This window comes from Paraburkholderia ribeironis, from assembly GCF_900019265.1.
Classification (GTDB): Bacteria; Pseudomonadota; Gammaproteobacteria; order Burkholderiales; family Burkholderiaceae; genus Paraburkholderia; species Paraburkholderia ribeironis.
In genome coordinates this window covers 1-57,671 of record NZ_CYGX02000014.1, presented here as the reverse complement: position 1 = coordinate 57,671, position 57,671 = coordinate 1, and the positions used below count along the sequence as shown (strand labels likewise).

Annotated in this window: 42 protein-coding genes, 1 tRNA gene and 12 pseudogenes (1 of these 55 running past the window's edge); 19 read left to right on the top strand and 36 right to left on the bottom strand. The window is 59.8% G+C overall.

Annotation, left to right across the window (positions count from 1 at the left end):
* The 3 genes from BN2475_RS07615 to BN2475_RS07610 form a co-directional block, all read left to right on the top strand.
* Positions 1 to 953: the 3' portion of a cytochrome P450 gene (locus BN2475_RS07615; protein ID WP_094778931.1), read on the top strand. 340 nt of this gene lie to the left of the window's left edge; 953 of the gene's 1,293 nt are visible here — the last part of the coding sequence; its start codon lies beyond the left edge, outside the window; its stop codon occupies positions 951 to 953.
* Positions 950 to 1,096, top strand: coding sequence for a hypothetical protein (locus BN2475_RS34205; RefSeq protein ID WP_159444533.1), 147 nt, complete (start codon positions 950 to 952; stop codon positions 1,094 to 1,096). The genes BN2475_RS07615 and BN2475_RS34205 overlap by 4 nt, the downstream gene beginning before the upstream one ends.
* Before the next feature lie 413 nt (positions 1,097 to 1,509).
* Positions 1,510 to 2,502 (top strand): DUF6566 family protein, encoded by a 993-nt coding sequence (locus BN2475_RS07610; RefSeq protein WP_094778930.1) that lies wholly within the window; start codon positions 1,510 to 1,512, stop codon positions 2,500 to 2,502.
* A gap of 152 nt (positions 2,503 to 2,654) precedes the next feature.
* Here the strand turns inward: BN2475_RS07610 and BN2475_RS35350 are convergent.
* Positions 2,655 to 2,861 (bottom strand): annotated as a pseudogene (locus BN2475_RS35350) (IS6 family transposase); the annotation flags it as partial.
* A 430-nt stretch (positions 2,862 to 3,291) separates the two neighbouring features.
* Here BN2475_RS35350 and BN2475_RS07600 point away from each other — a divergent pair.
* The 3 genes and pseudogenes from BN2475_RS07600 to BN2475_RS36195 all read left to right on the top strand — a co-directional run bounded on the left by BN2475_RS07600 (position 3,292) and on the right by BN2475_RS36195 (position 5,849).
* Positions 3,292 to 4,146, top strand: a complete 855-nt coding sequence (locus tag BN2475_RS07600) for a sterol desaturase family protein (protein ID WP_094778929.1) — start codon at positions 3,292 to 3,294, stop codon at positions 4,144 to 4,146.
* A gap of 137 nt (positions 4,147 to 4,283) precedes the next feature.
* Positions 4,284 to 4,946: pseudogene (locus tag BN2475_RS07595) on the top strand (IS6 family transposase); the annotation flags it as partial.
* A complete protein-coding gene (locus BN2475_RS36195) occupies positions 4,920 to 5,849 on the top strand; it encodes a GH12 family glycosyl hydrolase domain-containing protein (RefSeq protein ID WP_425435483.1) in 930 nt (309 codons plus the stop codon). The pseudogene BN2475_RS07595 and the gene BN2475_RS36195, both read left to right, overlap by 27 nt.
* A 337-nt stretch (positions 5,850 to 6,186) precedes the next feature.
* Here the strand turns inward: BN2475_RS36195 and BN2475_RS07585 are convergent.
* Positions 6,187 to 6,363: pseudogene (locus tag BN2475_RS07585) on the bottom strand (IS6 family transposase); the annotation flags it as partial.
* Between the two features lie 516 nt (positions 6,364 to 6,879).
* Here BN2475_RS07585 and BN2475_RS07580 point away from each other — a divergent pair.
* Together BN2475_RS07580 and BN2475_RS35340 are read left to right on the top strand one after the other, a co-directional pair.
* Positions 6,880 to 7,083: a cold-shock protein gene (locus tag BN2475_RS07580; protein ID WP_094778954.1), complete on the top strand. Its 204-nt coding sequence runs from the start codon at positions 6,880 to 6,882 to the stop codon at positions 7,081 to 7,083.
* Positions 7,084 to 7,335: 252 nt separating this feature from the next.
* Positions 7,336 to 7,887 (top strand): hypothetical protein, encoded by a 552-nt coding sequence (locus tag BN2475_RS35340; RefSeq protein WP_245841178.1) that lies wholly within the window; start codon positions 7,336 to 7,338, stop codon positions 7,885 to 7,887.
* A 5-nt stretch (positions 7,888 to 7,892) separates the two neighbouring features.
* Here the strand turns inward: BN2475_RS35340 and BN2475_RS34815 are convergent.
* Positions 7,893 to 7,997: pseudogene (locus tag BN2475_RS34815) on the bottom strand (IS6 family transposase); the annotation flags it as partial.
* A 94-nt stretch (positions 7,998 to 8,091) separates the two neighbouring features.
* Here BN2475_RS34815 and BN2475_RS07570 point away from each other — a divergent pair.
* Both BN2475_RS07570 and BN2475_RS33455 read left to right on the top strand, forming a co-directional pair.
* Positions 8,092 to 9,003 (top strand): cytolethal distending toxin subunit B family protein, encoded by a 912-nt coding sequence (locus BN2475_RS07570; protein ID WP_245841174.1) that lies wholly within the window; start codon positions 8,092 to 8,094, stop codon positions 9,001 to 9,003.
* 318 nt (positions 9,004 to 9,321) lie between these two features.
* Positions 9,322 to 10,053, top strand: coding sequence for a hypothetical protein (locus BN2475_RS33455; protein ID WP_143325744.1), 732 nt, complete (start codon positions 9,322 to 9,324; stop codon positions 10,051 to 10,053).
* A 519-nt stretch (positions 10,054 to 10,572) separates the two neighbouring features.
* On the opposite strand, the pseudogene BN2475_RS35335 reads toward BN2475_RS33455, so the two are convergent.
* From BN2475_RS35335 to BN2475_RS07535, 8 genes and pseudogenes are all read right to left on the bottom strand, one after another.
* Positions 10,573 to 10,851 (bottom strand): annotated as a pseudogene (locus BN2475_RS35335) (IS6 family transposase); the annotation flags it as partial.
* Positions 10,852 to 10,872: 21 nt separating this feature from the next.
* Positions 10,873 to 11,145: a hypothetical protein gene (locus tag BN2475_RS33450; protein WP_143325743.1), complete on the bottom strand. Its 273-nt coding sequence runs from the start codon at positions 11,143 to 11,145 to the stop codon at positions 10,873 to 10,875.
* 354 nt (positions 11,146 to 11,499) lie between these two features.
* A complete protein-coding gene (locus tag BN2475_RS07560; protein WP_159444532.1) occupies positions 11,500 to 13,380 on the bottom strand; it encodes a GH25 family lysozyme in 1,881 nt (626 codons plus the stop codon).
* A 175-nt stretch (positions 13,381 to 13,555) separates the two neighbouring features.
* Positions 13,556 to 15,097: a hypothetical protein gene (locus tag BN2475_RS07555; RefSeq protein ID WP_094778926.1), complete on the bottom strand. Its 1,542-nt coding sequence runs from the start codon at positions 15,095 to 15,097 to the stop codon at positions 13,556 to 13,558.
* Between the two features lie 140 nt (positions 15,098 to 15,237).
* Positions 15,238 to 15,759 carry a hypothetical protein gene (locus BN2475_RS07550; protein WP_143325742.1) on the bottom strand — a complete coding sequence of 174 codons (522 nt, stop codon included), beginning with the start codon at positions 15,757 to 15,759 and terminating at the stop codon, positions 15,238 to 15,240.
* A 640-nt stretch (positions 15,760 to 16,399) separates the two neighbouring features.
* On the bottom strand, positions 16,400 to 17,215 hold the full coding sequence (locus BN2475_RS07545) for a hypothetical protein (protein WP_094778924.1): 816 nt from the start codon (positions 17,213 to 17,215) through the stop codon (positions 16,400 to 16,402).
* A 566-nt stretch (positions 17,216 to 17,781) separates the two neighbouring features.
* Entirely contained in the window at positions 17,782 to 18,117 is a 336-nt protein-coding gene (locus tag BN2475_RS07540) for a hypothetical protein (RefSeq protein ID WP_094778923.1), read from the bottom strand.
* Positions 18,118 to 18,335: 218 nt separating this feature from the next.
* The gene (locus BN2475_RS07535) at positions 18,336 to 18,578 is read right to left on the bottom strand and encodes an IS4 family transposase (protein WP_245841173.1); all 243 of its coding nucleotides are present in this window, start codon (positions 18,576 to 18,578) and stop codon (positions 18,336 to 18,338) included.
* Between the two features lie 47 nt (positions 18,579 to 18,625).
* On the opposite strand from BN2475_RS07535, the pseudogene BN2475_RS07530 reads away from it, so the two are divergent.
* From BN2475_RS07530 to BN2475_RS35330, 3 genes and pseudogenes are all read left to right on the top strand, one after another.
* Positions 18,626 to 18,843 (top strand): annotated as a pseudogene (locus BN2475_RS07530) (transposase domain-containing protein); the annotation flags it as partial.
* A gap of 282 nt (positions 18,844 to 19,125) precedes the next feature.
* The gene (locus BN2475_RS07525; RefSeq protein ID WP_094778922.1) at positions 19,126 to 20,943 is read left to right on the top strand and encodes an alpha/beta hydrolase; all 1,818 of its coding nucleotides are present in this window, start codon (positions 19,126 to 19,128) and stop codon (positions 20,941 to 20,943) included.
* 68 nt (positions 20,944 to 21,011) lie between these two features.
* Positions 21,012 to 21,239: pseudogene (locus BN2475_RS35330) on the top strand (IS6 family transposase); the annotation flags it as partial.
* 307 nt (positions 21,240 to 21,546) lie between these two features.
* Here the strand turns inward: BN2475_RS35330 and BN2475_RS07515 are convergent.
* The 6 genes and pseudogenes from BN2475_RS07515 to BN2475_RS07490 form a co-directional block, all read right to left on the bottom strand.
* Positions 21,547 to 21,711, bottom strand: a pseudogene (locus tag BN2475_RS07515) (type II secretion system protein GspL); the annotation flags it as partial.
* Positions 21,712 to 21,739: 28 nt separating this feature from the next.
* Entirely contained in the window at positions 21,740 to 22,873 is a 1,134-nt protein-coding gene (gene gspK / locus BN2475_RS07510; RefSeq protein WP_094778921.1) for a type II secretion system minor pseudopilin GspK, read from the bottom strand.
* A gap of 29 nt (positions 22,874 to 22,902) precedes the next feature.
* Positions 22,903 to 24,417 carry a type II secretion system ATPase GspE gene (gene gspE, locus BN2475_RS07505; RefSeq protein WP_245841175.1) on the bottom strand — a complete coding sequence of 505 codons (1,515 nt, stop codon included), beginning with the start codon at positions 24,415 to 24,417 and terminating at the stop codon, positions 22,903 to 22,905.
* 5 nt (positions 24,418 to 24,422) lie between these two features.
* On the bottom strand, positions 24,423 to 26,795 hold the full coding sequence (gene gspD, locus BN2475_RS07500; RefSeq protein WP_094778919.1) for a type II secretion system secretin GspD: 2,373 nt from the start codon (positions 26,793 to 26,795) through the stop codon (positions 24,423 to 24,425).
* Positions 26,796 to 27,246: 451 nt separating this feature from the next.
* Positions 27,247 to 27,965 (bottom strand): annotated as a pseudogene (locus tag BN2475_RS07495) (IS6 family transposase); the annotation flags it as partial.
* Positions 27,966 to 28,023: 58 nt separating this feature from the next.
* Entirely contained in the window at positions 28,024 to 29,889 is a 1,866-nt protein-coding gene (locus BN2475_RS07490) for a S53 family peptidase (RefSeq protein ID WP_094778953.1), read from the bottom strand.
* A gap of 1,333 nt (positions 29,890 to 31,222) precedes the next feature.
* Here BN2475_RS07490 and BN2475_RS35325 point away from each other — a divergent pair.
* From BN2475_RS35325 to BN2475_RS07470, 3 genes and pseudogenes are all read left to right on the top strand, one after another.
* Positions 31,223 to 31,370, top strand: a pseudogene (locus BN2475_RS35325) (IS6 family transposase); the annotation flags it as partial.
* A gap of 175 nt (positions 31,371 to 31,545) precedes the next feature.
* Positions 31,546 to 32,280 (top strand): IS6 family transposase, encoded by a 735-nt coding sequence (locus BN2475_RS07480; RefSeq protein ID WP_094778918.1) that lies wholly within the window; start codon positions 31,546 to 31,548, stop codon positions 32,278 to 32,280.
* 961 nt (positions 32,281 to 33,241) lie between these two features.
* Positions 33,242 to 33,328, top strand: a tRNA-Leu gene (locus BN2475_RS07470).
* Between the two features lie 743 nt (positions 33,329 to 34,071).
* Here BN2475_RS07470 and BN2475_RS07465 read toward each other — a convergent pair.
* From BN2475_RS07465 to BN2475_RS07410, 12 genes are all read right to left on the bottom strand, one after another.
* The gene (locus tag BN2475_RS07465; protein ID WP_094778916.1) at positions 34,072 to 34,863 is read right to left on the bottom strand and encodes a hypothetical protein; all 792 of its coding nucleotides are present in this window, start codon (positions 34,861 to 34,863) and stop codon (positions 34,072 to 34,074) included.
* 8 nt (positions 34,864 to 34,871) lie between these two features.
* Complete coding sequence (locus BN2475_RS07460) at positions 34,872 to 35,726, bottom strand: DUF2092 domain-containing protein (protein ID WP_094778915.1); 855 nt, start codon at positions 35,724 to 35,726, stop codon at positions 34,872 to 34,874.
* A gap of 45 nt (positions 35,727 to 35,771) precedes the next feature.
* The gene (locus BN2475_RS07455) at positions 35,772 to 36,179 is read right to left on the bottom strand and encodes a hypothetical protein (protein WP_245841172.1); all 408 of its coding nucleotides are present in this window, start codon (positions 36,177 to 36,179) and stop codon (positions 35,772 to 35,774) included.
* A 298-nt stretch (positions 36,180 to 36,477) separates the two neighbouring features.
* Complete coding sequence (locus tag BN2475_RS07450) at positions 36,478 to 37,062, bottom strand: PqiC family protein (RefSeq protein ID WP_094778914.1); 585 nt, start codon at positions 37,060 to 37,062, stop codon at positions 36,478 to 36,480.
* A complete protein-coding gene (locus tag BN2475_RS07445; protein WP_094778913.1) occupies positions 37,059 to 38,681 on the bottom strand; it encodes a PqiB family protein in 1,623 nt (540 codons plus the stop codon). The genes BN2475_RS07450 and BN2475_RS07445 overlap by 4 nt, the downstream gene beginning before the upstream one ends.
* Complete coding sequence (locus tag BN2475_RS07440; RefSeq protein WP_094778912.1) at positions 38,665 to 39,942, bottom strand: paraquat-inducible protein A; 1,278 nt, start codon at positions 39,940 to 39,942, stop codon at positions 38,665 to 38,667. The genes BN2475_RS07445 and BN2475_RS07440 overlap by 17 nt, the downstream gene beginning before the upstream one ends.
* A complete protein-coding gene (locus BN2475_RS07435; protein WP_094778911.1) occupies positions 39,939 to 41,423 on the bottom strand; it encodes an efflux transporter outer membrane subunit in 1,485 nt (494 codons plus the stop codon). The genes BN2475_RS07440 and BN2475_RS07435 overlap by 4 nt, the downstream gene beginning before the upstream one ends.
* Before the next feature lies 1 nt (position 41,424).
* Complete coding sequence (locus tag BN2475_RS07430) at positions 41,425 to 44,658, bottom strand: efflux RND transporter permease subunit (protein WP_094778910.1); 3,234 nt, start codon at positions 44,656 to 44,658, stop codon at positions 41,425 to 41,427.
* A gap of 12 nt (positions 44,659 to 44,670) precedes the next feature.
* On the bottom strand, positions 44,671 to 45,924 hold the full coding sequence (locus BN2475_RS07425; RefSeq protein WP_094778909.1) for an efflux RND transporter periplasmic adaptor subunit: 1,254 nt from the start codon (positions 45,922 to 45,924) through the stop codon (positions 44,671 to 44,673).
* A gap of 17 nt (positions 45,925 to 45,941) precedes the next feature.
* A complete protein-coding gene (locus BN2475_RS07420; protein ID WP_094778951.1) occupies positions 45,942 to 46,340 on the bottom strand; it encodes a hypothetical protein in 399 nt (132 codons plus the stop codon).
* A gap of 490 nt (positions 46,341 to 46,830) precedes the next feature.
* Positions 46,831 to 47,214: a response regulator transcription factor gene (locus BN2475_RS07415; RefSeq protein WP_094778908.1), complete on the bottom strand. Its 384-nt coding sequence runs from the start codon at positions 47,212 to 47,214 to the stop codon at positions 46,831 to 46,833.
* 131 nt (positions 47,215 to 47,345) lie between these two features.
* A complete protein-coding gene (locus tag BN2475_RS07410; protein ID WP_094778950.1) occupies positions 47,346 to 48,107 on the bottom strand; it encodes a bestrophin-like domain in 762 nt (253 codons plus the stop codon).
* 414 nt (positions 48,108 to 48,521) lie between these two features.
* On the opposite strand from BN2475_RS07410, the gene BN2475_RS07405 reads away from it, so the two are divergent.
* Positions 48,522 to 49,223, top strand: coding sequence for a potassium channel family protein (locus BN2475_RS07405; protein WP_094778907.1), 702 nt, complete (start codon positions 48,522 to 48,524; stop codon positions 49,221 to 49,223).
* A 307-nt stretch (positions 49,224 to 49,530) separates the two neighbouring features.
* On the opposite strand, the gene BN2475_RS07400 is transcribed toward BN2475_RS07405, so the two are convergent.
* The 4 genes from BN2475_RS07400 to BN2475_RS07385 form a co-directional block, all read right to left on the bottom strand.
* Complete coding sequence (locus tag BN2475_RS07400) at positions 49,531 to 51,261, bottom strand: SulP family inorganic anion transporter (protein ID WP_094778906.1); 1,731 nt, start codon at positions 51,259 to 51,261, stop codon at positions 49,531 to 49,533.
* Positions 51,258 to 52,058: a potassium channel family protein gene (locus BN2475_RS07395; protein WP_174641893.1), complete on the bottom strand. Its 801-nt coding sequence runs from the start codon at positions 52,056 to 52,058 to the stop codon at positions 51,258 to 51,260. The genes BN2475_RS07400 and BN2475_RS07395 overlap by 4 nt, the downstream gene beginning before the upstream one ends.
* Before the next feature lie 320 nt (positions 52,059 to 52,378).
* Positions 52,379 to 53,014 carry a response regulator transcription factor gene (locus BN2475_RS07390; RefSeq protein ID WP_094778905.1) on the bottom strand — a complete coding sequence of 212 codons (636 nt, stop codon included), beginning with the start codon at positions 53,012 to 53,014 and terminating at the stop codon, positions 52,379 to 52,381.
* Between the two features lie 5 nt (positions 53,015 to 53,019).
* Complete coding sequence (locus BN2475_RS07385; RefSeq protein WP_094778904.1) at positions 53,020 to 54,213, bottom strand: PAS domain-containing sensor histidine kinase; 1,194 nt, start codon at positions 54,211 to 54,213, stop codon at positions 53,020 to 53,022.
* 404 nt (positions 54,214 to 54,617) lie between these two features.
* Here BN2475_RS07385 and BN2475_RS33445 point away from each other — a divergent pair, with 404 nt between their 5' ends.
* The gene (locus BN2475_RS33445; protein ID WP_143325741.1) at positions 54,618 to 54,821 is read left to right on the top strand and encodes a hypothetical protein; all 204 of its coding nucleotides are present in this window, start codon (positions 54,618 to 54,620) and stop codon (positions 54,819 to 54,821) included.
* Positions 54,822 to 55,466: 645 nt separating this feature from the next.
* Here BN2475_RS33445 and BN2475_RS07380 read toward each other — a convergent pair.
* Positions 55,467 to 55,685: pseudogene (locus BN2475_RS07380) on the bottom strand (IS630 family transposase); the annotation flags it as partial.
* Positions 55,686 to 55,744: 59 nt separating this feature from the next.
* Positions 55,745 to 56,449, bottom strand: coding sequence for a DUF3313 domain-containing protein (locus BN2475_RS07375; RefSeq protein ID WP_094778948.1), 705 nt, complete (start codon positions 56,447 to 56,449; stop codon positions 55,745 to 55,747).
* Positions 56,450 to 56,760: 311 nt separating this feature from the next.
* Between BN2475_RS07375 and BN2475_RS07370 the strand changes: the two are divergent.
* Positions 56,761 to 57,091 (top strand): annotated as a pseudogene (locus BN2475_RS07370) (hypothetical protein); the annotation flags it as partial.
* Between the two features lie 98 nt (positions 57,092 to 57,189).
* Here the strand turns inward: BN2475_RS07370 and BN2475_RS34990 are convergent.
* Complete coding sequence (locus BN2475_RS34990; RefSeq protein ID WP_218023683.1) at positions 57,190 to 57,495, bottom strand: reverse transcriptase domain-containing protein; 306 nt, start codon at positions 57,493 to 57,495, stop codon at positions 57,190 to 57,192.
* Positions 57,496 to 57,671 lie beyond the last annotated feature (176 nt).

Below are 57,671 nucleotides of genomic sequence, written 5' to 3'. Positions count from 1 at the left end.
GTGCGCTGACACAGTCGTGGTTCATGCCGAACAGTATCGTCAAGCTTGACGACCGCATTCGATCGATGGCACATATGATGATCGCGAAGCTGCAGCAGCAGAGCGGACAAGTGATCGATTTTGCGAATGACTTTGCATTGTATTACCCGCTGAACGTAATCATGGATATTCTCGGCGTTCCTCAGGAAGATTCCCTGCGCATGTTGACGCTGACTCAGGAGATGTTCGGAAGCGAGGATGCCGAATACAAGCGCGAAGCGCCGCGCAAGGGCGATGCGAGCAGTGCGATGGGCAAGGCCCTGCTGTCCATTGTGGCCGACTTCAAGGATTATTTCGACCGCCTGACCGAAGACCGCCGGAAGAACCCACGTAACGATATCGCAAGCTTGCTGGCCAACGCGGTGGTCAATGGCCAGCCTATCGATGAAGCGACCCGTCTTGGCTATTACGTAATCATCGCCGCAGCAGGGCATGATACGGTTTCGTCGTCCACCTCGGTCGCGATGTGGGCGTTAAGCCGCTTCCCTGAGTTACTGCCGCGACTTCAGGCGGATCGTTCGCTGATTCCGCAGTTTATCGACGAAAGCCTTCGCTATGCATCGCCGGTGCGTCATTTCATGCGTACGGCGACTGCCGACACCAACGTCCGGGGCCGGACAATCCGCAAGGGCGATTGGCTGATGCTCTGCTATGGGTCGGCAAATCGTGACGAGGAAGTCTTTCCGGATCCGTTCGCATTCGATATCGACCGCAAACCGAACCGGCATCTCGCGTTTGGCGTCGGCGCCCATGTGTGCCTGGGTCAGCATCTCGCGAACATGGAAATGTGCATCTTATTTGAGGAACTGATCCCGAGGTTGCGGCTTATCGAGCCCGCGGGTGAAATCGAATTCATAGCGTCCAGCTTCGTGAGCGGCCCGAAGCATCTTCCGGTTCGTTGCGTTGTGCAATGACCACTGGACCAGCGCGTGAGTCTGTCGAACTGGCGACGCTGGAATGGGTGGCCTGGTTCAACCATCATCGGCTGATGGAACCGCTCGGCTATATCCCGCCCGCGGAAGCTGAGGCAAACTCGCGGCTACGTCAGCACATTTAGCTTGACGTAGGCTCATGCGCGCATGCCGACGCGGACGTTGCTGGCAGATTGATCAGCCCCATCATGATCAATGTAAGAAGACCTTGACGCACCGCATACCTGCCCTCTTGTCGGCTTGCGCTGACGGGACTACCCTTTCCAGACACGCTTCGGCGCAGCCAACGCGGCTCGAGCTTCCGTCTGTCGTAGAACCACCGAAAACACCTTGGCGATCGCTTTGCCGCGTCGCATCGTTGCACCGAGCTTAGCCAAAAGCTGTCCGGTTCTTCAGGAAAGTTCAGTTACTCGAACTACTGCGAACCCAACGCTTTAATGTCAACGCACACGTACTGTGCAGACTAAGACACGATGCACGGAAGGATGGATGGTGTGAGCCCAATGGCGCGGCCACGCCAAACCGCGTGGAGATCTGAATGCTTTTTCAAGAGCTTACGAATGAGGAATGGGCGCAACTATCAGCGCTCTTTTCAGACCCGCCAGCCGCCCGCGTGAATCGGCGCGGACGACCCTGCGCCCAATCCCGTATGGTCGCCAATGCCATCCTGTGGAACCTGACAACTTGCGAGCCGTGGTCGAAGCTTCCCGATCGCTATCCGTCGAAGCCTACGTGCCGGCGCCGCTTCACGGAGTGGCAAGTCAACGGCACGTTGGGCGAGATGGTCCGGCTGTTGACGCTAAACGGCCGGACTTTCGCCTATGTGCCTGAGCCGACGCCGCCCGTCGCGGCACTCGCGGTCGTAGCGCCCACGTCGCGCGGAAATCTCGCGCGCAGCGTTTTTTGGTCCAGCCCTGAAACATGGCAACGTGGCATCCAGGAGGCGGGCGAGACGGCCGGTTTGCGCCCACTCGAGCCAATGACGCACATCACTCACCAGCTCGCGCTGTCGGCCGGCACCGAGACGTGCCGCATCGACACGCGGGCAGGGGCTGCCGTGGCGCAGGCCACATTGGGCGCTCCGGAAAAGAACGACTCGCATAACGAACCGGACGGCACTATCGGGCGCGAGAGCGTAGACAAGCGGCCGCATGCCGCCGATGGTGCGCCGAAGGACAGCGAAGCACGCGACGAAACCGCGCCCGCCAGCAGCCAGCACATGCCCTTGTGGATGAGCCTCACGACAGCGCGCGACCTGCAGGTTGAAGAACACCATGGCTACGTGATTTATGTTGTGGCCGAACGCGTGCGTCACGGAGAGTTTCGTGCGTGTGCGGAGATCGCGAAGGATCGTGAGCGCGTCGAGCGCCCGGGCCTGATTGGTCCGCGTTTCGCCGATGCGGACACCGCGCACCGCTTCGCTCTTGACTGGGCGCGCCAATGGATCCACCGGGAATGTGCCTTGCGGATCGAGCGGTGCGACGACTGTGGCGACTTCGGCGCTTCGCTACCCACATTGCCGACCAGCTGAATCCGCGGGCTGCGTCGCGATAACGATGGCAGGGCAAGTCCAATATGAAAAGGACGGCTTATGCCGCCAACGAACAGAACTGCTCGGCGGGAGTTTGTCGGGCTCCCTTTGTCTTCTTTCATCTGCCCCGCCGGTATGGCAATTCCGTTCCAGCGCCTGACGAACTGCGGTGTAAATCGCCTCACCCAACGCATGATCGTCGTGTGCGCCAGCGACAGGCCCCGTTCGACCATCATCTCAACCAGATCACGCAGGCTGAGCTTGTAGCGAAGGTACCATCGCACGCACAGCACGATGATCTCCCGATCAAAATGCCGGCCATCGAACAACCCCTCCACACCTTTCCGCCTGCTCATCATCGCCCACCAGATCATCGGGCTGGCTACTTTACAGAGTCCGCATGCCTAGTTGCAACAGATCTTGCGCGTGCAGGGTGACAGGCGGTATGACTTGACCATGGAGTGGTGAAAACCATTTGGGAAGCGAATGGGTCTTATCCAAACAATCGATTTTTGCAATTCCAGGAAATGCCGCATAGTACGTCCCGCAGTGTCGGTGTGCCGGTGGCACAGTTTGAATCCGCAGTGAAATGGAAATTTGCATGACCTGCCTAGATGCAATGCGCGCTATCGGCGCGGATATCGATCTGGATCCGAACCGGATTTATTGGGCCGCGCTGGCTATCAATAACTATCGGACCCATGATCGCCCGTGAAGAAGATGGCCGCGTTGACGACGGTCGCTTCGACCTGAGGTCGGCGCACTCGGCCGGTTTGCCGGAGCAAACAAATGCACGTTCTCGATGTTAATCAGATGGCCCAGTTCTTCGTGAACTCGTTCAAGCTCGTGGCGATCTTCGCTACCGTCTGCCTCGCGCTCGAGCTGATCTTTCCGGCTTACCGATACAGTTTTGCCTCATACGTTCGCGGTGTGCGGAACTGGATCATTCGCATTGGATGCGGCGCATTAATCTGGCACGTCTACGCTGTGGGTCTGGAATGGTTAGGAGTGAAGCCGCTCCTGACGGTCAACTTCGGGACGTTGTTTCACTCCGACAGCGCAATCATTAAGGTGGGCTTCGCCGTCCTTTCGGGCGTTTTAGTCGCAATTGCCGGTGACTTCTTTTACTACTGGATGCACCGTGCACAGCATGCTGTTCCATTCCTGTGGCGCATGCACGCTGCTCATCACTCAATTCGCGAACTGACGGCGTGGAATTGCAATCATTACATTTCCGAGCCACTAATTTACGCAGTGTTTGTAGCACTACCACTCACGCTGATCCACTTCGAATCCGGCGTGGTGCCCGTCGTTGCCATGACGCTGATTACCTTTCAGGCCCATCTTTCTCACTCTAGCACGCGCATCAATCTTGGGCCGCTTCGATACATTATCGGCGACGGTAAGTTCCACCGTATTCACCACTCGTGGGAACTGCATCACCGGCGCCGAAACTATGGGTTCTTTACGACCATCTGGGACACGATTTTCCGCACGGCATACTGGCCAAAAAAGGATGAGTGGCCGGAAGTTGGTCTCCGAGACCAGTCCGAACCGCTCACCGTGCGCGACTACTTTATGTTCCCGTTTGATCAACGCCGCTGGCGTAGAGCTAAAGTCGGAAGTGGTGTACAGGAGAGTTGAAGCTGGGGATTCAACGCGGTGAAGGCTTACGCTGAGAATCTGATTGTCGAGGTCGGAAACCAGCAAACAACAGATCGTCTGGAACAGCCCCTGAAACCGGACACGGGACAAGATGAACGTGAACGGCTGAAAGCTCGATGAAGACGCTGAATCCGGACGTGGCCAGCGTGCTCAAACGCCTGCATTACCCGCTTGATGTAACCCTGAGGCGCGTGCTGGTGGATGTCTTACGTGCCAAGCCTGCGAAACCTCGAAGAAATGACGGCGGAACGAGGCTCTCAGTGGATCATTCAACCGTGCATCGTTGGGCGTTCAAGCTGCTGCCGGTTCTGGAGAAAGCGTTTCGCCGCCACAAACGCCCCGTCTGCCAGAGCTCGCGCGTCGACGAGACCTATATCACGGTCAATGGCCAATGGAAATACCTGTATCACGCCGTCGACAAAGCCAGCAACACCATCGATTTTCTGTTGCGGGCCCATCGGGATAAGACTGCGGCATGGCGGCATTTCGAAAAATCGATCGCGCAGAATGGCGAACCCGAGACAGTGACGATCGATAAAAGCGGCGCCAATATGGCTGCACTGGAAGCCATCAACGCCGAGCGCGAAACACCGATCAAGATCTGGCAGACGAAGTACCTGAACAATATCATCGAACAGGGCCACCGCGCGATCAAGCGGCGTGCGCGCCCCATGCTCGGGTTCAAGAATTTCCTGTATGCACGCATCATGCTCGGTGGCATCAAGGTGGCTCACATGATCGCCAAGGGGCAGATGAAAGACAACGGCGTCCGGCAAACTTTCGCCCACGCAGCGTTTCTATCTGGATCGGAATGCTGCTTAAGCCGCTGGCCTCCACTGATTCCGACCGACCTCATCCACCCGACAGGAGACAGCAACACCGTGCCTCGAATCTCGATCCTTGCGAGCTGCGCCGCCACCGCCACCCTGATGCTCGGCGCCACCGGCGCACAGGCCGCGACTTGGTCTGCATCTTCCCCCGCGACTTGGTCTGCATCTTCCCCCGCGACTTCGTCCTGCTCCTCGACCAACCTTTTCGCTTCGTGGACCTACGGCAGCTACACCTTCAACAATGACGTCTGGTCGCCCTGCAGCAATGTCGCAGCGGGCGCGCAGACCATCTGGGCCAACACCGACCACGACTGGGGCGTCACTTCAGATCAGCCCGACACCAGTGGCATCAAGTCCTATCCGCACATCGGATACTCGCCCAACAAAACCATCAGTTCGCTGAGCACGCTGACCGCGGTGGTCTCGGCTACTACGCCTTCCAGTGGTGCCTGGGAGTCAACCTTCGACATCTGGGCCGGCAGCAAGGCGCACGAGATCATGCTCTGGCTGAACTACACCGGAACCTCGGCGGGCTGCGGCAATGTCAAGCCGATCTCCTACAACTGGACATCCGACGGATGCGCGATCCCACTTCACAGCAACGTCTCGCTGTCCGGCGGCACCTGGAACGTCTACGTGGGCAGCAACGGCAGCAACATGGTCTATTCGTTTCTGCGCACGACCAAGACCGACAACACCACGATCGATGTGCTGGCATTCATGAAGTACCTGAAGTCGCTGAACTATTTCGATGACGTCATGATCAGCGACGTCCAGTACGGCTTCGAGATCACCTCGTCGTCGGGCGGCCTGAGCTTCGCGGCCAAGAACTTCGCCATCACCGCCGAATGATGCCGGCGCCCGGCGTCGCGGACCGCGGTTTGCACGCCCGGCGTTCCGGCTTCCTTCATCGCGCAGCGCAGCGCGCGATCCGTCACGCGACGATCATCCGCGGCAACGAGGGTAACGGGTTTCACCGCCGGCTCATGTTGTCATGTTCGCTCACCGATGCAGGAACCCGCAGGCGTACGTGCCTGCCCAACTCTCGTTCGCGTCGACTTTGCATACATTGATGGCCTGAAGGAGTCAGATCCAATCAGATGCGAGGACATGCTTTCGGCTCGTTAATACCGCCAGGAAAGGCGGCCTTCTGGTATGCCCGCGCTATTTGCATCACGACCAAACGCTTCACCCAACGCATGATCGTCGTGTGCGCCAGCGACAGGCTCCGTTCGGCCATCATCTCAACCAGATCACGCAGGCTGACCTTGTAGCGAAGGTACCATCGCACGCACAGCACGATGATCTCCCGATCAAAATGCCGGCCATCGAACAACCCCTCCACACCCTTCCGCCTGCTCATCATCGCCCACCAGATCATCTGGGCTGGCTACTTTAGCCGAGTCCGCATGCCTATTTGCAGCAGATCCCTTCGCAGCATGCTTACGTGGAACGCCGGCTCGGCTTCTTGTGGAATGTCTGCTCGCTTCGCCACGGAACGGCTGCTCGATTTGCGCGGAATACGCATCATCTCAGACGAGTCACTTGACACGCATCAAATCGCCAATTCTCTACGTAGCTATCCTTATCATGAATACACGCTGAAAGGCTTGGCGACCCGCTGCGGTTGACGAAGGAAGTGCAACTGGGGCAGTCTCGCTAGACGTAGCATGCCTAATTTGCCACTCAAGACATGTTCGATGCTGGTCGCGGGAGATTGTTCTTGTCCGAGAGGTCGCGCAAAGCGGTATGACAGTGATATGCAGCCTTGGTCATCGGAAAGGCCTATCGCTGGGCAAGCGTCAGTCAGTTAAGGATTGACAGTGCGATCGGCAAGCCCGTCGGCGTTCCACACAGAACGGTCTTTGGAAACTACAGAAAAATGGCAACAGGCACAGTGAAGTGGTTTAACGATGTGAAGGGTTTTGGGTTCATTACGCCAGATGACGGGAGCGATGACCTGTTTGCGCATTTCTCCGAAATCCAGGCGAAAGGCTTCAAGTCCTTGCAGGAAAATCAGCGAGTGAGCTTCGATGTGAAGCGAGGACCCAAGGGCAAGCAGGCGGCAAATATCCAACCGCTTTGACCGGCGTCGATACCACGTTTTGAATCGCCCCAAGAATCGTGGAGGGGCGTCGATGTCTACGCGCTGCCGAAAGAGCCCGCTGCCTTGGCGGTCCCTGCTACGAATGTTCCGTCCGATTCCAACGCAAACAGCAACGCAAACGCGACCACCAACGTCGACGAAGCGCCCGCCAGCGCTTCCGCGATAGTCAGCAGCGGCGCCGCGCGGCGAAAACCACGGACTATCTGCCGTTACCGAAGTGAGGTTCCCCAGATGAGGCAAGCATCGAACATCTACGCACCGCTAGAAGCGTGCGCCGCCGACTTCGCCGATTTGCAGAATACGCTCGCCGATCCCGCCGCCGGACCACGCCTTGCCGCGATGCTCGAGGCACTCGAGGCGACCGTGAAGAACGTGAGCGAAGCGCACGGCGCGACGGAGCTCGACCGCAACGATCTCGCGAAGCTGTATCGCGGCCATAGGGCGCGCCACCGGAGCCGCCGCCGGACAGGAGGCTCGCGGCTGTTCGGCGGCTGGCCGTCACACAGGGCAGCATTCTTGGCCCGAGAACGAGGAGGCATCATGTTGGTCCAACAATTTGGCGCCATCACCGGAATGGCCGATGACCGGTTCGATTGCGCGGCGTCGCCGTATCGCTGCCCGCAGGACACGTGTGATACCACGTCGATGTTGAACGCAGAAGGACATATTGTTAGCTATTGGCATCGACAAGAAAACTGCAACTCGGAATTGCTCCCGCACCTATTACAGAGGTTATCGGCGCTGCTATGGACGCTAATCAAAAATCACAACGCCGAAAAGTGACGAGCAAGCGTTTCGTGCTCGCCGTTCTGCTCAATCGCTTCCTTGAAGTAGCGGCGCGCAGCAGCCTTGTCACGATAGGCGCCCACTAGGATATCAGTTGAATTGCCACGATTCAGATCAATATTTTGCAGGCCCAATTAGCCAGTATGGCATGGCCATTTTACCTGCCGACGCGGCACCTCATACCTGATCGGAGCAATTCCATTGGATCGCACTATCACGAAAGAAGGTGTGCCAATGAGGTTCTTGACGATTTTTATTTTTCTGATGATCTATTTTTCCGGCGCTGCGTTGGCGGCAGTCAACGATCGACGCGTAGTCACCTGGAATCTACAAGGCTCCAGCGCAAGCACTGAGAGTAAATGGAATTCAAATATTCGCATGGTGCTACTTGGGAATCGGGATGGTGGATCGACATCCGATTCAAGGCGTATTGATGTTATGACGATACAGGAGGCTGGGTCACTACCTGCATCAATTACGGCTAATCCTGCACTTCCATTGGATGGCCGGTTGGTGAACCCAGATCAGGTTGCCGCGCCTATAAACGAATATGTCTGGAATTTGGGTTCCTCAGGAAGGCCAATCGATTACTACGTTTACTTTTCCCGAGTCGACACGGGCGCTAACCGAGTAAATCTCGCTATTCTTAGTAGAGAGCGGGCTAATCAGGTAATCTTGCTTAGACCACGGGCTTGGAGTGGTGCAAGACCAATATTGGGAATCAGACTCGGATCGGACTATTATTTCGGGATTCATGCCTTGGCAAACGGCGGAACGGATTCCGGAGCAATCGTTGCTCGAGTTTGGGAGTATTTTTATCAAAATCAGATCTCGGATCAATGGTTGATTACCGGCGATTTTAATCGCGAGCCCAATCAATTGCGCGACCTCCTTCTGAAAAACTATCCGCAACAATACAGGAATGTGACTTTTCAGAATGAGGATCGACCAACCCATAGGACAAGCGGCCATAATCTAGATTATGGGATTGCCGGACAACTTAACAACCCATTCGGCGGTCCCAAATTTAACTGCGACTTATTTACACCGAGCCTAATGGGGCAACTGGTATCGGATCACTTCCCCGTTTTATTTTGGCCCAAAAATAGATAGGTGAGACGATAAGAGTATTGCGTATATCTAGCTCCTATGTGAGCTAGTTCCGCGGGCTGCGCGGTGGTCGTGTGCCGTGTTCTGAGAAGACGAGACGTTGCGCTCAATCTTTTCATCCCAGCCTACCTGGTTATCAAGCTGTTATTGATGATGGGAAGATATTTCGCAAATGCAAAGATCGATGAAAAAATGCGCGTAACACGACGGTCAATACTTTTCGTGAGCCTAGGTTTTCTCATGGCTCGAGTGCTCCAGCCCGTGCATGTTGTACGACCTGCACGGCGCAGGCTTTGCACTGTTCATTTGACGGAGGCGAGCATGAAGACCTATCGAGATTTTATTTCGCCCGTTCCAGATAACTTCGCGTTCGACAAAAATTATTACAAAAAATACGTTGACGCGAGTGGCATCCCAGTTGTTGCGACGGCAGAAGTAGGCGATCTTGCGCTTCTCAAGGCGAAATGCATCATCGACGCAATGGTATCAAGGCATGACGCAATCCGGACCCGGTTATCAATAAATGTAACGGGGTTTCTCGTTATCCCAAAGAATAAGGAGATGACGACGCTTCCGGAGTATGTCAATCTGGATCGACAATTTCCACTACCATGTGGGGAAAAATGGGACAAAAGAGCGCAGGGCATTGGCTGGACCTCTTACCTTCCCTATGCAAGTTGCAGTGAAGCGAATTTGCTGAAAGTGGGGCGCCCTTCGGACAGATATCCACACGAATCTATTTGCATCCATGAGTTTGCCCATACTGTCATGGATGCCGGAATACTGCTTCATGATCCAGAGTTCGGTGACCGCTTGGATAGGTTGTATAAGAATGCGAAAGAAAAGTATCTGGGGGATTCATACGCCGGGCAAAATCCCGGGGAGTATTGGGCAGAAGGCGTGCAAGCATGGTTCAATGCGGCAGATTGCAATAATAGAACCAAGACACCAACATGCACTATTCATGAACTATATAAAACCGATCCACGTTTTGCCTGCGAAATTAGCAAATGGTTTCCCTCCCCATATGAAATTTCACCCATTTACCCGTAGGCCAATGCGTTCATCCGGATCGAGCCGTTGAACCGCACCGTGTCGAGGCCTTAGCCTTGCCCCTGTTTGACGAAGCCCTTAGCCACGCGAATTGTGCAGCTTCGCCTTTGCCGAGCCGCGAGCCAGTTCTTCTCGAATGTCATGGGGTGACGTAGTCTTTGAGCAGGAGGAAATCAAGATCGTCTGGGGTCATGTGTGCATCCGAAAGTTGTGGTTGCGGACGCACCACATGACCCTCCTCAGTTGACCTCGCCAGATGCGGAGGGAACCACCGCTCACGATTCATGCGTGTCGGTGCTGCGCTTCTCACCATGCCAGTTATCCTCATGGATCTGGTGCAAATAGGTGGCGTGTCGCAATTCTATCTTATAGATAGTGATACCTTATCGCTTGAAAGGGACGACATTCCAGAAAAAGGGAGCAGTAATGTCCCCAAGCGCGGGAGCGGAGAAGTCGAACAGCCCTTGCGCATTGTGGTGCAAATAGCGCGGGCAAGCGAGGAGACCGCCTTTCCTGGCGGTATTTGCCACGGATCTTCACGCAGGTCTCATCAACGCGCCACGACTGACCGGCTGCCGTGGCCCAGCGATTCCAGCGTTTGACGAACTCCGGCGTGAAATGCTTCACCTAGCGCATGATCGTAGTGTGCGCCAGCGACAGACCGCGCTCGACCATCATTTTAGCGAGGGCTCGAAAACTGAGCTTGTAACGCGGGTAACAACGCACGCAAAGGACAACAATTTCGCGGTCGAAGTTGCGCCCGTTGAACGACTCGTCGATGTCCCTAAACTTACTCATTGGCTCGTGCTCATTAAAAGCTCAAACGCAACAGACCGGCCATTTGAATTGCACCACAGCCCCCGCGCCTTCAAACTCGCCGGAACGCTTCATCACGGCATGCTTCAGTTCCACAGCGGAATTCAGCACGTCGGTTTCCGAGTTCAACGCCGCGGTGACCTTGCCAGCGGTGGACGTCATACGTTGGAGCCTGTCAGAAGAACCCGCGTCCAGCTCGTTCTGAAGCTTTCTGGCTTCAATCTGCTGTCGGACCTTGTCAGAGTCAACGGGTGTGTTGTGGTTGCTATTCGACATTCTGCATTCCTCTATAACTGGCCGACTTCGGCGTTGAAATTAACGGCACCGAGACCGTAGGCTTCGAAGAAAGTCGCGCAACGACTCACCTCGTATCAAACAAGGCTGACGGCTAACGTGCGGCTGAGCGCCCGCTTTCATGCCCTGTATGCGGCTCTGACCAGCCAGTAGACAGGTTACCGTTGCAGCGGACTGTTCTGTAGGGGAAGAAACCTCCCTATAGGTCTCCCAGTTCGATTGTTTTGAATGAGAGAATACGCGACAAGCGGCATCGCCGCACCTAGGCGACTGCAGCCATAAGTAGGAGAGCTTGTGCTGGTTTCAGGATTGCCGTAACCCGAACTTTCCTGAGCTTCACGGAAGCAAGCTGGAAGCGGGCTGCCGGCTCGCCAACCGCACTAGTCGCCCCAACTCAGCGGCGGTGCCGTTGAAAACGTCGAAGTCGGCTGGGACGGGACTATTGTGAAAGTGGTCTGCGCGCTGCCAGAACTTGAAATCCGACCACGCAGGCGGCAACTTCGGCGAGCTTGCCTTCGTCCAATCCGCAATCCATAGCGGAAACCGGGCAAATTCGGCAGCGTTAAGATAGTCGTGGCCGGTGTCCCAGTCGGTGTAGATCATAGGTGTGCATTTCATGGTCTCCTCTACCCGCTGGAGCGCCGCTGAAAGAACCCGATCGACCGTCGTAACGTCTGGCAGAGCGACGTGGAGCGGAAAACTCATGCGCTCGATGTCGATCGTAAGGCATAAGTCACGCGGCGTAGCCGGTCCTATCGTGTCGACGGCGGCGTCAACCTGTTTGATGGGGTCCTCATCTACGCGGAGAAAAAGATATGCGCCCCGGTAAACGCCCCGTTTCTCCATGAGCTTCCAGTTCTCGAGAAACTCGGGGTCGCGCCGCGTGCCATAGGCGACACGTGCGAACGCGAAATCGATGCGAGGCGCAACCGCGAAGACCGCCTCCGCCCCTGACTTGCCTTTGCCCGACCATTGGGAAACATCGAGTCCGCGGGGGTGCTCCGGCATCGAATCGACGACGGCAACCTCTTTGCCATCGCGCTCGGGAAGGAAGGCACCGATTTGCTGCGCCGACCGCCCCGCCTCACTGGCCCCCGTGGAGGCCGTGGGCCCTGACGCCCCTACGGACGCCGGCTCGCTCCCTGCAGCTTCATCGGCCTGCGGATTTGTTGCGTTGGCATCGACGGCGACCGGTGATCTCACGACGGCAGAAACTGCAGCTGTGGGCGCTGAAGCCGGCACGTCCCCCCCATCGGTTTGGCGCGTCCCGCCCCCACTTGCATGCTCCTGGTGAATCCAGGCGCGTTCGGACAATGCAAGCCCAGCCACTGCAACGCAAAGAAAAGTGAGCATGGCTCCGATGAGTAGCCTGCGCCGACGCAGCCCGGTCTGGCAGTTCGGTTCACTCCCGCGCGGGACGTGCTGCCGGTCCCCTCCGCTGGGTTCGAACCGGGCGCGTGGGGCTTCCTGTGAATCATGCGCGGCTGAGTTCTCTCTCGTGTCCTGAGCATTGGCGTCCGATCCACCGAGGCACACAACGGAAGCCCCGACATCGTCCGAACTTTTGGGAGCCCCCCCAGCGTCCGCTCGACTCAGTGCATCGCGTCCGTGGGAAGAAGGCTCCGTCGTCTCCGATCGAATGGGCGCCCCGAGCGCAGCCAGTAATGCGACGCGCTCGACGGGCCGAATAAGCAATATCCCTTGAGTAGTTTCGTGGACGAGATCAAAGGCGTCGTGCCCAAGTCGCGCGCTCCGGTAAAGAACCTCGCCCGCGCTGTTCACTATGGTCGCAGGGTCTTCCGTGTAGTCACCCGCTTCGTTGATCACAATGCGTGGCTTGCCGCGCACAACTTCCACACGTGGCTCGCTGAAGATTGCCCCAATGCAGCGGACGTCGCCCCGCGGCGCCTGCAATGCATGGTGTATCTGCATGAAACCCGCGGTGACGAGCAGATCAAGCAACATCGCGACTTCGAGTGTGTGTTCGATCTCACGTAGGTGCTCGGCCCACGCGCACGCTGGCACATAGAAAAAGGCGCCGGCGTACGCGGGCTGGATCATCAAGGCCCGCTCGGACGACTCGCCGAACCATGCTTCACTCCAGAGATCTCGCAGCGACGCCGGACCTCTCGCGGTCATGTCTAACACATTATTCAGCCAGCCGCGCTCAACGTCTGAGAGTGACTGGATAACGCGGGTAACACGGTCCGTATCCATAGCCAAACAGCCTGTGTATGCGGGAGGATATCCGGCCAAGCCGTGGCCCATACCGGAACGGATTTGTTCGAACGCCGGCGCGAATGGTGGACAGACCTGGTCCATTCCACCCCCTTACCGCGGCGCTTTGATGTAGCCGGCGTTGTCTCGACGGCTACATGCGTGGTTTGCGCGATCAGTTGCTGCCGCCGTCTCCACCGGAACCGCTGTCGCCGCTTCTATTGCCACCACTGTTGCCCTCCGACGCGCCTCCCGAACTACCGGCTCCGCCGCCCGAACCAGAGTCATCAGCCGAAATGCTGATGTACTTGGACGGGAAGTACTTCGCCATCCACGCTTGCGCGAGCTGCGACGCCGTTATCCGTTTGAGGTAGTAGGTGATCGGGGCGCCGATGTTCCCCGCAAGAGACTTCTGGATGTAATCGTCGAGCGCGTCCATCATCGAATTGGTGTCGATGACTTTGTTCTTGCCATCATCGATGTCCGAGAGGGCCGACAGCGCGCTTTCCATCTGGTTCGACTTCATGGCCATGAATTCCTGACCGGTGCGGGCGCGGTCAGCAGCGGACGACACCGATTCCTGGTCCGTCGCCATTGCGCCCTGCAACTTGAGCAAAGCCGTCATCGACTTGTCACCGTCGCTATTGGCAAACTGCTTGACCCCCATCTGCACTTCGTTGGACTTGATTGAAGGGATGGAGCCAACGGTGACGAGGGTGCAATGAGAAGTGACGTTCTGCGCAGAAAGGAGCGACTTCGCGTCCTTGCTAAACGCGCTGTTCACACCAAACCCGCCCGATGCGTTCTCGAACCAGCCCGCCACCTTGAATTGGGTCTGGAGCGACGCGGCCACGCTTTCCATCGCCTCGCTGCTACGCGTCTCGGTCGTGTTAAGGATGTGGACCATGCCGATAAAGCACGAGCCCATCGTTGCGCCGGAAAGGATAGTCAGCGCCTTTTCTTCCTTCGTGTTGGACTGGGCCGCGACCTGCTGCATTGACGCGATCGAGTCGGTCTTGATCATCGCATCCGGAAAGCAGGAATTAAAAGCACGGATGCCTTTGTCCACATCCAGGATGAACGGAGCGAGCAATACGGCGTCCTTGTGTGTACACGTCACGCTGATCACGAGCGTGCCCGCGATGTCGTGGTTCTGTACCTGGCTGTCGACCTGGCTCGCTGCAGACCCCGACGCCTGGGTTGCAAACTCGTCCCCGAAAAATCCCACCTGCCCGCTCACGAACGACGCGATTTTCGACGCGTGGGTTCCAGAGCGGGAGTCACTTGTATCGTTCGAGAAGAACTGCACGTTCATCTTGAGGCTGTCGGCCGAAAGCGGCATCTGCTTGAGCTGCGATCGATTGAAATCGACGGGACTCTCGACTGAGTCGCTGATACCGGATATTTTTGCCTTGAGCGGCTGGGCGGCCTTGATCGCCGCAACTTTGGTTTTAGCAAATGCCTGTGCTGCGGTCGCAATATCCTTGCCAACGGAAACCGACTCGGCATCGACCTCAGACGTGTCGATGCCCATGCCAGCAAGCTCCTGCGAGGTCATGTCAAGCGAGCGCTTTGCCGAGATCAGCGAGTTGAGGGTGTCTTCTGCGGCGTCGGCAGGCGCATGGGCCGCTGCAATTTGCTCGAGCACTTCGAGGCGTTCGAGGCTGACGAGATTCCCGAGCGCGAGCGCCGGATCGTAGGGAATTGCTGAAGGCATGATTGGATTTACTCCTTTTGGTCGGTATCGATGTAAACGATCTCTTCGTTACTGCGGTTGCGACGACAAAATCACCTCACTACGCCGGCAGGTCCAGTGGGTTGCCCCATTTGCGGCACGCTGCACAGGCTTGCGAAAAACTAAGACGGCACCATTCCGTGTTCATCGTGGAGATAGGCCTTGATCTGACGACGGGAAATGCCAAACGTTGAGTGCAATACTTCGGGGGGCCATTCGCGCGCGAGCGCCGTTCGGATGGCAGCACGTCTAAGCGCGAGGAAGAGTCCCCAGACGCTGGGAATGTAGATCTGCCCATTCACGTCGGCAATATCACGCCATTGTTTGTATGTCGTTTCCGGCACAAACAAGCCCGTCTGCTGAAAGAACTTCTTGTGGCGCGTTGGCAAGTAGAGACGTCGCCCCCCGTGAGCTGTCACAAGATCCAGCATCGTCGCGAAGCTGGTTGAGCGCACAACGTCTGCGAGCGACCCTGGCAGGCAGCTGAGCACAAGATCGCGATTGCGCTCACAGAATCCGATACACGCCTCGCGGAACTCTCCGGTGAGCAAGCCAGCACCGCCTATAGACTGGATGAAGCACTCCTCCTCCCGCACCGCGGCGGGGCCCCCGTGATTCATCGCGTGATGATTGATTGTCCGCACAGGATTTCTCCCTTTGTCCAACGAATGAAGGGTACCCACGGGACCGTGTTGAAAATAGGGGAACCGGCTTCCCTGGTCGTACGAAATCCACCATTGCTTAATGAGTTGGGGATGCGACCGCCGGGCAAAGCTGATTGCTCTGCGCTAGCGGCGACAGTCACCGATCCAGGCACCGGGCAGGTCTGGCGCTTTGGGGGCGCAGGGATAGGATGGCGCGGACCGATGCATCGTGGAGTCCTCTGCCGACCAATGTCCCGGCGCGGGAATCTGGTTTGCCGGCAACCGCAACACTGGAAGAACGCGGGTACGCGGGTGCCTTCGAGACGATGGTCAACGATTTGCGTTTGGTGCTGCCCCGGGGCGCCACAGTGTCAAGCTTCGCCCGGAGAGGTCGTCCTGGATGGAGATACGTTGCGGTCGAAGTCCGAGTGTCGGCGGACACATCACGCCGGCCAACCAGCGGAAGCGCGCAAAGATCCGCCCAGCATCGGGCGAAGTGGATTCTGCAGACCGACTCTGCAGAATCCTTTCAAGACAAGGCGGAGGCGGTTCACCTAAACGCGGCTGCGCCGGCCAAAGCAGTGCGACTGTTCGGTATTAAGTCCCCTCGGGGGAGCTCCTCGCCCCGTCCGCTCAATTATCACGTAAGCGATGCCGCACTCGGGATCAAACGGGCTTGATCCTTGACCCACTTGAAAGCATAGAATCCCTTCGGTCTATGAATCTGCGAATCAAGCGTCGCACAGCTCGCAATAAGGTAGTCAGTGACCGATTTGTCCGACGGGGCTCCTCCGTTCCCTGCCGCCGCGCCCAGGCTCTCTGCCGCGGCCAACCACGCTGCATCGACTCCCAGCGTAGCGTTTTGCACGTACCTTCGCAGGTGCTCGAGCACCGGCTTGTCTAGTGCCTCGCCAGGCACGGGCTTCTCGCCGCAGGTGGTATCTGCCCGGGTGGTATCCGCCGGCGCTCGACAGATATTCACCGGGTTCCAGGTAACGATCGAAAAAAAGTTGCCTACGCGGGACTCGGCGTTTCCAAGATCACCTGTGATCGGATTGGTGTCGAAGTCAAACATCAAATCCTGCAAACGCGGCGCGCTCGCGCCGGCGACTGCCGTCATTCCATAACGGAGCGTCGATTCAAGCCACGCTTTGTTGGGACCTTGCCGTGCGATGAAAAGCTCGACGTCAGCCAGCGATTTGCACTCGTCGCTCATCTGTTGCATGAGCGGCTTGATGACGATGGCTATCCAGTTTTGCGGAACGATATGACCTTGATGGTCAAAGACATCCGTTCCGGCAACCTTCATGTACGTGAAGCTGCCGACTGCAAACCGAGCGCCTTTGGCTTCCAATGGGAACGCGTGATAGCGGGTCGCGCTTCCGGTGGCTCCATTGAATTGGTACTTGCTGTTGTAGCCGTGAACGAGGCTATTCTTTGCGATATCGTCTGCCATGAAATTTCTCCGAAACGGGTGAACGCCTGGCGCGGCATCCTGCGAGCACCTTTGGGCGCGGAATATACGGGTTCACCTAACCAAGCGGCCGGCGGAACGAACCCTGCACGATGTGCGAGTCGAGATTAGAGGCGCTTCAGACGAGATGGTAGGGGCACAACATTGCCTGGCAGAGCGCCCTGTCTTCAAGTGTCGCTGCAGCACACTCGATCGGAACTGCTCGCAAAAGCGCACGTCACTGAGAAGAGACGCTTTGTTGCGTTGAAGAGGTAGAAATCGGCCGGGTTCGAGGCCTTGACTGAAATCCGCCGAACGCCAAGAGCACGGGCAACATCGGGCGACTCGACTGCCACTCTGGCTGCAATGACCGACGTTGGGAAATTATGCCGGGAGGAGATTTAACCCACAAAACGATGGCCGACGCCGGCGGCTTTTATGCACCGGGCCGGCCGGGGGGCAGGCGACAAGCATGGCTGCGATCAATCGCATTCGCGACTTCTCTGCGCCCTATCCCGTCAACTAGATGGCCTGTGAAATCACTATTGCGGATGCACGTCGGACAAAGGTCACGAAACCGCCACCGGCATCAAGACCAGTCGATCGGGCGTCGACTGCGGATTGAACGGGAACGGCGGTTTATGGCCCTGGATCGTCATCTTCGCGTAGTTCAGTGCGGCGAGCGCTGAGCCGGCAACCAGACCAAGGTCACGCTCAACGATCAACTCGTCTTTCGAGTCATGACCCGAGAGCACGTCGATCATCCGGTCCAGTGTCGTAAGAGCATCGTTGTCGCTTTTGGCGTTGTTGTAGAGGTTGACACGCCCGGCGAGGCCGAACAGCTTGTCCAGTTGCAGGAAGCCTGTGTCTTGCTGGACGTGGGAGATATCGATAGTGGGTCTCATGACTTATCCGAATAAATGGCGCGTAAATGAAATGGACGAAGGTTCTCAAATAAAGCATGTTAGCTTCATCCGTGCCCCGCTCCACGGCACCTGCCGTCGACGGTGACATCACATTAGAACTCGCCATTCTCTCTCGGTAGGGGGAGCGCGTTCCCTATACGGAAAATTGAACCGTCGTCGTCGCACCCCGCCCTTTAGCACTGACTTTTACCCACATCCTACTGTCCTGAATTGAAGATACGGAACATCTCGGCGATTTCGTGTAGGACGAGAAAGCCTCGCCAGATGACGGTAGCGCCGGGCGGAGGATCGTTGCGGCGATTCAGGTAGCCGCCAAGGGTGGCGATCCATAGCACCGCCTGATCCAGGGATGACACCCGGTCCGGTGGCCAGGTGGTGCGATGTACACGGCAATACAGCACCTGCCATTCGACGGGCTGGAGCACCATCTCGCCGGGCAAATCACCATCGAGGCGCGCGAGAGGTGTGGTGTAGAGGATGGGCCATGCGACTATCGTGTTTGTTCAGCGACACGGTTGATAATGCAAGGGCCAGCGCGACGATTTACAGTTTGATGCTGACGTGCAGGGCCTGCGCCGTCGAGCAGTACGACTATCTGCCGCACATACTCACCGAGCTGCCGCAACGCGCGCCGGATGCCGGCCCACCGACCTGCTGCCGTTCATCTACGCACGGCAACAGCAGGCAAAGGTGCAGACCAGCTGACGCACAGGATGCGTGTCGGTCATCGCCCGACACCCGACACTCACACCCTCTTCAAAGGTGACCTCTCTTGTCGTGCCATCCTCTTGTATTTCTGTAGCGGAAAATCCCCAGTCTCTGAAGACTCTGTTCTTGAAGTGTTTGATTTTTACTTCGGGCACCTCGTTTAGACAGAACACTGTATCTATTGCCCGACATCAAATGTCGTTGAAACCCCTAAGTCAATGAGTCAATGAACTGCTATGTTCATTGGGTCTCTCGGCAACTTTCGGAAATGGGACGTCAATGAACTTATTATGGATCAAGGAAACGCAAACTCGAATCGGAATGTTCGCCGTTCTGCTGACAATGCTTGGTTTGTACGGTTGTGGTGGCTCCGATGGGAGTCCAGACGCCGATCCGAAGCTCGCGGACGCCGACGCAAAGCTCGCGCCATATTATACGCAGGCCATATCGTGGCATGACTGCAGCTCTGGCAACTTCCAGGGGCTTGACGAGGACTTGCTGTACCAACTATCGAGCAGGACAAGATGTGCATCGGTGATGGTGCCGCTCGACTACGACGATATTTCCAAAGGTAACGCCAGCATTGGCATCCTGAAAGTCAGCGCCGGCAGATCTGCCGGCACGCTTGGTGCAATATGGACGAATCCGGGTGGGCCTGGCGAAAGTGGGCTGAATATGCCTTTGGGACTGTCGAAGTTGTGGCTTCTTGGAAATTCTGCAAATCCTTTAGGTGAAAAGTTCCTGCGGCTTACCGACGCCTACGACGTGATTGGATTTGATCCACGCGGTGTGGGCTCCAGTGTCCAACTGGTATGCAGCTCGAATGCCACTGCCGGATTCATCCCTTTCACCGACCGTTCTGCTGCCACAATAAACGCACAAATGAAAGGTGACCGCGACGTCGCATCCGCTTGTGGCGGCACGCCGCTCACCCCGTACATCAATACCGAATATACCGCCCGGGACATGGAGGTGATCCGTGTGGCACTGGGATACGACAAGTTAAACTATTATGGTGCGTCGTACGGGACGGCGCTTGGCGCACGCTACGCCAGTCTGTTTCCCGATCACACCGGTCGAATGATTCTTGATAGCGTCATGGATATCAATCTTCCAATTTCCGAGTATGCTCCTGGTCAGGCTCCTGCATTCCAGAAGATACTGGACGGGATCGTCGCGCCCTATGTCGCTGCCCGTAACGACGTTTTTGGCTTGGGCACGAACGCGGAGGGCGTCAAAAACATTGCCAGGACTGGTCCGGCTTGGCTCACAAGCTGGCTTGGCCATAGCCTGCCTTCGTGGCTCTATAGTCAATCGATGATTGAGTTCCTAGTCGCGCATTTGGCGGCGGCCAAAGGAATAAATAGCCTGCTTGCGGCGAATCCCACAATTTCCCCGAACGACCTCCAGACCGCAGTAGACACCCTGCAATTCTTTCCACAAGGAAACAGGGCCGCGGAATCCATCGCACGACAAGCAGCCGTGAACGCTGTTGGCAGTTACCGCGCCTTTTTGTCCGGAGCAACACAACTCCAAAGCTTCAACGGTACCTTCCGCTCTGTGACATGCAATGATGGGCCCCTGACCCATCACGACCAACAGTACTGGATCGACCTTGGGAATCTGCTCGCGCAGTCTGCTCCCCTGATTGGCGGCCGCTACTCCAGTCAACCATGTCTGTACTGGCCTTTCACGCCACGAAGACTGCCGACCTTTGGTCGTGCCTCGACGTTACCAATTCTCCTGCTGCATAACGAAAACGATGGCGCTACGCCTTTGTCCGGTGCGCGCGCGACGGCAGCCGTATTGAAAGGTTCAAGGCTCGTGGTCCAGGACATGACTTACAACCACGGCGCAGCGTATACCGGGAGTCCATGCGTCAACGGTTACATGGCCGACTACCTGCTGCAAGGCACATTGCCTCAGGGCAATGTCACGTGTGCGGGAAACGGCCTACCCGCCGAATTGAAAACGATGGATTTGGTCAGCAAATTCGCCCGTGGTGGTGCCGCAATCAAGGCGAACCCGAACGATATGTACTCTGATTCCATCCAGGCAGAGAAGGTGCTGCAGAAGCTACGTGACATGATCAGATAGCGATCTCCCGGTTCTGATGAGATGGACGGCGCTGTCACGTTGGTGGGGTGTTCGCGTAACATGACACGATGTCAAAACCGAAATCGCTTTATCACGGCCACCGGTTCCCGGCGATGGTCATCAGACATGCCGTGCGTTGTTACTTCCGGTTCCAGCTCAGCCTGCGCGACATCGAAGAGTTGCTGTTCGAGCGCGGGGTGACGGTCAGCTACGAGACGATCCGCCGCTGGTGCGATAAGTTTGGCGCGGGCTTTGCCCACCGAGTGAAAGTGGCGCGCCGCAAGCCGGGTAGCACTTCGGTCCAATCCGGCAGCACTTCGCTCTGAAGCGACATCTTCTGCGAGCTTCGCTCTATCGCAAACAGCTCACGGCCCGGTTCGCCGCATGGCGCGAATTTACCGACGTCACCCAAACTCCGTCGAATGCTTCCTGAGTCACAGTGGCCTTATGCATCGTCATCGCCGAACTCCCGTAAGTTGACAGCGCCTTCTTTGCGCGTCCGGGCGCTGCCGGCGAGAAAGAGCCAGAGCGTCGCGACGATGCGGGCCGATTCATCATCGCGTGGGTATCGATCGTGGCGATCGAGGCGGACGACCACCGGGTCAGCACTGTCGTGTCCGCGCGCGCCAGCAGCGCGAGCGCCGAGCGGCCGGCGCGCTGCGTGCGCCCGGCCTTGTCGAGCAGCACGAACGGCAGCTCGGGCAGTTGCCACTCCTGCGAGGGCACCGCCGGATCACGCGGCGGCAATAGGACGATCAGCGTGCTCAAAGGCCACTCTCTCTGTGGATTGCGTTATTCATAGTTGGTCTTGTACCCGCACGATACGCGTAGTGTGAGTCAGCGGATCGCGATAGACGAGCGCCGTGCGATCCACTTCGGCGCGCTCGTGCTGCACACTGCCGTGGACTAAAAAGTAGCTCGAATTGACGTCGAACTGATTCGGATCGATCGACGCCGATTGCACGCCGGCGGCGGTCAGCGCGAGCTGCACGTCGCCGGAGTTGCGGAAAAACACGGTCTGGCGCCGCGCGACCAACGCCTGCGCCTGCGATACGGTCATGCCCGGCACCACCGCCGCGATCACTTCGGCCGACGCGGTGTTCATGTTGATCGCGGTGACCGTCGGCAGCACGGTGACGAACGGCCGCAGCTTTGCGACGATCTCCGGTGTGTAGCCCGGAATGTCGAGCAGCGAATCGACGCCCGTCATCAAGAGCGGCGCGACCGCCACGTTGTCCTCGCTGTCCTCGATACCGGGCTGGTTCGTGAAGTTGCCGCCCGTCATACCGCCGCCGCCGACCTGCGGCGAGCTGCTGATCGACGTGCCGGTCTGAAAGCGCGTCGCCGATTGCGACAGCCCCGCGCGCACGTGCAGCGCGGTCACTTTGGCGAGCTGCCCGCTCAGGCCGAGCGACACCAGCAGGCGCTGATACGCGGCCATCTGCTCGGCGCTGATTTGCGTCACGCCGGGCGCCGGACTCGCGACCAGATTGCGCAGATTGAATCTGGACTGGGCGTCCTCGATCGAGCCCGACAGGTACGTGGCCGCGCCTTGCTCAGCGCGCACCTCGCCGATCTGGCCGAGAAAATCCGACAGCCGCGTTTTCTCGATCGGCTCGCCCCACAAGCCGCCCAGATACGTGATGCCCGCCGACGTATCGCCTTCGGAGCGCAGGATCAGCCGGGTCCAGTCGAGCGCGCCGCGCGCGACCCATTGCGCCTGCGCGAGCAGACGCTGGCTTTCGATCCGTCGAACCTGCACCTGCTGGCGCCACAAAATGCAGGAGACGAGAATTGCCGACAGCGTCACCACCAGCAACGCGCTGATGATGGCGGCGCCGCGCTGCCGTAGCTGCGCTTTCCGGCGAGAGCCACGTTCCGCAGGCAACGCAGAAGCCGCACGGCGCGCATGAGAAAAGGAGAATCTCATGTCATTCTTCACGGAGTGCCGGCATGCGCTTATGCTCCGCCCGTCACGCGAATCACTTCTTCGCGCGACGTCAGTCCCGACGCGAGCCAGCGCTCCGAATCCTCGCGCAGCGTGCGCATGCCTTGGGAGCGGCCCGCTTCGAGAATTTCGGCATCGGCCGCGTTGCGGTGGATCAGCGAGCGGATCGATTCGTCGATCAGCAACAGCTCGTAGACGCCGCGGCGTCCCGCGTAACCCGACTGGCCACAACGGTCGCAGCCGACCGGATGCCAGCGCTTGCTGCCGTCTTCCTCGGTGCGCTCTTCGCGGCACACCGGGCACAGGCGCCGCACCAGCCGCTGCGCGAGCACGCCGAGCAGCGACGAGGCGAGCAGATACGGCTCGACGCCCATGTCGGTCAGACGTGTGACGGCCGACGCCGCGTCGTTCGTGTGCAGCGTGGCGAGCACCAGGTGGCCGGTCAGCGACGCTTGCACCGCGATCTGCGCGGTTTCGAGGTCGCGGATTTCACCGATCATGATGACGTCCGGGTCCTGCCGCAGAATCGAGCGCAATGCGCGTGCGAAGGTCATGCCGATCCGTTCGTTGACCTGGGTCTGGCCGATGCCGGACAGGTCGTATTCAATCGGGTCTTCCACCGTCATGATGTTGGTGGTCGCCGTCTCCAGTCGCGACATCGACGCATACAGCGTCGTCGTCTTGCCCGAGCCGGTCGGGCCCGTCACGAGCACGATGCCGTGCGGCTTGCCGATCAGCTTGTCGAACTGGCCGAGCGTGTCGGATGCCATACCGAGCGCTTCGAGATTGAGCCGCGCCGCGTCTTTTTCGAGCAGACGCAGCACCGCGCGCTCGCCATGGCCGGTCGGCAGCGTCGATACCCGCACGTCGACCGGACGGCCGCCGACGCGCAACGTGATGCGGCCGTCCTGCGGCAAACGTTTCTCGGCGATGTCGATCTGCGCCATGATCTTGATCCGCGAGATCATGGCGCCATGCAGCGCTTTCTTGGGCCTCACCACGTCGCGCAGCGTGCCGTCGACGCGAAAACGCACTACCGACGCATTCTCGAACGGCTCGATGTGGATATCCGATGCCTGCTCGCGCGCCGCTTGCGTGAGCAGCGCGTTGATCATGCGGATGATCGGCGCGTCGTCTTCCGATTCGAGCAGATCCTCGACCTCGGGGATGTCCTGCATCAGCCGCGACAGATCGACTTCGCCTTCCACTTCGCCGACCACCTGCGCGGCGCTGCCGTCCTGGCGCGCATAGGCCTGGTTGATCGCCTGCGCGAGATCGTCGGCGGGCACGCGCACGACCGACACCACGCCGTAGTTGCGCGCGATTTCGGCAAGCGCGGCTTCGCTGGTGCGCTCGCTGATCCACACTTCAAGGCTGTCGGCATGCTGATGCGCGACCAGGATCTGGCCGCCGCGCGCAAAACCGTATGGCACGAGCCGGGCGGCAAGCGGCGAGGGCGCCGCGCGCTCGCCGGCCGCGGCATCGCCGTTCAGCGGACGTTGCGAGGGCGCGGTTTGCGCGGGCATCTGCGTCACGGACGCGCTCCCGGCGACACCGTGCTCGGCACCGCGCCGCTTGCCGGCTCGACGACGGCCGGTTGCGGCATGGTTTGCGGCACGGGTTGGGGCGTGGTCTGGGCGCCAGCTTGCGGCACGGCCTGCGGCGGTACCTGCTGAGGCACCTGTTGCGGCATCATCTGCTGGCGGCGCATCTGGTTCAGGTCGAACAGGTTCAGCGCCGGCACCCCGCCCTGGCTCGGGCCGAGCGGCATCGGCGGCACGACCGGATCGTCGTGATCCCGCATAACGTTGTTGTCCGAACGGTACGCGCCCTGCACACCCTGGATGTAGTCATAGCGGTTCGCCGTGACGGCCTGGGTGGTGTCGCGGTCGCTCAGGATCACCGGGCGCAGGAACACCATCAGGTTGGTCTTGTCGCGCGTCTTCTGCTCGGAGCGGAACAGCTGGCCCACCCACGGAATGTCGCCGAGCAGCGGCACCTTGCTGTTGTTCACCCGATAGTCGTCCTGCATCAGGCCGCCGAGCACGATGATCTCGCCGTTATCGCACAGCACGGTCGACTGGATCGAACGCTTCGTGAATTCCGGGCTCGCCGGGTTCGTCGACGCGTTGTTCATGCCGTTCACGATCGCCGAGTCTTCCGTATAGAGCTGCAGCTTCAGGATGCCGCCGTCGGTGATCTGCGGTTTGACGTGCAGAATGAGGCCGATGTCGGCGCGGTCGAACGTGTTGAACGCCGCGCTCGTCGTGCCGCTCGTCAGGTTCGAGTAGGAACCGGTCTGGATCGGCACGTTGGTACCGACGATGATCTTCGCTTCCTCGTTGTCGAGCGTGATCAGGTTAGGCGTGGATAGCACGTTGGCGTCTTCGGTCTGTGACAGCGCCTGCAGCAGCGCGCCGAGACCCTGCACGCCCAAAATGTTGTGGATCCAGCCGACGTTCAGGCCCTGCTGGAGCGGCGCGGAGCTCGAGCCGAGCGCCGCGGCCAGACCGCCGGTGGTGCCAGCGGCCGCGGCTGCAGCCGTGAGTTTAACGATGCTGTTGCCCGAGCCAGTCGCCAGATTGGTAGCGGCAAACAAGTTACCGTTCGCGACTTGCCACTGAATTCCGAGGTTGCCGCTTGTATTCGAGTTCAGCTCGACGATCAGCGCCTCTATATAGACCTGCGCGCGACGCGCATCGAGCTGGTCGATCACCGCACGCAAGTTGCGGTACGTCGCTTCGGGCGCGGTGATGATCAGCGAGTTGGTCGCGGGATCGGCCGTGATCATGCCACCGCCCTGGTCCTCGCTCTTCTCCTTGTCGCCGCCAAGAAAACCGCCGGTGTTACTGTTCGAACCCGAAGCGCCGCCGCCCAACGGCGAGTTGATCGAGCCGCTGCCGAGGCCGCCCGACGGCAACGGCGGCGTGCCCGCCGTACTCGTCGAGCTGCTGCTGTTCGACAGACCGCCGCCACCGCCGCCGCTTGTGTTCTGATTGAACGAGTTCGCCTCGTTCGAGCCGCCCGACGAGCCTTCGCCACCGCCCTCGCCGAGCATGTTGCGCAGCGTGCGCGCGAGCATCGTCGCGTCGGCGTTGCGCAGCGGCACGACGTGGATGTTGCCCGGCATCGTGGTCGGAGTGTCGAGTTGCTTCGCGAGCTCCTTGGCCGCCGCGAGGCGTGCGGCGTTCGACGCGCGCATCAGCAGCGAATTGGTTCGCGCATCCGCCGAAATCGACACCTTCAGTGTCGCGTCCGTGCTGCCGATCGAGCCCGGATCGAGCATCTTGTTCATCTGCTGCGCGATGTCGATCGCGTTGGCGTTCTTCAGCGGCACGACCGCCACCGACTGGCCCGCCGCGTTGTCGACACCCGCGATGATCTGGGCGATGCGCCGCACGTTGTCGGCGTAATCGGTAACGACGATCGTGTTGTTGGCAGGGTAGGCCGCGACAGTATTGTTCGGGGAGATCAGCGGACGCAGTACCGGCAGCAGGTTATTGGCCGATTCGTTCCTGAGCGTGAAGACTTGCGTGACGACCTGGTCGCCGCGCGCGGTCGGCACGTTGCCGGCGTAGGTCGGTACGCCTTGTAGCTTGGCGTCAGCCTCCGGCACCACTTTCAGCACGCCATGATCCTGCACGAGCGCGAAGCCCTGCATACGCAGCGCCGATTGCAACGTCTTCAGCGCCTGAACCTCAGGCACTGGGTTTTCCGATACCAGGTTCAACTGACCTGTGACCCGTGGGTCGACAATGATTGTCTTGCCGGTCGCCGCGCCGATCGCCTTCGCGACCTGGCCGATATCGGCGTTCACGAAGTTGAGTGTCACCTGTGCGTGTGCGGTCTGCGCGGTGATCAGTCCAGCCAGCAGCAATGCGGTTGCGATGCGAGATAAAGCCATACCATTTGTTTTCCGAAATTTTTATGATTCTGGTGAAAATTCAATGTGAGAGCGACGAAACGGCAGGTTTGCCCTTACATGATTTTGCTGGGAGGACGGCCAGAAAACAGCACAGCGCAGTCCACCTTTCGGGCCTTCCCGGGTCAGCTAGAATTGGTCTTTGCCAATGACGGCTGCAGAGTCAAAACCTGCAATTGGCTGCCGTCGGCCGGGTCGAGCGCGCGCCGGTCTTGCTATCGCGGTGGCACGGCGCGTGACATACCTGATGCGCAAATGCAAAACCTGTTGGAATTTGGATGCGACCTTGTTCTTCGACCCAAATGAAGTCCGTTGAGCCCATGTGCTCGTAGAAGAGAAAATTCCGGCCACGACGCCCACCGCAAAGGAAGGGGCGTGCCGCGATAGTGGAATCAGGGCGAGTCAGGACCGTCACGATAGGGATTACTGACATTGCCAGTGAATAGAACCGCGTGGCAACTGTTCGATCTGTATCGCCGTCTTTCATTTGCCCTTTTCGGATCATGTGCATGATTTGGATACCGGAGCGGATGATGCGCGCGCACCGGAAATCCTCGAATCCCATCATCGGTGTGATGATGCGCCTGATGGCGCGATGGTCCTGCTCGATGATTTTGTTCAGCTACCTGTTCTGTCGGACCTTGATCGGTGTGGGCCGCCCGGCGTTGAGCACCTGGACCGCAGCCAGATCGGCTGCCGCACTGTCCACGGCAGCCGTTTCGGGCTCACCGTTCCGTGCAATCGCCTTCTCGAAGTAACGTCGAGCGGCGACCTTGTCGCGATGGGCATGCAACAGGAAATCGACCGTGTTAGCCGCCTTGCCGACGGCGCGGAACAGGCACTTCCATTGTGCCCTTGACCTTCACATAGGTTTCGTCCATGCGCCAGCTCCCGCCCATGGGCCGTTTGCATTCGCGAAATTCTTTTTTGCAACGACCGTACGAGCTTGATCACCCAGCGGTGCACGCTTGAGTGATCGACCTGGATACCCCGTTCGCCCATCATTTCATCCAGATTACGCAGACTCAGCTGGTACGCCGCGCACCAGCGCACACACATCAGAATCACGTCCAACGCATAATGCAGCCGCTTTATCACGTTGCCAATACCGGCGGACTGCCTCGTGCGCGGTGTCTTCGTGTTTGCCATCATGCGTGTCATACATTTGGATTCGAACGACTCTACTCGCCCTCGCTAACGCGACGGAACCTTACTGTGCGCGCCAACTTGGTATTGCCGCGCTGATCTTCGCGAAGTCCAAGCTGCCGAAGCCCGTAACCATGTCCCAGCCTGGCTTCGCAGTGAAGCCGTAGCCATCGTAGCCGTTGTTGCCCGATGTCACGTCGTGGTACAGCGCCGTATTGCCCGGGAGATTCTCATAGAACGCCGGCGTTGGCAGGCTGAGGCTGTTGTTCTTGGCCGATTCGAGCCGCGCCCAGCCGCCCACGAAGATCGGTGATGCGAGGCTCGTGCCGCCGATTGGCGACTTCGTCTTCTGCCCGTTGACGATGATGTAGGCGCCTGTCGATCGCGCAGCATCGAACGCCACGTCGGGCAGGACACGCTTCGTCACCGAACTGCCGAGCGCCGCGGTCTGCCAGCTGGGCGCGGCTTCGTACGCGCTCACGCCCCCTCCCGTCGCCCAGATGCGCACCGCGTTGTCGACCAGCTCGCCGTTTCTGCCGCGGTCCGCGTAGTCGGCGCCGTCATTCCATACGGTTTCGCCGGCCCACCTCATGGTGCCGGTCGTGGAGAGCATCGTGCCGCCCACTGCGACGACATACGGCGAGCTCGCGGGATACGCCACGCTGTATTTGGACAGATCGATCATCGTGGTGACCGAGGTGCCGTCGGACGTGCCGATGTACCCCTGGGCGCCTTGCGGCGTATGCGATCCAACATAGGCGCCCGCATCGCCTGAAGCGACTGAGAAGATCTGCCCTTGCGCGACAGCCTGCTTGAACACGGCGTCGTCGGCGGCGAGCGCGCCCTCCGAATACGTCGCATCTTCGTCGGTCCCGAGCGACACATTGATGATGGTCGCCTTGTTGTCGATCACCGCTTTGTTGAAAGCGGCGGTCAGCGTTGCGGCGGTGACACGGTTGTAGCTGTCACCGCTCATGGCCGGATAGAAGATCAGCTCCTTGACGCCGCCGGATGTGCCGATGATGACCTGGCTGTCGAGAGCCCACTCGGTGGGATCGGTGTCGGTGGGATCGGTGTCGTGGACCGGGGTGCCCGATCCATCCTCGACGACGGCCGTGTTGACCTCCGGCAGGTGTGCGTTTTGCGTGAAGGTGTTCAGGTCGGCAATGGTCTTGGTCATGTCGCCCCAGGTGATGATGCCCACCGTCGTGTTGGTCGCGGCGGGCAGACTGCTCGCGTCATAGATCTTCGCGAAATCGGTTGGCTGGTGGCCGACCAGCTGCGACGCGTCTGTCGTGTTCTTCTCAATGGAGTTCGGTTCGATGACCGCTTCCGGCGCGAAGCGTTGGAGCATGCTGTGCGGCACGACCGCATTCTGCAGGCCGAGTACCGAATCAACGATCGAGCCGAGCGATGGCGGGACAAAGGCTGACAAATCGTTCCCGTAGACCGGCTTGCCGTTATAGTTGAAGCGCTTGATGCTCGTCTGGAAGGCGCTTTGCACGTTGTTTGCGTTGCCGTCGGCGAAGATCAGCATGTTGTTCTCCGATACGGAGACGTTGCGGAAGCCGTTCGCCTTCAGATGAGCGACTACGGCCGCGACCTGCGCGTCGGTCGGCGAGAAGCGCGCCCTGAACTCGGCCGGCGTGAGGTACCTGTGGTAACTGGCGCTACCCGGCTGATTGAGGTCGCGAAGGAACCTGTCGAGCTGGTCCACGTTGCGGTGCTTCAGTGCCACGGTGATGTGCAGCGGCTGACTCAATTCGAGCGGCGTCACATTCGTATCGGTCAGCGCCGGAATGCTGAGGCTGTTCAGCGAGTAGCGGCGCGCCGCATCGGGGCCGGCCGATGCCGGCGCATTCGACAGGAGGAACGCTTGGGTGCGGGTCGAGACCCAATTGGTCGTCGCTCGGGCGGGCAGCGGGATCATCGTGACCGCTACGCCAAGCGACAGGGCCGCCAGTTCAAAGGCTCTTAGGAATTTGCGATTGCCGAAATGAATTGTCTGCACTAGAAGCTCCGAAATTCCAACGAAGATGGGATGCAGCGGCACACCCGCCAGACTCCCAGAGAAGAATTTGTACCGCCTCGACATGATCCGTGTTGGTTCCATACTTTCATCTTCCAGCGTTGGCGGCACGTGTATATGGTGATATTGGGCATCGAGCCAGGGAGACCTATTCCTGGACACGTGGCCCCTCGTCAGGCAATGCGCCTTGCAGCAGGTCAAAGGGCTTGACTGCGGCGTGGACAGAAGGCGGTCGGGGGACGATGTTGCCGTCAACGCTTAACTCGACCGCGATCTCTTCGAGAGCTGCGGCGACGTCTGTCACGTTGCATGGAGTATGAAATCCCAACTTTGGACGGCATTCGGGATATTGCGTTAATGCTTACGAGCTTTGCCATGATTTCTCAAAGTGAATTTGCCGCAAAATATGCGCGGCCCTGGAATAGATCGCAGAGCCTTGGTACGATATGTCTCCGTATAAGAGTCGGTCACTATGGTGTTGGTCCAACCGGTCGCGAGCAAATTAGCCGGATACCTACCGTACGCTTCTAATGTGGGCGGATCATTTCAAAGCGCGACGCGCATGAGATTGTCTCCGGAGCTTCTGCCACGACGCAAGAAAATTGGAATCAATAAAACTGATATCGCGGTTTATGGTGGGATTGCAGGGTTTGCTGATGCTTGCGCATGGGTATGCCGATCCCCTCATAGCGAGGTACGCATGGCTGACTACCAGTATGGCCCGGACCGAGCCCCCGCGACTGCTCGAGAGCGGAGAGGCGAAACAATCGTACCGAAGTACACGCTGGGATCTTCGCCGCAGTTGCGCGCAGGGTGTATAGCCCGTTTCGTCGAGGGGATACATTCAATTCAACGGGGCAACCGGCTTGTTGCATTGGCGGATGTAGCGCATGAGTTCTTTATCGAGGTCCCGGGTGCTGGTGAGACCCCGCGCGTGATGAGTCGCGCTGGATGCAGGCAACCAGTCCTCGACATGGTTCAACCATGACAGATACGTGAGGTTGTAATGTATCGAGACATTCGTTTGGTCAGCAGAAAGGCGCGCAACCGTTTTATTTGGTGCACGCCCATATGAACTTCATGCTCCTCGAGATATTTCTGCAAGCGTTCAAGACCAAAGCATTCTTGCGTACGCGGATGCGCGGTGGGAACCTGTGCTTCCAAGCGCTGCCCGGACCGGAGGTCGAATATCTGGCGAAAGGCAAGGTGCCTACGCCGTTGGAATTCGGTGTGAAGTTATTCGACAGCGAAAGCGGAAGTACCGGAACTCGCTGGCGTAAAGCATGTATTCGTCAAGGCGTCGGCACAGGTGAACAACCGCGCTGAAACCAGTCATCTGCCCACCCGCCGGCGCGAGCGCCAGATGCAGGGTTTCCGCGATTCACGCGTCGAAGTCTCTGCAATCTGCCAACAGGGCCTCACTCGAAAGCCTTGCTTAAGATTCCACAGATTGTTCACGGCCGTCGGACAAGATGGAAGCTACAATCCAACGCGGACGGCGCAGTGCATTCATAGTGGCATTGTCAGGTTAGCGAGGTGATCAGTTAGGATAGTGCGTTGAAGAAATCGAAATCGGTTTATCGCGGCCACCGTTTTCCCGCCGCAGTGATCAGTTGCGCGGTACGCTGGTATTTCCGCTTTCAGTTGAGCTTGCGCGATATCGAGGAGTTGCTCTTTGAGCGCGGGGTGATCGTGAGCTACGAGACGATCCGATGCTGGTGCGACAAATTCGGCACGAGCTTGGCGCACCGGGTGAAAGCCGCGCGGCGCAAGCCCGGTTCAACCTGGCACCTTGACGAGATGTACGTCACGCTTCGCGGTGAACCGTATCTGCTATGGCGAGCGGTGGACGGGCATGGCGCCGAACTCGACATCCTGGTGCAGAAGCGGCGCGACACGGCCGCGGCCAAGCGCTTTTTCAAGCGGGTGCTGCGCTCAAACCCGGTACCCCGCAAGATCGTTACCGACCAGTTGCGCACCGACCCGGCGGCCAAAGCCGAAATCCCGGAGCTGGCGAGCGTGAAGCATGTGTTCGTTAAAGCGGCGGCCCGGGTGAACAACCGCGTCGAGAACAGCCATCAACCCACGCGTGAACGCGAGCGGCGCATGCGCGGCTTTCGTGAGCCGAAATACACGCAGAAATTTCTTTCTTGCTTCGGGCCAATCCGCCAACATTTCGCGCTCAAGCGACATCGGCTGCGTGCCTGGCTTTATCGCAAACAGCTTGCCGCACGATTTGTGGCTTGGCGCGAATTTACCGAAAGCACCCAAAATCCGCCCCTCGCTTTCTGATTGGCCGGCCTGCAGGCCATCAACTCGTCTCATTTCGCTAAGTTGACAATGCCGGAACAGGTAATCCCCTCAGCGTCGATTGCCGACGTACTGGTGATAAAGTCCTCGGAACCGCACGCATCACACTCGACGATCAGACCGTTGAATACGGCGCCGCAGCACTGGCAAATGAGGCGGTGGACCTCACCTGCCGCGAGGATTTCCCAACAGTCTTCCATTGGAACACTGCACTTGGGACAGAGAAAACCCAGTTCGCATGTAGCGCTTGCCATGATCGAAAGTTTTCAGACAAAAAGTCTCGTGACTTGGATTTATCCAGCTTAGTTTGCTCGGTTTCATCTGCCAAATAGCGAGAGCCAATAGTTGATCGACTCCTCATAATGCGAATTTCACGATTGATGCCGTGATCTGGCCTGAGGGTTGCTTCGCTGAAGAGTTGAACGCGTGTCTGAAGCAAGGTTTTTTTTGGCATCGACGGGCTGGGGGACAGGCTTGCGGCTTCTGGAAGCCGAATCCCCCGGGGCCGGAGTTTGAAAGTGGTTGATTCTTCGGAAATCGGGAATGGCCTCGTCCCAAGCGAAATATCCAGATCGTCCTGCGAACGGTATCATGCGCTGCTGAGATCCATCGTTTTTGCGTATACAAGTGCGCATACTGCTGATACGTCAAATAATTTTTTCATTATTTTTCAGTATGTTATCAGTTTTATTCGAGTCCTCTCCTGGCACCAGATTCAAAAATAGAGCCGCCTTCGGGCGGCTCTATTTTTTGTGTGAGGCCAGCTAGTCCGATTCATGCGTTGCTACGAGTCGGGTCCCCTGGCTGGCAGGATGGCGGTCAGGTAGTGAAGCATCGCTTCGCTGCCCGAGCCAGCCAGGCGGTTGATAAAGCGAAGTCTGTTTGAAGTAGGGATTGACACGCTGAATCAACCCGCTAAAATAGCGGTCTAGCTTGAAGACGTGCCCAGGTGGCGGAATTGGTAGACGCACTAGGTTCAGGTCCTAGCGGTGGCAACACCGTGGAGGTTCGAGTCCTCTCCTGGGCACCACAAGTTGTTCCGGCGTAAGCCGAAGTAGTTCGAGAAACCCCGTAAGATCAAGGTCTTACGGGGTTTTTTGTTCTTGTGTGGCCTGGCTTATCCCGCTGGCACCCGTCGTTTTTGCGTATACGCGGATCGAGGGGGCACACCATGCCCAGACGCGCCGAGCAGAAAGCAGAAACCGTATTTCGCGCGGCAAAGCCGCGCGCGCGTCCACGTCGTCATCGTGATCGTCCCAGTCGCGTTCATCGCCGGGGCTCCCAGATGGAATGTCCGGCGCTCAAGCTACGCAATAACACGACATTTCGATCTGGCGGAAACGCGACACCTCCATTTAGGACCTACAAAGCCAAACTCTCAACAAATAGGATTCCTACACTACAAAATGTTGACCATTTCTTTTATTTAAAATTAATAGGGAGGAGGCCGGTCCGCTCAAGACAAAAGCCCCGCACACGATGGCCGCAAGATCACAACACGCCCGCAAGTCGCACGCGCCTCACGCCGTCTTCCATGAATGCCTCCTGTGCGTCACGTCGGGGTCACAACCCTGACTCGACGCCAGCCGTCCTATCGGAACGGCGCGAGGCCGGCCATATGAATATCCATGCCGATTCGATTCATGCATCTCTCCGTTCCTAAATTTACGGAATGTTAGCGTCTACTTTCCCCGACCGACCTCACCTTCCGGCAGCACGGCGCGCAGATAAACCAGACAGTGCGTTGGCGAATACGCTTACGAAGATGGCCCCTCAAGGCGCCGGCACCACACGGTAGTACACGCCGTTCGCCCCGTAGGCGGGCTGGAACCACGTGTTGCCGCACAGGTAATAGGCGTTGCCATTGACCGTGGGCTGCGCACAGCCGGTGGGCAGCACCGCGTAGACCGCACCCATGGCAAACGCATTGCTGACCGGGGCGGCGACAGGTTGTGCTGCCGCCCTCGCTCCGGCGACCACGCCGGCGTTGTAGGCGTTCGACGCAACTGCTGCATTGTTGGCGTTAGCGACGGCCGCGCCGGCCGCCACACCCACCATCGCGCCCGCGGCTGCCGCCCCCGCAGTGGACCAGCCGCCGCAGTTGTAGCATCCGGAACCGTAGTTATTCACGACGACCGGTGGATGATACGCAGGGTAAGTCGCGCCACGGTATGCACTATGGTATGCAGTGGCGCCCGAGGCACTGGTGTAGGTCGAGTAACCGGATCCCGTGACGTGCGTCGCCGTGCCACCATACGCGTTGGTGGCTGTCGTCCCCTGCCCGTAAGTGTGGGTCGCGCTGCCACCGTATTGATTCGTTGCAGTCGTCTGCCCCGATCCTTGAACGTGCGTTGCCGTGCCGCCATAGCGGCTGGTCGCCGTCGTGCCCTGACCGTAAGTATGCGTTTCGCTGCCCCCCGCAGCGTTGGTGCGGGTCCAAGACTCCGAACCCGGCGCATGCGATACGCGGCCTCCAAAAGCGGCAGCGTGCGACCACGCGCCGGCGGGCCCTGCCGCGAACGTCGGCAGAAGAAGAGCGGCTAGACGGATGACGACTTGTCTCATGACGCGTCTCATTGAGTCTTCGCAGCCCGGATCTTCGGCGGAGGCTTCATTCCGGGCACATCGGTGGCGTCCGGGCGCGCAAACGCGATGCGCGCCGCGCCGGCCGTCTGGGTCGAAGCAAAGGCGTCCGCGGGAACGGGGACGTCCAGTTTCCAGTTCGAGAGTGCCAGCACGTGGCGCAGACGGGCGCGATCGTCGAGGTAAACGGCGTAAATCCGGCGCGGAAGTTTGTCCTCTGTGCCGATCCAGGCCTGCACAAATACATCGCCGGTAATATAGGCCACCATGTCCGTAGTTGTGTTGTCAACAACGATCGATTGACCAATATAGAAGGCGAGCTTCAATCCGTCGGCGATATCCTTGTACGGATCCGTGACGATTACGTCAGTAAACGGAAAATAGATCGCCCCTTTAACGTAGGCCGCCTGTAGCGCGTCGTCGATGGTTGGTGGCGCGTCGGCGACGGCGACCAGGTTCTCCTTCGGTGCGAATGCCATCATGGTCTTACCGTCGTAATAGAACTCCGAAGGTGGCCCGTCGCCGGGAGTGATGACCCTGAGCTTGTCCGGCCGCTGCATCGTGACCTCCGACCTGGTGGAATAGATGAGCGGAGGGCCGAGACGGCTCGGACTCTCATAGGAGACGACCGCGGTGAACGACATTGTCCGGGCCGCGGCAAGACGAGCGCCCGCCGCCTTGAGGATGTCGATCGCGTGTGGCTCGAGCCCTGGCTGGTACGCTGGCGCGGCAGACTTCGCCGCCGGTCTGGCCGCCTTGTGCGTCTGCTGGGCGTTGCCGCTAGCTGCGAGGAGCACGCCCAGCACGACGGCGGTTACACTCCACTTCAATTTCTCGAAGATCATCGCGGCCTCGCTAAATAACCAATCTTGCAGCGTGCCCGGAAGCGGTCACGGAATCATGCCGCACTCGAACATCTTGTTGGCAATCGGAGCCGCCACCCTGTTGATGAACTCGGCACGCATCTGCGGATCGGTGCGCAGCAACTGCACGGCACGCTGCTCGTTCTCGGACTTCGGCTGCCCCCGTTTCTGAGCCCTTTCCTGCCACAGTTGCTCGCAGGTCGACCGCTCGTACTTCTGGACGATCTTGTCTGCGACCTGATCCAGAATCGGAAACTGCTGGGCGCCGACCACACCCGAGAACAGCAGCGCTGACCCCAGCGCAAGCCGCAAAAAACATCTGGTCATGGCCTTGTCCTTAACAGTGGTAAAGCAGTCGTCAGTCTTGAAAAACGCCGGGATCATCGCTTCGGTAGAGACAACTTCATCCTGCTTTCCGCAGTGCGCCTCGCCCAAGCCCTAGCCCAAGCCCTAGCCCTAGCCCAAGCCCTGGCCCTGGCCCTGGCGCAAGCTCGTGTGGCTCGACGCGTGCGGCTAAGGTGAAGAATACGCAGCGCGAGTGGACGCCACTAGTGGACCTTGGTCCAATAAGTGCGCGATGGGACCGATCGTTGTTCCCGCATGCCCAGACCTTCCCGCTCGAATGAGGGCATGCAACGCGATCAACGGACCTTTTACGCCACCTGTCCACGGGCAACGACGGCATGCCATCGAACCGACTGCGCTCGCGATTGTGTGCCGGGACGCTTGCGATTCATCGCGGCAATGTTTGCCGGATTGCTGCGGCAACGTCTTGACTCACCACGGCCAGTGCGCGGCTGTGGGCAGCCGCGATGGCGATATACCCCGATCCCGTCACCGGTTCATGCGCGACCGTATGGCCGGTCACCTGCGCCGCCTGTTTAGGAGGATGCACGGTCCACAACGCATCGATGGTGACCGAGTCACCCGGTACCGAATCGAAGCGCAGGATGGCGACGCTAACCTGATAGACCTCTACCGCCTCGCCTTGCGGAAAAACGGACACATTTCCGGTCCCCAGCAACTGCACAAGATTGCCCGCCAAAGCCCGCGGGATATTGCTCTTGAGCGGTTCGCCCCAGCGCGCGAATTCGTTCACCGCGACTTCATTGTCCGAGACGCGCGTCACCATCTGCGGACGGTCGACGAGTTCCGGTACTGTCACCGGACCGACCACGATGTTGACCGGAACGACGGGACCGCTGCGCTCGAGCGCAGTGTCGGCGCTCAGGGTGTAGAAGGCAGCCTTCGGCGAGCTGCAGCCTGCGAGAGTCCCGAGCGCGAGCGCAGCAATGAGGAACAGGATCGAACGCATCATTTCTGGTCCCCCGGTTTTCCTCGAATCAGCGCTTCCGGATGTCGTTCGAGATAATCCGCGAGCGTCCGGAAGGCGGCCGCCGTGCGCGCCAGCTCGCTCAATGCGTCCCCTGCTCCCTGCTGCAACGGCGAGTTGGGCAGCAATGCGCTGTTCGCCGAGTCGAGCGCCTTATGCGCCGCGATGAGCGTATCGCGAGCCTGCGGCGTAACTTCGGTATCGAGCCGCTTGAGCAACGTGTTCGCCTCGACAAGCGTCTGTTGCGCGTTCTTGCCGATCGCATCGAACGGAATCTTGTTCAGCTTGGTCATCAGACTCGTCAACGACTCCTGCAGCGATTGCAGATTGCCTGGCGTGGTCGGAAATTCTGGCGGGTTCTTGCTCCAATCCATTGAGGCCTTGGCGGCATTGGGGAAAAAATCGACCGCGATGTACAGCTGTCCGGTAATCAGGCTTCCGGTTCGCAATTGCGCCCGGAGTCCACGGCCGACAAGATAAGTCGCGAGCGCCTGGGGGTCCCTCGAGACCCTGCCAGCACCTGTTGCGCCCGGCTGGTAGCGCGAAGTGAAGCGCTCCGGAAAAAAATGGATCTCGACCGGAATGCTGATCTGCTTCGTGACCGGATCGAAGCGGGTATAGATTGCCGTCACCTCGCCCACCGTGATCCCACGGAAGTCGACCGGCGCGCCGATCGTCAGCCCGCGCACCGATTCGGTGAAATTCAGCACATAGGTATCGACGATGTTGTCATGGCGCTTCATCGCATCGGCGAAGCTTTCGAACAGTTCGAATTGCGTCTTCACGGCGGCCTCGGAGATGTCTGCCGTATCCGGAGGCGTCTGGAACGCGAGGCCGCCGATCACGATGGAGACCAGCGACTGCGTGTTGACCTTCACGCCGCTGGTATCGAGCGAGACGTCGATACCGCTTGCGTGCCAGAAGCGCGTATTGTTGGTCACAAACCTGTCGTAGGGCGCGTTGACGAACACGTTGATTGTCACGCCCTTGCCGTCGCTATCAAGCTTGTAGGCCGTGACCTGACCGACCTGCAGGCGTCTGAAGAAGATAGGAGAGCCGACATCGAGTGAGCCCATGTCCTGCGCCTTCAACACGAACTCCCGTCCCGGGACGTCGCTCGCAAATACAGGTGGCGTTTCGAGGCCGACAAAGTCGTGACGTATGGTTGTCGAGTTGCCCACATCCATGCTGATAAACGAGCCGGACAGCAGCGTGCCGATACCGGACACCGTGCCCCCGGAAATGCGTGGACGCACGACCCAGAAACGCGTGTTGTTGACGAGGAGATCCGAAGCATCCTTGACAATGTCGGCAGTCGCTACGACGCGTGAGTGATCCCTCGACAGCGTCACGCTTTTGACGACGCCGATGTCCACGTGCTTGAATTTGATCTTGGTCTTGCCTGCATCGAGCCCTTCGCCGGTTGTGAAGGTAATCGTGATCGTCGGGCCCCGCTCGACGACCGCCTTCACCGCGAGCCAGGCGCCGATCAGCACGGCGATGATCGGCACCAGCCAGATCAGCGGCAGCCGCCAGCGCGGGCGCGGCGCGGCGACCGCTTCGGGAATATCGGGTGAGTCGGGTCGATCAGGCGGCATGGCCATGATTTTTCTCTGCGAGATCCCAGATCAGGCGAGGATCAAACGACATCGCGGCAAACATGGTCAGAACGACCACCGCTCCAAAGGCGATCGCAGCCGGACCCGCCTGGATGGTCGCCAGCGCATTGAACTGGACGAGCGCGACGAGCATCGTGATGACGTAAATATCGAGCATCGACCAGCGTCCGACCAGCTCGACGAGACGATAGACGCGCGTTCTTTGCTCTGGTTGCCACCTCGAGTGAAACTGGGTCGAAACCGTCAGGAACACCAGCGCGATGATCTTCAGCATCGGCACCGCGATACTCGCGATGAACACGATGACGGCGAGCGGCCAGGAACCTGACGTCCACAGGTACACGACACCACTCATGATCGTGTCTTTCTCGCTGCCAAACAGTGAGCTGGTGTTCATGACCGGCAGCACGTTCGCGGGAACGTATAGAACCATCGCGGCGATCAGAAACGCCCACGTGCGGGCGATACTGTCCGGCTTGCGAAAATGAAGTTGCGCGCCGCAGCGCGGGCAGGACGCTTCGTGCGCGTGGGCAGCAGGTTTCGACATCAATCCGCAGCTATGGCAAACCATCCAGCCACAGGCAGCCGCGTTCGGAGACGGCAGCGCTGTCGCGCCGCCTGCCTCCGGACCGGCGCCGTGTCCACCATGACTGATCCGCGCCCACAGCTCGCGGGGATCGAATGCCGCACTGGCCGCCGCCAGCAACAGCATCAACGCTCCGAACGACCACAGCGCCACACCGGGCACCACGCTGGCGATATGCGCGAGCTTGACGAGTGCGACCAGCAGCCCAAGGATCAGCACCTCGGTCATACCCCATGGCTGGGCCATATGCAGGACGCGGAACACCAGGTCCGCCCGGTACGGAACACGATTTAACCGCAATGGCACCAGCAGATACGCCATCGCAGTCATCTGCATCGCGGGCATCAGGAGGGTCGTGGCGAACACGAGGCCCGCGAGCGGCCACATCCCGTCGCGATACAGCACGCGTACCGCGCCGATCAGCGTGGTCTGGACGAGGTCACCGTTCACCGCCAGGCCGACGACCGGGTAGGCGTTTGCGACGGCAAACAGGACAATCGACGTGAGCGTAAAGGACAGTGCGCGATCAAGGCTGTCGGGATGGCTCCGATACAACTCGGCACCGCAGCGGCAGCAGCGCAGCACGCCGTTGGGCGGTAACGGCGTCTCGCGCTGCAAAAGGTCGCATTCGTGACAGGCGATGAGGGGTCCAGTTGTCATTGCGCCAGCTCCGCAACCGCCGGGTTCGCTTTGCGCCCGGCATCGGCCGGCTGTTGTGAATCCTTGTGCGTCATCTTTTCTGCTGTCACCACCCAGCCGCCGCCCATTGCCTTGTAAAGCGCGATGACCGAGCTGAACACTGCGCCGCTTGTCTGGGTATAGCTGAGCTGGGCGTTGAACAGACTGCGTTCGGCGTCCAGCACCTCGATGTAGCTCGTGTAGCCGCCCTCATAACGCAGCCGCGCAAGCCGCGCATAGGTATGCAGTGCATCGACCTGACGGCCCTGCACCACGAGTTGCTCACGCGAGTTCTGTAATCCGACAAGCGCATCGTCGACTTCCTGAAACGCCACCTGGATCGCCTGCTGGTACTGGAGCAATGCCTGTTGCTGCTGGGCTTCGGCCTGCTTGACCTGTCCGCTGATGTTGCCGGCGGTGAAGATCGGCACAGTCAGCGAGCCGGCATAGGCCCAGATCCGCGCCGGCCCTTCAAACAATTTCGAGAACTCCCCGCTCGCCGAACCAAACAGTCCCGTCAGCGATATCGACGGGAAGTAGAGTGCGCGCGCCGCACCGATCAGCGCGTTCGCGGCAACCAGGTTCTGTTCGGCCTGAAGGAGATCGGGACGGCGTTCGAGCAGATTCGACGGCAGCCCCGCCGGCACAACAGGGATCGCCAGATCCGACAGTTCCCGCCCGCGCAGGATGTCGCCCGGGTTACGGCCCATCAGCACCGAAAGGGCGTCTTCCTGCTGGGCGATCTGCGTCCGTAGCTGCGGAATCGTCGCGGCCGATGCCTCGTATTCCGACTGGCTTTGAGCGAGTTCCATCTCCGACACATCACCGCCTTTGAACCGCAACGTGAAGACGTGGACCGATTCCAGCCGGCTTTCAGTGGTAGCTTTCGCGATGGCAAGTTGCCGGTCGAGGCTGCGCAGATTGATGTAGGCGGTTGCCACCGACGCGACCAGCGACAGGATGACCGCGCGGCGTCCCTCTTCGCTTGCCAGCAGGCTCGCACGCGCCGCTTCGGTTTCACGGCGCACCTTGCCAAACAGATCGATTTCCCACGACGCGGAAAGCGACAGCTGGAAGTCGTTGAAGACTGGCGATACCCCTGCGGGCAGCGGCAACGGCCCAGATTGCGATGACCGCTCGCGTTCCGCCAGGGCCCCGGCGCTCACCTGCGGGAACAGCCCCGAGCGGGTGGTGACGAACTGACCGAGAAACTGGTCCACACGCGCGGCCGCGATCTTTATATCCTTGTTGTCGGCGAGCGCGGTGGCAATCAGATCGTTCAGCACAGGGTCCTGGAACTGCTCCCACCATGCGGCGTTGGCAACCTCGGCGGCTTCGCCGGATTCGAAACGGAACGTCGCCGGTGTCTCGATCGTCGGCCGTACGTAGTTGGGACCAAGCAGACACCCCCCCAGCGCCAGAAGGACCGGTACGAGTACTGGCAGGAACACTGAGCGACGCATGTCATTCGTCCTCGCGTCTCGCAGACGGCGTAACCGTCGGGCCGCCCGGGCCCGCGTCAACACCACCCGCAGGTCCATCGCCCGATGCGCCAGCGCTCGGCCCCGGGGTTTTCTTGCCACCCGTTTTCTCCGACATCGTCTCGAGCACATAGAAGAACATCGGGATGAAGAACACGGCGATCGCGGTGGCGCCGAGCATGCCGCCTATCACGCCCGTGCCGATCGAGTGGCGGCTGTTCTGCGACGCACCGAGCGCAATCGCGAGCGGCACGCAGCCGAGAATGAACGCGAGCGAGGTCATCACGATCGGGCGCAGCCGCTCCCTCGCCGCAGTGACCGCCGAGTCGTACACCGACTCGCCCGCCTCGCGGTTGATCACGGCGAACTCGAAGATCAGGATCGCGTTCTTCGCAGCGAGCGCGACCAGCATCGTCAGCCCGATCTGGAAGTAGACATCGTTTTCGAGGCCGCGCAGCAGGATGGCAAGCAGCGCGCCGAACAGCGCGAAAGGCACCGCCATCAGTACGCCGACCGGCAGGCTCCACTTCTCGTATTGCGCAGCGAGAATCAGGAACACCATGATGAGGCCGAATGCGAACACCAGCCCCGAGGTGCTGCCCGCCTTCCTGGCCTCGTATGCCTCGCCGCTCCACCCAAGGTTATAGCCCGCTGGCAACACTTCATCACCGAGCGCTTCGATGGCGGACATCACTTGCCCCGAGCTGACGCCTGGCGCGCCATTGACTGTGAGTTTCACCGCCGGGAAATTGTTGAAGCGCGTCACCAGATCCGGACCGGTGACGTACTTCGAGGTCACCACCGCCTTGAGCGGCACCATGCTATCAGTCTTGCTGCGAACATAGATCTCAGCTAGATCCTGAGGTGTGAGCCGGTACGATGGTTCGGCCTGCAGGATCACCTGCCACAACCGGCTCGAACGGTAAAACTGCGACACATACAGCGAGCCGAACATCGTCTGCATCGCGCTATATACGTCCTCTATCGGCACGCCCAGCGTCGCGGACTTGTCGCGGTCCACGTTGACGAGCAGTTGCTGGGATGACGCATTGAAGGTCGACGTGACGCGTTGCAGTTCGGACCGCTTCTTGGCCTTCGCGATGAACTGGTCCACCACACCGGCCAGTTGCGCGATCGTGGCGTCGCCCTGGGCCTGGATCCATACCTCGGTGCCGCCGGTCGTGCCGAGACCTGGAATCGAAGGTGGATTGACCGGGAGGATGATGCCCTCCTGGACCTGTGACAGCTTCTCGTAGGCGCCGATCAGCAGCGCCCGCGCATTCTGCGTTCTGATGTTGGCGAACTTGTAGCGTTCGTCAAAGTCCTTGAGGCCGATAAAAAAAGTGCCAGCGTTGTTCTTGTTCTGGCTGTCGAGCAGACTGAACCCGTCGATAGTCGTGACGCTGCTCACCCCCGGCTGCTTCATGAAATGGTCGATGACGTGCTGGGACACCGCCCCTGTGCGATCAAGGCTCGCCGCGTCCGGCATGATGACCGCGCCGAGCAGATAGCCCTGATCCTCGGGCGGCAGAAACGACGTGGGGATCGATCTCATCATCACAACCGCGAGCGCGATCATGCCCGCAAACAGCAGCAGCGCCACGACAAAGCGCTTGATCACCAGTTGCACCGTGTTCGAATACTTGTGCGTCATCCGCTCGAACCAGCCGTCGAACCACTTGAAGAAGCCTTTCTTTTTTTCGTGCCCCGGTTTGAGCAGTATGCCCGCCAACGACGGCGACAGCGTGAGCGCAACCAGCCCCGAAAACACCACCGAAATCGCGATGGTGATGGCGAACTGCTTGTACAACTGTCCGGTGATGCCGCTCAGGAACGCCACCGGCACGAAAACCGCGCACAGCACGAGCACGATCGCGACGACCGGGCCGGCGACTTCGTCCATTGCCCGCCTGGCCGCCTCCTTGGGGTCCAGCTTGTGGACGTTCATGTTGCGCTCGACGTTTTCAATCACCACGATCGCATCGTCCACCACAATGCCGATCGCCAGGACCATGCCGAACAGCGTCAGCATGTTGATCGAGAAACCGAGCGCGAGCATACCCATGAACGTGCCCATGATCGATACCGGCACCGCGAGCACCGGAATCAGCGTCGCACGAAAGCTCTGCAGGAACACAAACACCACGACCACAACCAGAACCAGGGCTTCGAAGAAGGTGTGGACCACGTCAGAGATCGACGCACGCGTGAAGTCCGTCGTATCCATTGCGATCTCATAGTCGATGCCTTCCGGGAACTCCTTCTTCATCTGCGCGAGCGTCGCGCGCACCTGCTTTGACACGTCGAGCGCGTTGGCGCCCGGCTGCTGGTACACCGCGATGACCGTGGCGGGCTTGCCCTGGAACCGGCTGCGGATCGAATAATCTTTCTGGCCAAGTTCGGCCCGGCCGATGTCCTTGAGCCGCACGATTGCCGCGCCGCCGCTGGCGGCACGAATGATGATGTTGTCGAACTCTGCCGGATCGGTCAGCCGGCCGGTCGTCGTGATCGCGAACGACTGTTCGACTGCCGTGCCCGTTGGAGACTTGCCGATGCTCCCCACCGCGAACTGCTGGTTCTGGTTGGACACGGACTTCTGTACGTCCGCCGCCGTGACGCCTAGTTGCGCCATGCGATCGGGTTTCAGCCAGATACGCATCGCGTAATCGGGCGTGCCGAAAATACTCGACTGATTCGCACCCGGTATGCGCTTGAGCGCATCGAGCACATAGATGTTGGCGTAGTTGGCGATATAGGTCGCGTCGTAACGGTTAGTCGGCGAATAGATGGCAATCACCATCATGAACGCCGACGACTTCTTCTGCACCTGGATGCCCTGCGACTGCACCGAGGACGGCAACTGGGGCAAAGCGAGGTTCACCCGGTTCTGCACATCGACCTGCGCCAGCTCGGGGTTCGTGCCGATCTCGAAGAACGCGTTGAGCGTAAAGTTGCCGGTCGACGAACTCGACGAGTACATGTAGATCATGTTGTCCGCGCCGTTGACCTGCTGCTCGATCGGCGCCGCCACATTGTTCGCGACCACATCCGCGCTGGCCCCCGGGTAAGTGGCGGAAACCGTGATCTGCGGCGGCGTGATGTCCGGGTACTGCGCGATCGGCAAACTGAGCATCGCCAATGCGCCCCCGAGTGTAATGACGATCGAGATGACTGACGCGAAAATTGGCCGGTCGATGCAGAAGCGGGAGATGTTCATATCGGCCGCCTGTCACTGCGTCACGGTCTGGCCGGACTGCCGTGATGCGAGGTGCTGTTGTGGCTCTTTTTGCGGTGCATTGGCGCCAGCCGGCTGACTGGCCGGCCTGGGCGCCCCGGTGATCTTGAGCGGCGTGTCCGCGGTGACGCGTATTGCGCCATCGACCACGACCCGCTCGCCAGGTTTCAGACCCTCGGTGATGAACCAGTCGTCGCCATGCCATTCGCCAGGTTCGACCACGCGTTGATGGGCTTTGGAGTCCTTATCGACCACCCAGACGAAATGACTCTTCGCCCCCTGCAGGACCGCGCGCTGAGGCACGAGGATCGCGTTCGGACGGATGGCACCCGCGACGCGCGCCCGCACAAACTGGCCCGGATGCAGGCTGCCCGTCGGGTTGGCCAACGACGCGCGCACGAGGAACGTGCCCGTCTGGGTGCTGAACGCCGGATTGGCAAAGTTGATGTGACCGGTTGAAGGAAACAGCGTGCCATCGGCCAGAATGACTGACACCGTGAAATCGTTGTCGGCCGGAAACACGAGTTGCTTCCTGTCTATCTGGCTGCGATACCCGAGCAACTCGTTTTCGGAGATGCTGAAATTGACCCACATCGGGTCGAGCTGATAGACAGTCGTCAGCAGACCGTTTGCGGCGGCAGTCACATAGCTGCCGTCCTGCTGCTGGGCGAAGCTCGACAGGCCGTTGAGCGGTGACTTGATCGTCGTATAGCCGAGGTTCAGCTGTGCTGTCTCGACCTCGCCCTGAGCAGCGATAACGGCAGCCTCCGCCTGCTTTTCGTTGCCCGTTGCATCGTCGAGATCCTTCTGGCTCAAGGCGTTCTGCTTGGCGAGCGGGAACACCCGAGCCAGATTGGCTTTGGTCACATAGAGCCTCGCCTGTTGCTGGGCGAGCTGCCCTTTTGCGGTCTGCAGTGCCGCTTCAAAAGGCTTGGGATCCATCAGGAATAACGTCTGCCCGGTGTGGACCAGCTGACCCTCGGTGTACACCCGTTTGTCGAGAAAGCCGTCGACGCGCGCACGAATCTGCACTTCCCGTGAGCTTTCTGTCTGCGCGGTGAATTCGAAGTCGACCGGCGTATCGTGCGGCTCGACGGTCATCACCGTGACCTCGATCGGTCCAGTTGACGGCAGCCCCGCCGGCTTGTGGCAGCCAGCGCACAGCGCCAGCGTGACACAGGCAAGCACCCGTCTCACATCACCCCTTGAAAATCGTTGCTGGCAGACATTCAGCGGCGCACATTTCATGGCATAACCTGTCACGGCTAATTGGGCGTAAGAGCGCCGAACAGCACCAATGCATCGTAGCGATTCACCAGCGTTGCCGACATCGCGCCATTCGTACTGTCAAGCACGATCGACCATGCGTAGGCGCGCTCGGTGCCCAGAAGGAGAAACTGACTCTCGCCTTTTTCGATGTACAGCATGGGCGTCGCCAGCGCGGCGCCGGTTACCGTCTTCTTTGAAAAATCGAGGCGCAGCAATTGCAAGGCGCCGATCTCCGCCGGCAACGATCGCTCACTGGTGATTCCGGGATCGCAGGCATGGGCGTTAAAGGTCGCGCAGAGCACCGGCCGGTTGCCGTCGACGTCTGCGGCGGCCACCGACAATGAACGCTGGCAGAAGACCACCAGGACCGCAGAGCCTCGAACATTCTTCTTCATGACTGCGTCTCCGCGTACTGGCGCACCATTGCGGGTCTCTACTGAACCGTGTACCCGCGACCAGCCATGCATGCCGTCACGGCGCGGTTGAAAGGATCGATTCGTGCCCGCCAGCAGGTGCGCCAGCGACAACGCCTCCTTCGCCACGCCTGGGAACTTGGGCGGCGATTCGCCTCTCATGCGACGGCGTGCACATCCAGCCTGTTAGCGCACACACTCCGTATCGCTGCATTGAGTTCCTGGTCAAGAGCCGTCTGCGACACCATCGTGCGTCGACGACAGCCGATCGATCCGTTTGTGACGTGCGATCACGGCCACGCCCGTCGGTATCCTCATGCTCCGGACTACCTTGGAGATCCCGTTGCGGAGCAACCCTTCGCTACAGCCGTCGCCGCGGCCCCGATCCGATGAAACAAATATTGGGTGCGGCGCCAATCAAAAGCTATTGGACTTTGGTCCAATACGGCAACGGGCCCCAAGCGCGCCATGCTTACGGCGTCGTACTCTCTAAAACGGTGCGCACCGTCCTGATGAACAGCTCGTCGTCGAACGGCTTTGGCAAATAGCCCACCGCGCCTGCCAAAAGCGCCTGCTCCTTCACGTCGACATCGTCATGCGCCGTGATGAATACGACGGGCAAGCCGCTTCCTGCCAGGCGCCTTTGCACCTCCAGTCCATTCAAACCCGGCATCTGGATATCCAGAATCACGCACGCCGGCCGATACGAGGGCATCGAAGCGAGGGTGTTCAGAAGTTCCTCGCCGCTCGCGAACGACTCGGTCGCAAACCTGACGGAGCGCAATAGCCGCTTGATCGCCCGGCACACCGACTCATCGTCATCGACGACGACAACAAATGGCTTTTCGTTTCCCATTTTGAATGGCCCAGTGTCGGAAATAGGCGAGCACCCGCATACCCCCAGGACATCAGACTAAGTGACGGGAATGGACAGCGATATTGGACCTTGGTCCTGTATGACGTCGAGCTGCGGGCCAAGTGTGCGTGCTACTTGCCGAGCATCGCGAACGCATCGCGCATCGGTTCAAGCGAAACGGTGATCAATCCATCGAGTGGCGTGTTCATTTCGAGAATCAGAAAAATGGCGCCGGATGTCGATACCGCGCCCAGAAAGAACGCGGCTACAACGGTCACGTTGAACGGGCCGAACATGCCAAATGCGCCGAAGATGATGGATAGCCACACCACCAGCATGACGAGGAGCGCCATCGGGAGTGCGCCCACCGACTGCAGCAGCGCGAGACGGCGCACAGCCAGCACCTCATCGGCAATCCCGATCGCGCTCGCTTGCAGTTGCCGCTGCATCGCGTTATGCGGCGAGAGTTCTTCGAGCTTGTGCTGGAGCCCTTCCACGCGTCGCAACGTAGCGGTGTTGCCAAGCCGCGCCACCTGAGCGGGGTCACCCGAGGACAGGATTTGGATCGAAGCGCCAACGTGCTGCTTCAGCGCCTCACGGATCTCCTGGGTTTCCGGTCCGTATTTCGCTAGCACGCGATCGAGTTGAACAATGCTGGCGGCGGCGCGCACAAGCTCGGCGTTCATCGTGTCCAGCGAATTTTTGGCTGATGAGATTAGCAGGCCGAGCACCAGCGCGGCGATCGTAGCGATCAGGCCCGTCGTGAGTTTGACAACGCCGATCGAATCCTCGCTGAGATGGTGTCCCGGCAGCATCGCGTGCAGCCACAGGCCGAGCACCGCGCTGGCGAAGACGCAGCAAAAGACGATAAACGCGATGAATAAGTGGTGCACCGTCCGACGCTCCAACGGGTCGTGGACGAACGGTTAGCTGATTTCCTTCGTGCGCTGGGTCCGGTGCCGCACCGTCAACTCCGTTCGGCAGGGAACCAGACTACGCGTCGAAGGAAGGGGCAGGTATAGGACCTTGGTCCAATACGTTCACATCGCAGCGGCTGGAGCGCCCGCATCGCTGCGTCGATGTGAGCCGTCCGGTAGCAGTCCGGGGCGCTGCAGGTGGCTCGAACATCGGTCGCAACCGGCGTAGACTGGACCACAGCCCATGCGCCCCTACAGAACGAATATGACACGTCGTCGGGATTGAACGCCCGCCCCCCATGCTTGCGTTGAGCGCAGGCTGCTCGGTTCGCCACGACTGGCTTCGGAGAAAAAAAAGGGCTCACGCGCATCCGTTCGACGGGAGGGACCATGCTATCCGTACAACCGTGGCGAACGCGCGCCGCGTGGCTGCGCACTTACAACATGTCGACGCTCCTGGCGTTGATGATGATCAGCGTGTTTGTGGTCCCATATGCCACGACGTCGGGCAGCGTGACCGGACGAATCGCGCGGGATATCCTGCTCACCCTCGTGCTGTTGAGCGGCGTGATTGCGGCATCGGATCGCCGCAGGGCGATGATGTGGCTCGCACCGATCGTGCTGCTCGCCATCGTCGTGCGTTGGGCGGCATGGCTGTCGTCGCTGGCGCCTTACCTGATGATCCGGGATGGCGCGACGTTACTCGCGCTGGGCCTGCTGGGTATGGTTGTCGGGGTCAAGGTATTCGGTGCGGGCGCGGTGACCCTCGACCGCATACGCGGCGCGATTGTCCTTTACATCCTGGTAGGAGTGGTCTGGGCCGACGTGTATGAATTCATCAGCCTGCAGATTCCCGCAGCGTTTTCCGGCATTCCCAAAACCGCGGGGCCGCCGGATCGCTCGACCTGGCTCTACTTCAGCTTCGTGACGTTGACCACCGTCGGGTATGGCGACATCGTGCCGGTGGCACGCGCGGCGAGGTCGCTGGCGAACCTCGAGGCGCTGATCGGGCAACTGTATCCGGCTATCGTGCTGGCCCGGCTGGTTTCGTTGCAGGTTGCGGGCGGTAGCTCCGGCAAGAACAGTCCGTAACGGATCGGCATAAGGTTCGGCAAACGCCCGACATTGGACGCTTCCAGCAGCGCGATCGGGTCGCGCGAGGCAATCGTGCAGACAGCGAGCTGGGCGCGGGGCACTCGCTGCCGCGCCGCTTTGCCGGCATCGATCCGTGATGCACGGGAGCCGCGCCTACGAAACACCACGAATAGATCGTCATCAATGCCGTTGGCGGCTGGCCCGGCAGGTCCGCCAGGCCTGGCGCGGCTCTGTAGTCCAGCGGTTTTCGGAATGGCCCCTCCTCTTCCGGTCAATCCCGCGACGCCCCGCACCAGGCTGACGATCAGGCTGATGGCGCCGCCGGTTTCGGTGCTGGAGGCGGCGCGTCGCGCAAGGCATCAATTGCGTCGTCAACCGTCAGGAAGATTTCCTTGCGCGCCGCATCCGGGCTGCCAAGTGCCCGATACCGCTCTATCTCGCTTCGCACGCCCTCAGGCACGGCGACCGACGCGAGCCCCACGCCGCGGCGGTCCAGTTCTTCGCGCAACTGAAGAAGCGTCTTCCCGGCCGTGTAGTCGATATTGCTGATTTGAGAGGCATCGATCACGACCCACCGCACCGGAGCCTGTTGGTTTTCCATGAGTTTGAGGATTTCCGTCATGAAGCGGCCTGCATTCGCGTAGAAGAGGTCTGCTTCGAAGCGGTACACGACGATCCCTGGCGCAGCGAACACGCCCGGCGCTGCGACGTGCGGCACCCAATGCCCGCTCGCGTCGCGGGTCAACACGCGTGTGCGCAGCCGGTAGCTGTGCCGCGCGTGATCGATGAGCGACAACACCACGGCCGCGACAATGCCGTGCATGACGTCGACGAATACGACCACGACGGCGGTGATCAAGGCGACCACGAACTCGTCCTTTTGCAGGCGAAAAAGTTCTCTCATGCCCTTCACGTCAATCAGCTTCACGCCGATCATAAAAACGATGGCCGACAGCACGACGGCCGGCAGGAAGCTGAGCGGCCTCGTCAGAAAGAGCAGCACGAGTAGCACGATAACCGCGGTCGTCAGATGGGCGATCTGGGTCCGGCCGCCCGCGTCATCGACCATCTCCGTCTTGGTAGGGCTGCCGTTCACGACAAACGTGCCGGTCAGCGCGGCGGCGGCGTTCGCGCCAGCCAGGCCCAGGATGTCGAGATTCGCATCGACATCCTCGTTGTAGCGGTTGGCGTAAGCCCGCGCGGTCGCCGCGCTCTGGGCGATGATGACGATAAAGCACGACCCTGCCGTCGCGACGACCTGATCGAGTTGGGCCACATGCATGGGTGGCAGGGACAACGCCGGCAGCCCGCCAGGCACGTTACCTATGACGGCGATACCATGCCGCGTGAGGTCGAACAGCATGCTGGCGGCAATCGCTGCCACCACAGCAATGAGCGCACCGGGTATGCGCGGCGCTACGCGCTTGAAGCCCACGATCACGGCCAGCACCGCCACCGAAAACAACAGCGTAGGATAGTTCGTTTCGCCGAGGCGCTGAAATACGGAGGCGAGCTGCAGGAGGGGGCCATGGCCCTGCTTCGACATGCCCAGCAGGCCGGCGAGTTCGCCCACCGCGACCTGTATGCCGACACCGGTCAGGAAGCCGATTAACGCACTGCGCGACAGGAAGTCGGCGAGAAAGCCGAGGCGAAAGATACGCGCGAGCACCAGCATCACGGCCACCGCGAAGGCGACCGTACTGGTAAGGCCGATATACTCCGCGCTGCCCAGGGCGGCGACGGTGGCCAGCGTTCCCGCCAGAATGGCGGCCGTTGCGGAGTCGGCAGCGACGACCAGATGTCGCGACGCGCCGAGCAGCGCGAATACCACCAGCGGCAGCAGGATCGTATAGAGACCGGTGACCGCCGGCGTGCCCGCGATCTTCGTGTAGCCCATGACCTCCGGGATACCCAGCGCAGCGAGCGTAATACCCGCGAGAATGTCGCGCGGCAGTTGCGCCCGATCGACTGGCAATAGCCCGTGCAGGAATGGCAGACGATGAGCGGGAGCGTGGATTGGCGTAGTGGGCTTCATGTCGACTCCTCGACAGGGCGCGCGAGTTTTCCGATCAGTGCGTCGGCAACCAGATCGTCCGCGATCACGACATCGGATGCGCCGGCCGCTTCGAGCAGCTCCCTGCGCAGACTGTTCTCACCAGGGGTGGCGATCCAGAGTCTGGGATTGATCGTATGCGCCATCAGCGTGACGGCCAGATTGGCGTCCGCTTCGGCAGGCGTCACCACCAGCGCCCGGGCATATTCGAGGCGCGCCCGCCTGAGTACGTCGTCGAATACGCTGGCTTCGCCGAGCACGACCAGATGCCCGCGCTCGGCCGCCTTCTCGGCCAGTGCCTGGTTGCCAACGAGCACCAGCACGGTGTGGCCGGCTTCACGCAGGCGCGCCGCCACCCGCTCGCCGACCGCCCGATAGCCGACGACGACAACGTGACCCATGAGGTTTTCCAGCTTACGTTCCATCGCCCTGTTCTCCCGATAGGCCATCACGTCGTCTCCCGACAGGATGCCCGTGAGTCTTGTCACCGCGAACGCGCCGACCAGCATCGTCGCGAACATCGCCAGCAGCATGAACTCTTTCTGGCCTTCATCGAAGTCCGAGAAGTCTCCCAGCGTGGTCACCAGGTTGACGCCGTTCCATACAGCCGTGAACAGCCGCGTGCTGAGCGGAGCGTTCGACCGGTCGAGCAGCGCGAGGCCCGCGGCCGCGAGACTCAGCACCAGCAGGAGCAGCGCAATCGTGTGCAGCGCACGGCGTCGCCATTCGCGGATACGCAGCGCGCCAAGGCGAGGCTCATCGACGCGGTAGATCAGCATCGTTCATCGGGTCCGGTCGAAGCGACTGTGTGAAGTTGAGTTGTCTGAATGATCCCACCCTGCACGACCGACGCAATGGGACTTTGGTCCAATGCAGTTCGCACCCGCGTAAGACTCGATGTCCATCGGCGAGAGCAGGATCCGGTGGTCAGCAACGCGCTCGACGCCGGCATGGATACCGGGGCATGGATACCGACAACGCGCTCGGCGTGTATGAAGTCAGGCTGCGGGCCATATGTGCCTGCTTCGCGCGCAAGGGGAGCCCGCCGCGAGCCCTCTACGCAACCACGCCGTGCCGAAGGAACTCGCCGCTGCTGCCCTCAGCGCGACAGGCGCGTGTCGGAGGCGGAGAACAGATCGACCTTGTCGACAAGGTGGACGAGCTGTGCCAGCGACGTGACTTCCATCTTCTCCATCACGCGCGCCCGGTGGGCTTTGATGGTTTTTTCGGCGGTCCCGAGGTCGCTCGCGACCTGCTTGTTGAGCCGGCCGGTCACGACGAGCGCCATCACTTCCCGCTCGCGCCTGGTCAAGCGCTCGAAGCGCTGGCGTAACGTGTTCGCTTCGCAGCGCTTTGTATGCGTCTGCCGGGCGCGCTCAAGTGCGTGATCGACGGCCCGCAGCAGGTCGTCGTCACGCACGGGCTTTGGCAGAAAATCGCAAGCGCCGGCTTTCATCGCGTGAACGGTCATCGGAATGTCGCCGTGCCCTGAGATGAAAATGATGGGGACGATCTCCCCCACCTCATGCTGCAGCTCAAGGCCGTTGATGTCCGGCAGTTCGACATCCAGCAGCAGACAGCAAGGGCGGCCGTCAAGGTCTGCATTGGCACGGAATTCGCCAGCCGACGCAAAGACCCTGACGGCATGGCCAGCGGAGCGCAGCAGCCGCGCGAGCGCGCGACATACCGATTCATCGTCGTCGACGACCAGCACCAAGGGGTCTGCTTCAGCCATGGCAGCTATCGCGACTTCCTGTTCAAGGCCCCGTTCCCTGCTGGCAACGTGACATAGAACGTCGCGCCTCGATCAAGATTGTTTTCGGCCCAAAGCCGGCCGCCGTGGAGCTCCACGATCGATCGGCTGATCGACAGTCCAAGCCCCAGGCCATGGGGCTTCGACGTATAGAACGGCTTAAAGACCGTGTCGAGCTGTTCGACGGTCAGCCCCTGGCCGCAGTCGCGCACGGCAATCCGGACCGTAGCGTCGTCCTGCGCGGTAAGCGCAATCGACACCGCGCGCTCAGCCGGCAGCAAGTGGTGCATCGCATCGAACGCATTGAGCAGCAGGTTGAGCGCGACCTGCTGCAGTTGCACCTTGTCGGCATATATCTGGGGCGGATCGGCGCATAGCTCGACAGTCACGCGGGTCTGGCGCATGATCGCGTCGCTATGCAGAAGAAGAACGACGTCACGAATCACCGCCGCAGGGTTCAGCAGCGCGAACTCCATGTCGCCCTTCCTGACCACCAAACGGATGCGCCGGATCACTTCGCTCGCCCGGTAGTCGTCCTGGACGATGTCGTTCAGGATCTCCTGCACCTCCGCGACATCGATCGACTCGGCCGCCATGAAGCGCTGCGCCGCCTGCACGTTGCTGAGGATCGCAGTGAGCGGCTGGTTCAGCTCGTGGGCAAGCGACCCCGCCAGTTCACCCATTGTCGACACGCGCGCCAGATGCACGAGATCGCGCCGGCTTTTGAGCAGGTCGTAGTGATCCGCCCTATCCTCGATAAACACGAGGGCCGGCATATCGCCGACCCTGGAAGCGTGGCTGAAACTGATGTCAACCGGAAATTCTGAGCCGTTTCTGCGCCTTGCAACCAGACTGGGCGCACGCCCGGCAGAGAAACAATCGGCGGCGCAAGCCGCTTCGCGCCCCATCGCAGCCGGGTCGTTGTCCATGCGGTCGTTCATGCGGTCGTTCACTACATCGGGAACCAGCAGTGAGACCGGCTTGCCGGCCAGTTCGGACGCCTCATAACCGAAGAGCCGCTCCGCTCGCCGGTTTGCCGTCAGGATACCGCCCTGTTCGTCGAGTGCGAGAACGCCAAGGGGTAACCACTCCCAGAGGTCGCGAAACCTGTTCTGCCCATCTTTGCGCACAAGGACACTGCCGTACTGCCTTTCCTGCGTCGATTGCCCGTCTTCCGCCATCACGGAACGCCTGTGGGTACCCGTGGCCGATTGCCAGCTCTTGCGCGACCGACCTGCATGCAGATGCCTTGCGCCCCCCACGCGGCCGACTGGCTTTTCATGTGGGTCGGCCCTGTCAGCGTTATCAGCCCTATCGGCATGTCCAGTTCCGATGTGCCGGAGATGCCCTTCGTACAGCCGCCTCCAGGGCGCAAGAAAGCCAAATACGTCTGACGTTGGCCTTGCGCGGGCTGCGCGCGGATCGTTAACCGGCTCAGGCGGGTTGACCGTCGCAGCAGCGTCGTGCTGCCCGAAAGCGCCGCTTGCCGACGCTGCCCGAGTTCGTTGCTCGCGCGATATCAGCAGCCACAGAATGATTACTGTCTGCGCCAATATGACTGCCGGCAAGATGAGGCTCACAACAGATGTCTCCTGAAGTGCTCAAACCGGAAGATGTCCGGGAAGCGGACTCCTGGTTGCACGCGTGCAACGGGCTCGATGCCTTCGACTGCGAACGACGGTTGTTCACTGATCAACTTTCCATGGAAAATCCATGCCTGCACAATCACGTACCGCAAAACACCATCACCGGAAAGCAGATCTGCATCTTGCTACAGATGCGCGGTTGAGCGAAAGCGGCTACGGTGCGCATCGATAACGAGTGGCGGGAAACGACCAATACTGAATGCATTCCTTGCGCTTTCCCGTGTTTCTGCAGACATAAGGCTTCAGTCACTGTTGAATCTGCATTGCCGTGTTGCTCTCACTGCGCTCATTTCGGAAAGTACTCACAACAATCAAGAATATGAACGGGCCAGCAAATAGCGGCGTTTTATATTCACGACGATAAACTGCTCAATGACAATTCGAGGGAAAGTATCGGCGGCGAGGCCGCGTTACCCGTCACCCGTCGTCCGCCTGTATTCCAGGTTTCGAATGTTCCCTAGGTTTGATTCTAGTCAATTGCCGGAATGCGTGACGCTTGAATGGCAGAAAACGGCGGTACCCAAGATAAACCTCTGTCGTGGGTGAGTAGAATCCGGGAATTTCAGCCGGAATCTCCCACGGAACCGTGCGTAAGCTTCTCGATTTGCACGGCTCCCGTTATCCAACCTGTACCCCCGAGACTGCCAGTGCGCGAACTGTCGCGGGTAGACCCTCTTCACCTCTGCAACCATTCTTCACTGCGCCGCTTGTGCCGTCGTAGTGTTTTGTACTGCCGCTGAGCCTGGTGCGCAGGCTCTGGGTCTGGATACCGGCAGAGCCAATGCAGTCACCTCGAGCTCAGCCGGGACGGCCGTGCCGATTTCGCGCAGGAACGACAGGAATTCCTGATGTCGGTGACGCGGTTTGCAGGTGGCGAGCACGGCGCCGTTGAGCTGGTTCAAGGCGGCAACCAGCGTGGCGGTACCGTGACGAACAGAATCGTGCGTGACGCCGTAGACGCAACCGAACCCCGTCGGCAGCATGGGTTGTATAGGCTCGGGTGACTGGTTGGCGTCGGTGCTCCCCTGATGGCCGGTCGAGACGGTGCCAGCCCGTATGGCACTGGCTATCGAGGCCTCACGAATTGCGATACTGATTTGGAAACAGCTTCGCACCAGTCGTCCATGATCGGCTTGACTGAATCAAAGGTAATCACGGGCTCATTTGATGCTACACGCTGCAGACGCTCACCGGTGTGAGTTTTCACGGCTTTGATCAAGACCTCTCCGGAGACACTGTCCGTGCCGAGCGCCTCGACCAGCAGCTTCGCCTGCTGCGGCGCACCTGCCACGGTATTGACCGCCATCGTGGCGACGAAGGCCATCGGCACGACCTGATAAGGTTTAAGCCCCTCCGCTGTGCTGGCGACTCCGGTTACGGCGACCTGCAGCTTGACCACCTCTGGGCCGGGTGTCTCCACGACCCGTACCCTTGAGGCAATCGCCTGTTTCAGGCAAGTGGTGCCGTAGCCGCGTATCTGGTCGATCGTCGCCTGACTCAGTTGTGCTGTTGGCTCGGCTTTCGGATACATCGTAATTGGCTCAACGATGACGGCACTGAAGTTCGACGGGTTAAGCCTGGGGTTGACATACCTCAGAAGCGGTTGTCCGTTGGGATCCGTGGTTTCCTGCAGGTTGGAATAGTCTTTCAGGAAGCCTGAGTACTCTGATTGCGTCGGCACATTGCTGCTCGCGCATCCCGCAGCCAGTATCGCTGCGACCGCAATCGCAGAAGCACCAATCGCAGAAGCACCAATCGTCTTCTTGCACATAGCCTCCTCCTCGCTTGTTAACTCCACCGTTGGACCGGAATTGACCCATGCCTCCGTGCGCAATCGGGCCGAGTGCCAAACTTGCCGCTTCGGATTTTCATTTTCTGTGTAGGCTCTTTCGAGAGGTTAGGACGCACGCTTTACAACAAGTTGACATTTATCAATAAGTAGCACTTCAGCATATGACTCGCCAGAACAGGAAAACGAAGCGCCGTTCTGTCCATACCTCAATTCGTCACCGATTAAGAGTTTCACCAACCAGCTTTACCGGTAAATGCATACAGCAATAGTGAAGCCGCACAGGAGGCGAGATGCAGTCATCGGCTGTGTCGTGCGCTGGAATTTCTGATTCCAACTCAGTGGGTACGGACATCGCAAAAAGCGTAATGCAGGTGCACTGGGTCGATCCCGAAACGGGCGAGATCGTGAACAGGCCTGTAAAGCGAGCGGCGTTTCCCGAACATTTCGCCGATCGCCATCCCTGCCTTATCGGTATGGAGTCCTGCAGTGGATCCCAATACTGGGCGCGGCGATTGATCGAGCTGGCCCACCAGGTGAAGCTGATGCCAGCGAAATTCGTCAAGGCATTCAACATGCCGTAACAAGAACGATGCGACCGATGCGCGAGCAATCTGGATGGCCACTGCGGTCATCAATCGGTCTTATCCATAATTGCATACAGCAAATGTGAATCAATGGTCTCGAGGTCAGAGGTCGAATTAGTGGTATTGCAAGCAGTGCTAAAGAGATCTACTTGCAATTTCCGCCCGCCCGCGTTCGAACGGCACGCCCGAGTAGTTGCGACGCATCCATTCGTCGAATACATAGTGCAGAAACATATTGGCCAGCAACGGACTGATGACCCCGTCTTGCGGCATGCCAGCGTCCCGCTGCTGCATGGTGCCATCCGCCAGACTGACCGGAGCCCGAAGCCACCGCTCAATGTCCAGAAGCGTCACCCTGCACTTCGTGTGATGCCATATCGCCTTCATCAGCAAGGCGTGATCGATGGAATCGAAGAAGCCCTTGATGTCGAGATCAAGCACCCAGGCCTATTGTCAGCGGCGCACGCGCGCCACGGCTACTGCCTGATGTGCCGACCGACCCGGCCGGTAGCCGTAAGAGTCGGGATGGAAGCACGGTTCCAGTTGCGGCTCAAGACGCTGTTTGACCACCATCTGAGCCACCCGGTCCGCGACCGTCGGGACGGTCAACGCGAACT

Bases quoted from the DNA above. Each gene is read 5' to 3' on its own strand.
- BN2475_RS33455 (WP_143325744.1), top strand. From the start codon at position 9,322: ATGAAGACCTATCGAGATTTTATTTCGCCCGTTCCAGATAACTTCGCG.
- BN2475_RS35340 (WP_245841178.1), top strand. From the start codon at position 7,336: ATGAGGCAAGCATCGAACATCTACGCACCGCTAGAAGCGTGCGCCGCC.
- BN2475_RS07445 (WP_094778913.1), bottom strand. From the start codon at position 38,681: ATGGCCATGCCGCCTGATCGACCCGACTCACCCGATATTCCCGAAGCG.
- BN2475_RS07525 (WP_094778922.1), top strand. From the start codon at position 19,126: ATGAACTTATTATGGATCAAGGAAACGCAAACTCGAATCGGAATGTTC.
- BN2475_RS07430 (WP_094778910.1), bottom strand. From the start codon at position 44,658: ATGAACATCTCCCGCTTCTGCATCGACCGGCCAATTTTCGCGTCAGTC.
- BN2475_RS07490 (WP_094778953.1), bottom strand. From the start codon at position 29,889: ATGATCCCGCTGCCCGCCCGAGCGACGACCAATTGGGTCTCGACCCGC.
- BN2475_RS36195 (WP_425435483.1), top strand. From the start codon at position 4,920: ATGAAAGACAACGGCGTCCGGCAAACTTTCGCCCACGCAGCGTTTCTA.
- BN2475_RS07450 (WP_094778914.1), bottom strand. From the start codon at position 37,062: ATGATGCGTTCGATCCTGTTCCTCATTGCTGCGCTCGCGCTCGGGACT.
- BN2475_RS07385 (WP_094778904.1), bottom strand. From the start codon at position 54,213: ATGGCGGAAGACGGGCAATCGACGCAGGAAAGGCAGTACGGCAGTGTC.
- BN2475_RS07610 (WP_094778930.1), top strand. From the start codon at position 1,510: ATGCTTTTTCAAGAGCTTACGAATGAGGAATGGGCGCAACTATCAGCG.
- BN2475_RS07375 (WP_094778948.1), bottom strand. From the start codon at position 56,449: ATGTGCAAGAAGACGATTGGTGCTTCTGCGATTGGTGCTTCTGCGATT.
- BN2475_RS07405 (WP_094778907.1), top strand. From the start codon at position 48,522: ATGCTATCCGTACAACCGTGGCGAACGCGCGCCGCGTGGCTGCGCACT.
- BN2475_RS07540 (WP_094778923.1), bottom strand. From the start codon at position 18,117: ATGAGACCCACTATCGATATCTCCCACGTCCAGCAAGACACAGGCTTC.
- BN2475_RS34205 (WP_159444533.1), top strand. From the start codon at position 950: ATGACCACTGGACCAGCGCGTGAGTCTGTCGAACTGGCGACGCTGGAA.
- BN2475_RS07395 (WP_174641893.1), bottom strand. From the start codon at position 52,058: ATGCTGATCTACCGCGTCGATGAGCCTCGCCTTGGCGCGCTGCGTATC.
- BN2475_RS07465 (WP_094778916.1), bottom strand. From the start codon at position 34,863: ATGAGACAAGTCGTCATCCGTCTAGCCGCTCTTCTTCTGCCGACGTTC.
- BN2475_RS07545 (WP_094778924.1), bottom strand. From the start codon at position 17,215: ATGGCAGACGATATCGCAAAGAATAGCCTCGTTCACGGCTACAACAGC.
- gspE (WP_245841175.1), bottom strand. From the start codon at position 24,417: ATGCCCGCGCAAACCGCGCCCTCGCAACGTCCGCTGAACGGCGATGCC.
- BN2475_RS33450 (WP_143325743.1), bottom strand. From the start codon at position 11,145: ATGTCGAATAGCAACCACAACACACCCGTTGACTCTGACAAGGTCCGA.
- BN2475_RS07560 (WP_159444532.1), bottom strand. From the start codon at position 13,380: ATGGATACGGACCGTGTTACCCGCGTTATCCAGTCACTCTCAGACGTT.
- BN2475_RS07555 (WP_094778926.1), bottom strand. From the start codon at position 15,097: ATGCCTTCAGCAATTCCCTACGATCCGGCGCTCGCGCTCGGGAATCTC.
- BN2475_RS07400 (WP_094778906.1), bottom strand. From the start codon at position 51,261: ATGAAGCCCACTACGCCAATCCACGCTCCCGCTCATCGTCTGCCATTC.
- BN2475_RS07425 (WP_094778909.1), bottom strand. From the start codon at position 45,924: ATGAAATGTGCGCCGCTGAATGTCTGCCAGCAACGATTTTCAAGGGGT.
- BN2475_RS07420 (WP_094778951.1), bottom strand. From the start codon at position 46,340: ATGAAGAAGAATGTTCGAGGCTCTGCGGTCCTGGTGGTCTTCTGCCAG.
- BN2475_RS07440 (WP_094778912.1), bottom strand. From the start codon at position 39,942: ATGACAACTGGACCCCTCATCGCCTGTCACGAATGCGACCTTTTGCAG.
- BN2475_RS33445 (WP_143325741.1), top strand. From the start codon at position 54,618: ATGTCTCCTGAAGTGCTCAAACCGGAAGATGTCCGGGAAGCGGACTCC.
- BN2475_RS07415 (WP_094778908.1), bottom strand. From the start codon at position 47,214: ATGGGAAACGAAAAGCCATTTGTTGTCGTCGTCGATGACGATGAGTCG.
- gspK (WP_094778921.1), bottom strand. From the start codon at position 22,873: ATGAGATTCTCCTTTTCTCATGCGCGCCGTGCGGCTTCTGCGTTGCCT.
- BN2475_RS07580 (WP_094778954.1), top strand. From the start codon at position 6,880: ATGGCAACAGGCACAGTGAAGTGGTTTAACGATGTGAAGGGTTTTGGG.
- BN2475_RS07600 (WP_094778929.1), top strand. From the start codon at position 3,292: ATGCACGTTCTCGATGTTAATCAGATGGCCCAGTTCTTCGTGAACTCG.
- BN2475_RS07435 (WP_094778911.1), bottom strand. From the start codon at position 41,423: ATGCGTCGCTCAGTGTTCCTGCCAGTACTCGTACCGGTCCTTCTGGCG.
- BN2475_RS07390 (WP_094778905.1), bottom strand. From the start codon at position 53,014: ATGGCTGAAGCAGACCCCTTGGTGCTGGTCGTCGACGACGATGAATCG.
- BN2475_RS07460 (WP_094778915.1), bottom strand. From the start codon at position 35,726: ATGATCTTCGAGAAATTGAAGTGGAGTGTAACCGCCGTCGTGCTGGGC.
- gspD (WP_094778919.1), bottom strand. From the start codon at position 26,795: ATGGCTTTATCTCGCATCGCAACCGCATTGCTGCTGGCTGGACTGATC.